This is a genomic window from Ramlibacter sp. (assembly GCF_041916345.1).
GTDB lineage: Bacteria > Pseudomonadota > Gammaproteobacteria > Burkholderiales > Burkholderiaceae_C > Ramlibacter.
Map to the genome: position 1 here is coordinate 1 of NZ_JAYRZR010000021.1, position 53,710 is coordinate 53,710.

General features: G+C 70.3%; 52 protein-coding genes. 30 read left to right on the forward strand and 22 right to left on the reverse strand.

Going from position 1 to position 53,710, the window contains the following annotated elements:
• The 4 genes from ACE3T5_RS08025 to ACE3T5_RS08040 form a co-directional block, all read left to right on the forward strand.
• Positions 1–2,108: CHASE2 domain-containing protein (locus ACE3T5_RS08025; protein ID WP_374666291.1), on the forward strand; the 2,108-nt coding region annotated here is incomplete at its 5' end.
• Between the two features lie 64 nt (positions 2,109–2,172).
• Positions 2,173–2,502: a hypothetical protein gene (locus tag ACE3T5_RS08030; RefSeq protein ID WP_374666293.1), complete on the forward strand. Its 330-nt coding sequence runs from the start codon at positions 2,173–2,175 to the stop codon at positions 2,500–2,502.
• A 190-nt stretch (positions 2,503–2,692) separates the two neighbouring features.
• Positions 2,693–3,733 (forward strand): RHS repeat-associated core domain-containing protein, encoded by a 1,041-nt coding sequence (locus tag ACE3T5_RS08035; protein ID WP_374666295.1) that lies wholly within the window; start codon positions 2,693–2,695, stop codon positions 3,731–3,733.
• Complete coding sequence (locus ACE3T5_RS08040; protein ID WP_374666297.1) at positions 3,730–4,188, forward strand: SMI1/KNR4 family protein; 459 nt, start codon at positions 3,730–3,732, stop codon at positions 4,186–4,188. Before ACE3T5_RS08035 ends, ACE3T5_RS08040 begins: the two co-directional genes overlap by 4 nt.
• A gap of 70 nt (positions 4,189–4,258) precedes the next feature.
• Here the strand turns inward: ACE3T5_RS08040 and ACE3T5_RS08045 are convergent, their stop codons facing one another.
• The gene (locus tag ACE3T5_RS08045; RefSeq protein WP_374666299.1) at positions 4,259–4,969 is read right to left on the reverse strand and encodes an OmpA family protein; all 711 of its coding nucleotides are present in this window, start codon (positions 4,967–4,969) and stop codon (positions 4,259–4,261) included.
• Positions 4,966–5,550 carry a FecR domain-containing protein gene (locus tag ACE3T5_RS08050; RefSeq protein WP_374666301.1) on the reverse strand — a complete coding sequence of 195 codons (585 nt, stop codon included), beginning with the start codon at positions 5,548–5,550 and terminating at the stop codon, positions 4,966–4,968. Before ACE3T5_RS08050 ends, ACE3T5_RS08045 begins: the two co-directional genes overlap by 4 nt.
• A gap of 192 nt (positions 5,551–5,742) precedes the next feature.
• Between ACE3T5_RS08050 and ACE3T5_RS08055 the strand changes: the two genes are divergently transcribed.
• Entirely contained in the window at positions 5,743–6,213 is a 471-nt protein-coding gene (locus ACE3T5_RS08055; protein ID WP_374666303.1) for a Crp/Fnr family transcriptional regulator, read from the forward strand.
• 15 nt (positions 6,214–6,228) lie between these two features.
• On the opposite strand, the gene ACE3T5_RS08060 is transcribed toward ACE3T5_RS08055, so the two are convergent.
• Positions 6,229–7,113 carry a LysR substrate-binding domain-containing protein gene (locus tag ACE3T5_RS08060; protein WP_374666305.1) on the reverse strand — a complete coding sequence of 295 codons (885 nt, stop codon included), beginning with the start codon at positions 7,111–7,113 and terminating at the stop codon, positions 6,229–6,231.
• A 179-nt stretch (positions 7,114–7,292) separates the two neighbouring features.
• On the opposite strand from ACE3T5_RS08060, the gene ACE3T5_RS08065 reads away from it, so the two are divergent.
• The 6 genes from ACE3T5_RS08065 (at position 7,293) to ACE3T5_RS08090 (ending at position 12,847) form a co-directional block, all read left to right on the forward strand.
• Positions 7,293–8,042, forward strand: coding sequence for an SDR family NAD(P)-dependent oxidoreductase (locus ACE3T5_RS08065; protein ID WP_374666307.1), 750 nt, complete (start codon positions 7,293–7,295; stop codon positions 8,040–8,042).
• Between the two features lie 44 nt (positions 8,043–8,086).
• Positions 8,087–9,076: a TRAP transporter substrate-binding protein gene (locus ACE3T5_RS08070; protein WP_374666309.1), complete on the forward strand. Its 990-nt coding sequence runs from the start codon at positions 8,087–8,089 to the stop codon at positions 9,074–9,076.
• A 63-nt stretch (positions 9,077–9,139) separates the two neighbouring features.
• Entirely contained in the window at positions 9,140–9,661 is a 522-nt protein-coding gene (locus ACE3T5_RS08075) for a TRAP transporter small permease (protein WP_374666311.1), read from the forward strand.
• Positions 9,662–9,685: 24 nt separating this feature from the next.
• Positions 9,686–10,945: a TRAP transporter large permease gene (locus ACE3T5_RS08080; RefSeq protein ID WP_374666313.1), complete on the forward strand. Its 1,260-nt coding sequence runs from the start codon at positions 9,686–9,688 to the stop codon at positions 10,943–10,945.
• Between the two features lie 37 nt (positions 10,946–10,982).
• Positions 10,983–11,840, forward strand: coding sequence for a transketolase (locus ACE3T5_RS08085; RefSeq protein ID WP_374666315.1), 858 nt, complete (start codon positions 10,983–10,985; stop codon positions 11,838–11,840).
• Positions 11,837–12,847, forward strand: a complete 1,011-nt coding sequence (locus ACE3T5_RS08090) for a transketolase family protein (protein ID WP_374666317.1) — start codon at positions 11,837–11,839, stop codon at positions 12,845–12,847. The genes ACE3T5_RS08085 and ACE3T5_RS08090 overlap by 4 nt, the downstream gene beginning before the upstream one ends.
• Positions 12,848–12,853: 6 nt before the next feature.
• Here the strand turns inward: ACE3T5_RS08090 and ACE3T5_RS08095 are convergent, their stop codons facing one another.
• Together ACE3T5_RS08095 and ACE3T5_RS08100 are read right to left on the reverse strand one after the other, a co-directional pair.
• The gene (locus ACE3T5_RS08095; RefSeq protein ID WP_374666319.1) at positions 12,854–13,222 is read right to left on the reverse strand and encodes a dihydroneopterin aldolase; all 369 of its coding nucleotides are present in this window, start codon (positions 13,220–13,222) and stop codon (positions 12,854–12,856) included.
• 7 nt (positions 13,223–13,229) lie between these two features.
• A complete protein-coding gene (locus ACE3T5_RS08100; RefSeq protein ID WP_374666321.1) occupies positions 13,230–13,994 on the reverse strand; it encodes an SDR family oxidoreductase in 765 nt (254 codons plus the stop codon).
• Positions 13,995–14,013: 19 nt separating this feature from the next.
• On the opposite strand from ACE3T5_RS08100, the gene ACE3T5_RS08105 reads away from it, so the two are divergent.
• From ACE3T5_RS08105 to ACE3T5_RS08115, 3 genes are read left to right on the forward strand one after another with little or no spacing between them, the layout of a single operon-like run.
• Complete coding sequence (locus tag ACE3T5_RS08105; protein WP_374666323.1) at positions 14,014–15,138, forward strand: class I SAM-dependent methyltransferase; 1,125 nt, start codon at positions 14,014–14,016, stop codon at positions 15,136–15,138.
• A 7-nt stretch (positions 15,139–15,145) separates the two neighbouring features.
• A complete protein-coding gene (locus ACE3T5_RS08110) occupies positions 15,146–15,340 on the forward strand; it encodes a DUF2905 domain-containing protein (RefSeq protein WP_374666325.1) in 195 nt (64 codons plus the stop codon).
• Positions 15,341–15,353: 13 nt separating this feature from the next.
• Complete coding sequence (locus tag ACE3T5_RS08115) at positions 15,354–16,277, forward strand: ROK family protein (protein WP_374666391.1); 924 nt, start codon at positions 15,354–15,356, stop codon at positions 16,275–16,277.
• Here ACE3T5_RS08115 and ACE3T5_RS08120 read toward each other — a convergent pair.
• The 5 genes from ACE3T5_RS08120 to ACE3T5_RS08140 all read right to left on the reverse strand — a co-directional run bounded on the left by ACE3T5_RS08120 (position 16,250) and on the right by ACE3T5_RS08140 (position 22,550).
• Entirely contained in the window at positions 16,250–17,515 is a 1,266-nt protein-coding gene (locus tag ACE3T5_RS08120) for a multifunctional CCA addition/repair protein (protein WP_374666327.1), read from the reverse strand. The genes ACE3T5_RS08115 and ACE3T5_RS08120 overlap by 28 nt on opposite strands.
• Before the next feature lie 19 nt (positions 17,516–17,534).
• Entirely contained in the window at positions 17,535–18,407 is an 873-nt protein-coding gene (dapA, locus tag ACE3T5_RS08125; RefSeq protein ID WP_374666329.1) for a 4-hydroxy-tetrahydrodipicolinate synthase, read from the reverse strand.
• A 56-nt stretch (positions 18,408–18,463) separates the two neighbouring features.
• Complete coding sequence (locus tag ACE3T5_RS08130; RefSeq protein WP_374666331.1) at positions 18,464–19,165, reverse strand: glutathione S-transferase family protein; 702 nt, start codon at positions 19,163–19,165, stop codon at positions 18,464–18,466.
• A gap of 88 nt (positions 19,166–19,253) precedes the next feature.
• A complete protein-coding gene (locus ACE3T5_RS08135; RefSeq protein WP_374666333.1) occupies positions 19,254–20,291 on the reverse strand; it encodes a VWA domain-containing protein in 1,038 nt (345 codons plus the stop codon).
• Positions 20,292–20,555: 264 nt separating this feature from the next.
• Positions 20,556–22,550, reverse strand: coding sequence for a transglycosylase SLT domain-containing protein (locus ACE3T5_RS08140; RefSeq protein ID WP_374666335.1), 1,995 nt, complete (start codon positions 22,548–22,550; stop codon positions 20,556–20,558).
• A gap of 9 nt (positions 22,551–22,559) precedes the next feature.
• On the opposite strand from ACE3T5_RS08140, the gene ACE3T5_RS08145 reads away from it, so the two are divergent.
• The gene (locus ACE3T5_RS08145) at positions 22,560–23,159 is read left to right on the forward strand and encodes a 5-formyltetrahydrofolate cyclo-ligase (RefSeq protein ID WP_374666337.1); all 600 of its coding nucleotides are present in this window, start codon (positions 22,560–22,562) and stop codon (positions 23,157–23,159) included.
• 9 nt (positions 23,160–23,168) lie between these two features.
• Here the strand turns inward: ACE3T5_RS08145 and ppk2 are convergent, their stop codons facing one another.
• Complete coding sequence (ppk2, locus tag ACE3T5_RS08150) at positions 23,169–24,395, reverse strand: polyphosphate kinase 2 (RefSeq protein ID WP_374666339.1); 1,227 nt, start codon at positions 24,393–24,395, stop codon at positions 23,169–23,171.
• A 99-nt stretch (positions 24,396–24,494) separates the two neighbouring features.
• Complete coding sequence (locus ACE3T5_RS08155) at positions 24,495–25,478, reverse strand: LysR substrate-binding domain-containing protein (RefSeq protein ID WP_374666341.1); 984 nt, start codon at positions 25,476–25,478, stop codon at positions 24,495–24,497.
• 160 nt (positions 25,479–25,638) lie between these two features.
• Between ACE3T5_RS08155 and ACE3T5_RS08160 the strand changes: the two genes are divergently transcribed.
• The 3 genes from ACE3T5_RS08160 (at position 25,639) to ACE3T5_RS08170 (ending at position 27,815) form a co-directional block, all read left to right on the forward strand.
• The gene (locus ACE3T5_RS08160) at positions 25,639–26,139 is read left to right on the forward strand and encodes a DUF2917 domain-containing protein (RefSeq protein ID WP_374666343.1); all 501 of its coding nucleotides are present in this window, start codon (positions 25,639–25,641) and stop codon (positions 26,137–26,139) included.
• A gap of 57 nt (positions 26,140–26,196) precedes the next feature.
• Complete coding sequence (locus ACE3T5_RS08165; protein ID WP_374666345.1) at positions 26,197–26,754, forward strand: gluconokinase; 558 nt, start codon at positions 26,197–26,199, stop codon at positions 26,752–26,754.
• 71 nt (positions 26,755–26,825) lie between these two features.
• Entirely contained in the window at positions 26,826–27,815 is a 990-nt protein-coding gene (locus tag ACE3T5_RS08170; protein ID WP_374666347.1) for an MBL fold metallo-hydrolase, read from the forward strand.
• A gap of 11 nt (positions 27,816–27,826) precedes the next feature.
• Here the strand turns inward: ACE3T5_RS08170 and ACE3T5_RS08175 are convergent, their stop codons facing one another.
• Positions 27,827–28,966, reverse strand: coding sequence for an MFS transporter (locus ACE3T5_RS08175; protein ID WP_374666349.1), 1,140 nt, complete (start codon positions 28,964–28,966; stop codon positions 27,827–27,829).
• On the reverse strand, positions 28,963–29,841 hold the full coding sequence (locus tag ACE3T5_RS08180) for a DUF6279 family lipoprotein (RefSeq protein WP_374666351.1): 879 nt from the start codon (positions 29,839–29,841) through the stop codon (positions 28,963–28,965). Before ACE3T5_RS08180 ends, ACE3T5_RS08175 begins: the two co-directional genes overlap by 4 nt.
• A gap of 24 nt (positions 29,842–29,865) precedes the next feature.
• Here ACE3T5_RS08180 and glmU point away from each other — a divergent pair, with 24 nt between their 5' ends.
• The gene (glmU, locus tag ACE3T5_RS08185; protein WP_374666353.1) at positions 29,866–31,263 is read left to right on the forward strand and encodes a bifunctional UDP-N-acetylglucosamine diphosphorylase/glucosamine-1-phosphate N-acetyltransferase GlmU; all 1,398 of its coding nucleotides are present in this window, start codon (positions 29,866–29,868) and stop codon (positions 31,261–31,263) included.
• 17 nt (positions 31,264–31,280) lie between these two features.
• Here the strand turns inward: glmU and ACE3T5_RS08190 are convergent, their stop codons facing one another.
• Complete coding sequence (locus ACE3T5_RS08190) at positions 31,281–31,784, reverse strand: Lrp/AsnC family transcriptional regulator (protein WP_374666355.1); 504 nt, start codon at positions 31,782–31,784, stop codon at positions 31,281–31,283.
• Positions 31,785–31,917: 133 nt separating this feature from the next.
• Here ACE3T5_RS08190 and glmS point away from each other — a divergent pair, with 133 nt between their 5' ends.
• On the forward strand, positions 31,918–33,762 hold the full coding sequence (gene glmS, locus ACE3T5_RS08195; RefSeq protein ID WP_374666357.1) for a glutamine--fructose-6-phosphate transaminase (isomerizing): 1,845 nt from the start codon (positions 31,918–31,920) through the stop codon (positions 33,760–33,762).
• Positions 33,763–33,857: 95 nt separating this feature from the next.
• Here glmS and ACE3T5_RS08200 read toward each other — a convergent pair whose 3' ends face one another.
• Positions 33,858–35,435, reverse strand: a complete 1,578-nt coding sequence (locus ACE3T5_RS08200; RefSeq protein ID WP_374666359.1) for a thioredoxin family protein — start codon at positions 35,433–35,435, stop codon at positions 33,858–33,860.
• A 58-nt stretch (positions 35,436–35,493) separates the two neighbouring features.
• Between ACE3T5_RS08200 and ACE3T5_RS08205 the strand changes: the two genes are divergently transcribed.
• Complete coding sequence (locus ACE3T5_RS08205) at positions 35,494–37,248, forward strand: 7TM diverse intracellular signaling domain-containing protein (RefSeq protein ID WP_374666361.1); 1,755 nt, start codon at positions 35,494–35,496, stop codon at positions 37,246–37,248.
• 25 nt (positions 37,249–37,273) lie between these two features.
• Here ACE3T5_RS08205 and metK read toward each other — a convergent pair whose 3' ends face one another.
• Positions 37,274–38,458 carry a methionine adenosyltransferase gene (metK, locus tag ACE3T5_RS08210; RefSeq protein ID WP_374666363.1) on the reverse strand — a complete coding sequence of 395 codons (1,185 nt, stop codon included), beginning with the start codon at positions 38,456–38,458 and terminating at the stop codon, positions 37,274–37,276.
• A gap of 133 nt (positions 38,459–38,591) precedes the next feature.
• Here metK and ACE3T5_RS08215 point away from each other — a divergent pair, with 133 nt between their 5' ends.
• Both ACE3T5_RS08215 and ACE3T5_RS08220 read left to right on the forward strand, forming a co-directional pair.
• Positions 38,592–39,419, forward strand: a complete 828-nt coding sequence (locus ACE3T5_RS08215; protein ID WP_374666365.1) for a lysophospholipid acyltransferase family protein — start codon at positions 38,592–38,594, stop codon at positions 39,417–39,419.
• Positions 39,416–40,282, forward strand: a complete 867-nt coding sequence (locus ACE3T5_RS08220; protein ID WP_374666367.1) for a lipid A biosynthesis acyltransferase — start codon at positions 39,416–39,418, stop codon at positions 40,280–40,282. The genes ACE3T5_RS08215 and ACE3T5_RS08220 overlap by 4 nt, the downstream gene beginning before the upstream one ends.
• Here ACE3T5_RS08220 and ACE3T5_RS08225 read toward each other — a convergent pair.
• Positions 40,276–41,172: an alpha/beta fold hydrolase gene (locus tag ACE3T5_RS08225; RefSeq protein ID WP_374666369.1), complete on the reverse strand. Its 897-nt coding sequence runs from the start codon at positions 41,170–41,172 to the stop codon at positions 40,276–40,278. The two genes, ACE3T5_RS08220 and ACE3T5_RS08225, sit on opposite strands and share 7 nt — an antisense overlap.
• Positions 41,169–41,834: a ribosome biogenesis GTP-binding protein YihA/YsxC gene (gene yihA / locus ACE3T5_RS08230; RefSeq protein WP_374666371.1), complete on the reverse strand. Its 666-nt coding sequence runs from the start codon at positions 41,832–41,834 to the stop codon at positions 41,169–41,171. The genes ACE3T5_RS08225 and yihA overlap by 4 nt, the downstream gene beginning before the upstream one ends.
• A 72-nt stretch (positions 41,835–41,906) precedes the next feature.
• Here yihA and ACE3T5_RS08235 point away from each other — a divergent pair, with 72 nt between their 5' ends.
• The 5 genes from ACE3T5_RS08235 to ACE3T5_RS08255 all read left to right on the forward strand — a co-directional run bounded on the left by ACE3T5_RS08235 (position 41,907) and on the right by ACE3T5_RS08255 (position 47,903).
• Entirely contained in the window at positions 41,907–42,581 is a 675-nt protein-coding gene (locus tag ACE3T5_RS08235; RefSeq protein WP_374666373.1) for a cytochrome c, read from the forward strand.
• Between the two features lie 98 nt (positions 42,582–42,679).
• On the forward strand, positions 42,680–44,800 hold the full coding sequence (locus ACE3T5_RS08240; protein ID WP_374666375.1) for a cytochrome c biogenesis protein ResB: 2,121 nt from the start codon (positions 42,680–42,682) through the stop codon (positions 44,798–44,800).
• Positions 44,797–46,131 (forward strand): c-type cytochrome biogenesis protein CcsB, encoded by a 1,335-nt coding sequence (gene ccsB / locus ACE3T5_RS08245; protein WP_374666377.1) that lies wholly within the window; start codon positions 44,797–44,799, stop codon positions 46,129–46,131. Before ACE3T5_RS08240 ends, ccsB begins: the two co-directional genes overlap by 4 nt.
• A 96-nt stretch (positions 46,132–46,227) precedes the next feature.
• A complete protein-coding gene (gene msrP / locus ACE3T5_RS08250; protein ID WP_374666379.1) occupies positions 46,228–47,223 on the forward strand; it encodes a protein-methionine-sulfoxide reductase catalytic subunit MsrP in 996 nt (331 codons plus the stop codon).
• Between the two features lie 44 nt (positions 47,224–47,267).
• Complete coding sequence (locus tag ACE3T5_RS08255; RefSeq protein ID WP_374666394.1) at positions 47,268–47,903, forward strand: sulfite oxidase heme-binding subunit YedZ; 636 nt, start codon at positions 47,268–47,270, stop codon at positions 47,901–47,903.
• A gap of 16 nt (positions 47,904–47,919) precedes the next feature.
• On the opposite strand, the gene lysA is transcribed toward ACE3T5_RS08255, so the two are convergent.
• Positions 47,920–49,197, reverse strand: coding sequence for a diaminopimelate decarboxylase (gene lysA, locus ACE3T5_RS08260; protein WP_374666381.1), 1,278 nt, complete (start codon positions 49,195–49,197; stop codon positions 47,920–47,922).
• The gene (locus tag ACE3T5_RS08265; protein ID WP_374666383.1) at positions 49,194–49,445 is read right to left on the reverse strand and encodes a lipoprotein; all 252 of its coding nucleotides are present in this window, start codon (positions 49,443–49,445) and stop codon (positions 49,194–49,196) included. Before ACE3T5_RS08265 ends, lysA begins: the two co-directional genes overlap by 4 nt.
• Before the next feature lie 12 nt (positions 49,446–49,457).
• Between ACE3T5_RS08265 and cyaY the strand changes: the two genes are divergently transcribed.
• Positions 49,458–49,787, forward strand: coding sequence for an iron donor protein CyaY (cyaY, locus tag ACE3T5_RS08270; RefSeq protein WP_374666385.1), 330 nt, complete (start codon positions 49,458–49,460; stop codon positions 49,785–49,787).
• Here cyaY and ACE3T5_RS08275 read toward each other — a convergent pair.
• The gene (locus tag ACE3T5_RS08275; RefSeq protein WP_374666387.1) at positions 49,777–52,344 is read right to left on the reverse strand and encodes a penicillin-binding protein 1A; all 2,568 of its coding nucleotides are present in this window, start codon (positions 52,342–52,344) and stop codon (positions 49,777–49,779) included. The genes cyaY and ACE3T5_RS08275 overlap by 11 nt on opposite strands.
• Positions 52,345–52,616: 272 nt before the next feature.
• Here ACE3T5_RS08275 and ACE3T5_RS08280 point away from each other — a divergent pair, with 272 nt between their 5' ends.
• Complete coding sequence (locus tag ACE3T5_RS08280) at positions 52,617–53,696, forward strand: pilus assembly protein PilM (RefSeq protein WP_374666389.1); 1,080 nt, start codon at positions 52,617–52,619, stop codon at positions 53,694–53,696.
• The last annotated feature ends 14 nt before the right edge of the window (positions 53,697–53,710 follow it).

Genomic DNA, 53,710 nt, shown 5'->3' on the forward strand with positions numbered 1-53,710 from the left:
TGGCCGCCGCGCTGCTGGCGGTGTGGCTGGCCGACCCGCTGCCGCTGCGCAAGCTGCGCCTGGCCCAGTTCGACCAGTTCCAGCGCTGGCACCCGCGCCCCGCGCCGGCCGAGCCGGTGCCCGTGATCGACATCGACGAAGCCGCGCTGGCCGCGCATGGCCAGTGGCCCTGGCCGCGCCCTCGGGTGGCCGAGCTGCTGGCGCGCCTGCACGAGGCGGGCGCGCGCGTGATCGCCTTCGATGTGCTGCTGGCCGAGCCGGACCGCACCTCGCCCGCGGCGATGGCCCGGCTGTGGGCGGTGCCCGAGGTGCAGGCGGCGCTGGCCCGCCTGCCGGATCACGACGCGGCGCTCGCAGCAGCCATCGCTGGCCGGCCCGTGGTGCTGGGCGCGAGCCTGTCTTCGGCATCGGCCCCCGCCGCGGCGGCCAGTGCGCCTGCGGTGGCGCACCGCGTGGTGGGGCAGGGCGGCGACCCGCTGGCCTGGCTGCCCGGCTTCGACAGCGCCACCTGGCCCTTGCGCCCGTTCTCGCAAGCGGCCGCCGGCATCGGCGCGCTCAACCTCGCGGCGGATGACGACGGCGTGGTGCGGCGTGTGCCGCTGCTGCTGCGCCTGGGCGGGCAGGTGCAGCCCGGGCTGGCCGTGGAGACGCTGCGCGTGGCGGCCGGTGAAAGCAACCTGGTGGCCGTGGTCGCGCCCGGCGGCCTGGATGCGGTGCGCATCGGCCGCCTCACCTTGCCGGCCAATGCGCGCGGCGAGTTCTGGCTGCACTACGGCGAAGACGATCCTCGGCGATTCATCTCCGCCGCGCAGGTGCTGGCCGGGCAGCTGCCGCCCCGGGCCCTGGCCGGCCGGGTGGTGCTGGTGGGGTCCTCCGCCGCCGGCCTGATGGACCTGCGGGCCAGCCCGCGCGGGGACCTGATGCCGGGCGTGCTGGCGCATGCCACGGCGCTGGAGCAGGCGCTGACGGGCCACTACCTTCGCCGCCCGCCCTGGGCCACGGCGCTGGAGGCGCTGCTGCTGATGGCAGGGTGCATCGCGGTCGGCGCGGTGGCCTTGTCGTTCTCCGTGCGCTGGGCGGCGCTGGCCGCGCTTGCGGGCGTGGCCGCTGCGGGCGCGGGTGCATGGCTGGCCTTCACCCGCGCCGGCGTGCTGATCGACGCCGTGCAGCCCGCGCTGGCCATCGTCGTCGCCTTCATCGCCGCCAGCGGCACCCACCACTGGCTGACCGAGCGGCGCCAGCGCTTCCTGCGCGAGGCATTCGCGCGCTACGTGTCGCCCAATCGCGTGGCGGACCTGGTGGCGCACCCCGAGCGGCTGCACCTGGGCGGCCAGCGGCAGGCCTGCAGCTTCGTCTTCACCGATCTGGCCGGCTTCACCCGCATGATGGAGACGGGCGACCCGGCCCGCGCCGTGGCGCTGCTGAACGAGTACCTGGACGGCATGCTGGACATCGTGTTCCGGCATGAGGGCACGCTGGACCGCATCGTGGGCGATGCCATCGCGGTGCTGTTCTCCGCCCCGGTGCCGCAGGCGGACCATCGCCAGCGCGCGCTCGACTGCGCGCTGGCCCTCGACGCCTTCGCGCAGAGCCATGCGAAGCGCCTGCGCGCGCAGGGCATCGCCTGGGGCGACACGCGCATCGGCGTGCACACGGGGACCGTGATCGTGGGCAACTTCGGCGGCTCCCGCCTGTTCGACTACCGCGCGCTGGGCGACCCGGTGAACACCACCGCGCGGCTGGAAACGGCGAACAAGCAACTGGGCACGCGGGTGTGTGTCTCGGCCGACGTGCTGGCGGGTTGCAGCGGCGTAGCCACCCGCCCCATCGGCCGCGTGCTGCTGCAGGGCAAGCAGCAGGCCGTGGCCGTGGCCACGCCGGAGGCCGCGCTGGACGTGGCGGCCTGCGCGCCGGCCGATGAATACGGCCAGGCGTTCGCGCTTCTGCAGGCGCAGGACGCGGCCGATGCGCCATCGGCCCACCCCGTGGCCCTGGCGCGCTTCGAGGCCCTGGCGGCGCGGTATCCGGCGGATCCGCTGGTGGCGCTGCACCTGGCCCGCCTGCGCGCGGGTGGGGCGGGGGATCTGGTGGTGATGGCGGGGAAGTGACGGCGTGGCGATACGACAGCGCTGGCGGAGCGATCGCCTGAACAGAAGTGCGTCTCCGTGGCCAGTGGTCTATGGCGCCCTTCGAGCCTGCCTCTCCGAATTCGGCACCGAGGACCCCTACGGTCAGGGTGACTTCTGGCTGGTGGATGATGACTACGGCGGGACCACACAAAAGATCTGCGTCCACCACAGAGACTTCCTCACTCCCGCGCTGATACCAGCGATCCAGGCGCTGCTGGCCGAGCACTCTGGCTGGCGCGTTCTGATTCAGTTCGAGTTTCCGATCTCGGGCGTCATCCCCAACTCAAGCGGCATCGTCATCCGGAGCGATTGCGTCGAGCCACACTGGGAGGTGCGTCATCACCAGGACATCGCGGCGCGCCTTGGCCTTTAGACGGTGAATCGGCCGTCGTCAGCTACCTCACCAACGGCCTGGGCCAGCGCGTCTTCCGAAGCGAGCCGACCGCGGAGCAGACCCTGCCGAACCAGGACACCCTGGGCACGGACTTCATCACCTGGCTGAAAAGCAGTTCGGCTGGCTGTTCACCCAGGCGGCGGCCAACACCAGCATCGGCACGGCCTACGTGTACTCGGATGCAGGGGTCATCCCCAGCTGGGCCCTCCTGGGCGAATACGACAACGGCAGCGCCGCGGGCAAGGGCAGAACCGAATACATCTGGCTGCCCACCGAAGACGGCCAGGCCATCCCGGTGGGGATCCTGCGCAACGGCAAGCTCTTCAGCATCCACCCGGACCACCTGGGCACGCCGCGGGTGATGAAGAACGAGCAGAACGAGGTGGTGTGGCAGTGGCCCTACAGCGGGTTCGGCCACAACAAGCCCACGGGAGTATTGAAGGCCACGCCGAATCCGAATGCAGCGATCACGAATCAGCCGGTGCTGCTGAAGGCCACAGCGGCGACCGAGCTGAACCTGCGATTCCCGGGGCAGTATGCCGAGGATGCGGGCGGGGTGGTGTACAACTACTTCCGCAACTATGACCCGAGGGTGGGGAGGTATACGCAGAGCGATCCGATTGGGTTGCATGATGGGGCGAATGGCTACATCTACGCCCACAAGAATCCCCTGAGCTATGTGGATCCGTACGGCCTGTTCGGCATGGCGGATATGCCGTTGGCGCCGCGGTGGGCGGAAGACTTCGGCGGGGGGCTCGGTGATGTATTGACCTTCGGGATTACTGGTGCCATGCGAGATCAGTTTGACATTGGAAGCGTGGATAGGTGTTCCAACGCGTACACGGCAGGTGAAGTAGCAGGCGTTGTTGCGAGTATCGCGACTGGCTTCGTTGGAGGGACCAAGGCGGTTGCGAAGGCGTCGAGCCCGAACAATTGGGCTAACTTCTCGCATTCGGGGACGCCTGCGAGTTGGAATCGCGGTAGCCGATGGAGCAGGACGGGCAATCGAGCAAACGGCGACTACATCCCCACGACTGGCAAGCGGCCAGATCTCCACGACTTCATGGACGCAACTGCTGCGGGTGTTGGCGGGAAATACCCGACGTGGCCCGCGTGGCGAAGAGCGCCGAACCGTGTGCCATACACGCCTGGGGCTGCCATGTACGGAGCGGCGTCTGCAGCCATGCAAAGTTGTGAGTGCGGAAGATGAATCTAGACATTGACATGCTCGCTAAGGCCGTGCTCTCGGCCAGTAGGAAGGGGCTGCTTCGAAGGAAGCCGATCTTCGAGCTTTACGCCACGACTTCCCCCGATGAATTGAGCAAACTCGAGGAAGAAATTGGAACTCCGATACCCAGTCATCTTCGCACGTGGCTCCTCGTGGTTGGCTACGGCGACATCGATGAACAGTTGAGCTTCCGAAGAGACTGGTTCGCACGTATCGAGAGTGGCCAGCTGAAGGGGAGTGCTCGATTCGCGGAGGATATTCTGGGCAACTTCTACGCCTTCGACTCTGGCGGGCGCATCTTCTACCTTTGCCGATCCGAGCCTGTCTTTGCGGAGATCTCGAAGGATTTCTTGGAGTTTGTTGACGAGCTGGCTCGTCGTGACTACAAGCTTGTGGATTGGGTTAGTGCCTTAGAAACTCAGAAATATGAGTGGTAAGGAGAGAACCTGGGCTTGTCTGAAATTTCGTGTCCGAGGCGCCTGTCGACGGCAAATCGGCCGTAGTCAACTACCTCACCGTGATCTCCACCCGCCGGTTCCTCGGCTCCGCCGTGTTCTCCGGCGTGGGCACCAGCAGGTTGCGGGCGCCGTGCGACTCCACCGAGATCACGGCTTCAGAGAGGCCCTGGCCGCGCAGGAGTTGCGTCACCGCATTGGCGCGCTGCAGGCCCAGGGCCTCGTTGGCTTCCGGGCGGCCTTGCGTATCCGTGTGGCCGATGACCGAGAGGTCGGCCGCCGCGCGGGCACGGGCACGCTCCACGATGCGCGGCAGCAGGGCCTTGGATTCGGCGGTGAGCTCGGCGCCGCCGGGCTCGAAGTACAGCAGGAACTGCTCAGGCGGCTGGGGCTTGGCGGCCAGCGCGGCGCCGAAGTCGCGCTGCACCTGCTCGCGCGGCACGGGGTAGGGCGGCCGGCCGCCGTCGAGGTCGCTGCCCTGCAGGGGCTGCGTCAGCGTCTGGCGGCCTTTCTGGCCCTCTACCGTGACCTGGCCGACCTTGCCTTGCGCGTCGGGCAGCAGGACGACGTAGGACGGGGGCTGCTTGGCGGCGCAGCCGGCCAGCAGCGCAGTGGCCAGCAGCCACCAGGCGGGTGAGCGCGGCTTCGCGGGCGATGGGGTGCTGTTTGCAAGGCCCTGGATCCCCGCCTGCGCGGGGATGACGTGGTTGGGGATGACGGAGTCGGAGATGACGGCGTCAGCGGTCGAATCGCGATGGCTCACTTCTCCACCTCCACCTTGGCCGCGAACTCGGTGCCGCGCACGCCGATGATGCCGCTGGGCGTCTTGACCTTGACCGCTTCGGGCTGCAGGCGGGCGATCACGCCCGACACGTAGTTGAGGGTGCCGCGGGTGAGCGTGGCCAGCAGGCCCAGCTTGCCCTGCGCGGGGGCGTAGGCGTATTCGTCCAGGGTGAACGTGGTGTCCGGGCCCAGGGCCAGCAGGGTGTTGTCGATGCAGGTGATGCCGACCGACGCGCCCGGCTGGGTGCGCACGGTGCTGCCCGCCAGCACGGGCGTGCCGGGGCGGGCCGCCACCCGCTGGCCGCCGGTGGTGATGAACACTTCCCCGGTCACCGTCTTCACGTAGCCAACCGGTTGTGCGGCGAGGGCGGGCGCAGGCGTGGCGGCCACGGGTGCCGAAGCAGCGCCAGCGGGCGCGCTCACGGCCGAAGCCGCGGTGGCGGGCACAGGGGCCGTCTGCGCCTGGGCCGAGACGCCGGCGAGGGTTGCGCAAGTGATCAAGGCCGTCAGCCAGGCTGGCGGGGGCAGCGCACGCGGCACCGCGGGGGTGACTGGATCCATCATCCGGGCATGGTGCCATGGCTGACGCGGCGCGCAGGCCTGGGCGTCAGAAATTTCACACGCACGGGGGCGCCACGCCGGGCGGCGGGTCATTGGCAGGCGGCCCGTTGCCGGCACGGCCTTATCATCCCGACGAAATGCCGGGTCAGCGCCTTCGCGCGGCCCCATCCCCCTCACAGGAAAGAGACGACCATGGACGCCCTGCAGACCCTCAAAGCCACCGACATGTTCCGCAACGTGCCAGACGAAGAGCTGGCCAAGGTGGCCGAGCTGTGCAAGGAAGTCAGCTTCAACAAGGGCGACGTGATCATGGAAGAGGGCAGCGAGGGCCTGTGCCTCTACGTCATCCCCGAGGGCCTGGTCAGCATCGACGTGCGCGTGGGCGACGGCATCTACCGCCAGCGCGCCTATGAGGTGACGCAGGGCGACGTCTTCGGCGAGCTCGCCCTGTTCGGCCACAAGCGCACGGCGCGCGTGCGCGCCCAGAGTGATGTGCGCCTGCTGGAGGTGCAGATCGAGCCCTTCCGCCAGCTCATGAAGGAAGTGCCGCGCATCGGCTACTACGTGATGCACAACCTCAGCCGCATCCTGGCCGAGCGCCTGATGATGGCCAACATCACGATGCAGGACGTGATGTCGCGCCACCATATCGTGGGCGAATAAGCGGGGCCGCCGCCCTCACCCCTGGGCTGCCTCCTTGTGCAGCCAGCCCAGGAAGGCCTCCACCGCGGGCCGCTTGGCATGCCGCTGCGGGTACACCGCGAAGTGCGCCTTGACGCGGATGGCCTTGTCCAGGCCGAACACCGCACGCAGCTTGCCATCTGCCAGATGACCGGCCGCATTGGTGGCGCTCTCCAGCGCCACGCCCAGGCCCTGCGTCGCTGCGTCCAGTGACATCTGCGCGCGGTCGAACCGCACCGTGAACCGCTCTGGCGCCCGCAGGCTGGAGAACGCGCCGAACCAGTCGGACCACTGCACCACGCTCACGTTGCTCTGGATCAGCGGCACCTCCAGCAGCTGCTCGATGCGGCGCAGCCGGTGCTCCCGGATGAAGGCGGGGCTGGCGAGCGGCACGATCGATTCGTTGAACAGCGGCTCCACCACCAGATCGCCCCACTGCGGCACGCCGTAGCGGATGTCGATGTCGGCCTGGCCGAGCGCGAAGTCGCTGTGCGTGTGCGCGGCCGAGAGGTTCAGCGCGATGTCGGGGTAGGCCAGCTTGAAGCGGCGCAGGCGCGGCATCAGCCACAGGCTGGCGATGCTGGGCGCCGAGTGCACGTAGAGGCTGTTGGCCACGCCCTTGCGCAGGTCTTCGGTCGCCATCGCAATGGCCGACAGGGCGCCCGACACGCGGCCCAGGTACTGCTCACCCGCAGTGCTCAGGCGCACGCCATGTGCGCTGCGCTCGAAGAGGCGCACACCCAGTTCGGCCTCCAGCCGGGCGATCTGGTGGCTGATCGCCGAGGCGGTGAGGTGCAGCTCGGCGGCGGCCAAGGCAAAGCTGCGGCGCCGGGCCACGGCCTCGAAGGCCAGCAGGTTGGGGGAGGCGGGGATCGTGGGCATGGGGTCAACCCGGACGTCAGATGACAGATCGTCATCTTAGGGTGAAAACACTTCGCTTGTTTTAAACCTGAGCGGCCCGGATCATCCGCCCCGTGCATCCAGCCAGGCCTCTGGGTCCCGCCGGATGCGGTGCCAGAAGGCACCCCACCCATCGCAACCTCACAGACAGGAGACAAGTCATGTTGCTCAAGGACAAGGTCGCCGTGATCACCGGCGGCGCCGGCATCAACGGCCTGGGCTACGCCACTGCGCGCCAGATGGCCGCGCAAGGCGCCCGCGTGGTGATCATCGACCTGGCGCGCGCCGAGCCCGCCGCCGCCGCGGACCGCCTGGGTGCCGGCCACCTGGGCCTGGTCGGCGACGTGACCGACAAGGCGTCTTGCGAGGCGGCCGCGCAGAAGGTGCTGCAGGCCTTCGGCCGCATCGACATCCTGGTCAACAACGCCGGCATCACGCAGCCGGTGAAGACGCTCGAGATCACCGGCGCCGACTACGACCGCATTCTCGACGTCAGCCTGCGCGGCACGCTGTACATGTCGCAAGCCGTGCTGCCCGCCATGAAGCAGCAGCAGGGCGGCTCCATCGTCTGCATCTCCTCCGTGTCCGCGCAGCGCGGCGGCGGCATCTTCGGCGGCCCGCACTACTCGGCGGCCAAGGCCGGCGTGCTGGGCCTGGCGCGCGCCATGGCCCGCGAGTTCGGCATCGACGGCATCCGGGTCAACTGCATCACCCCGGGCCTCATCGAGACCGACATCACGCAGGGCAAGCTGAGCCCCGAGAAGAAGAAGGAAATCGCCGACACCATTCCGCTCAACCGCCTGGGCCGCGCCGACGACGTGGCGGGCGCCTGCGTGTTCCTCGGCAGCGACCTGTCCGCCTACTGCACCGGCGTCACGCTGGATGTGAACGGCGGCATGCTGATCCATTGAGCCCCTGTTCCCACGTTCCTCACCCATCACAAGGAGACAAGACCATGCAACGCCACACGTTCACCCGCACCCTGCTGGCCCTCGCCGCGGCCACCGTGCTGCCCCTCGCTGCCCAGGCCCAGACGGTCAAGCTCACGCTCGGTCACGGCGCCGCACCCGGCAATCCGCGCCATGAGGCCTCGGTGAAGTTCGCCGAGGTGCTGAAGGCCAAGACCGCCGGCCGCATCGAGGTGCAAGTGGCCCCGTCAGCCCAGCTCGGCGACGACGCTGCGATGGTGACCGCGCTGCGCACCGGCGCGCTGGACATGTCCGCCAACTCGCAGGGTGCGGTGGCCAACGCCGTGCCGGAGTACGCGGCCTATGGCATGCCTTTCATGTTCGCTTCGCCGGCCGCCGCGTTCAAGGTGCTGGACGGCCCGCTGGGCAAGGAGCTGGCAGATCGCTCCGCCGACAAGGGCATGGTGCTGCTGGGCACGTGGGACAACGGCATCCGCCACATGACCAACAGCAAGCGGCCCATCACCAAGGTCGAGGACATGAAGGGCCTGAAGATGCGCGTGCCGCCCGATGCCACGCTGGTCGACATCATGAAGTCCCTGGGCGCGGAGTCGCAGCAGATCAAGTTCGCCGAGCTGTACGTGGCGCTGCAGCAGGGCGTGGTCGACGGCCAGGAGAACCCGCTGGTCAACATCCACGCCAGCAAGCTCTACGAGGTGCAGAAGCATCTGGCGCTCACCAGCCACCAGTTCCAGATGACGCCGCTGCTCATGAGCAAGCGCACCTGGGACAAGCTGTCCGAGGCCGACCGCAAGGCGGTGCAGGAAGCCGCGGCCGAGGCGACGGCCCTGCAGCGCCGCCTGTCGCAGGAGGCGGACGACAAGCTGCTGGCCGACCTCAAGGCAAAGGGCGTGCAGGTCACCACGCCGGACCGCGCCGCCTTCGAGAAGGCCACCGCGGACGTGGACGACAAGTGGCTCGCCAGCCCGATCGGCCCGTACCTGAAGAAGGTCATCGCCGCCACGCGCGGCAAGTAAGCCCTGCCGGCCACGCGGGGCCGCCTCTGGCCCCGCCGTTTCATCCCGACCCGGAGAGTCTTCATGTCGCATGCACCGTCGAGCGCCGTCGAGCGCGGGGTGGCGGCCGGCTGCAGCGTGGTGCTGTGGCTGTCGACCGCCGTGATCTTCGTGATCCTGGTGGCCAACACCGTGCTGCGCTATGCCACGGGCTCCAGTCTGCAATGGGCCAATGAGGTCCCGGAGCTGCTGTTCCCGTGGCTGGTCATGGCGGGTGTGGTGCTGGCTTCGCTGCAGGGGGCGCACATCGCCACCACGTTCCTGATGGATGCGGCGCCGCCGCAGGTGCGGCGAATCACCGGCACGGCCAGCTGGCTGGTGGTGGCCGGGATGTACGCCACGCTGGCGGTGGCCACCTTCCGCATGCTGGAGGTGGTGCACGACGAGAAGTCGCCCATCCTCCAACTGCCCGGGTCCGTCACCTATGTCTGCGTGATGGTCGGCATGGGCGTGCTGGCCCTGCTGGCCCTGCAGTCGGCCTGGCGCACGTGGAGCGCGCCGCCAGCGGCGCCCGCGACCGACGAAGTGCCGGTGGCGCACTGGTAGCCCGCCCCATCACAAGGAACCGCCATGAGCGCGCTGATTCTCATCGTCTTCCTGGGTGCGGCCGTCGTGGCCATGCCCATCGCCCACGCCCTGCTGGTGGCGGCGCTGAGCGCGGCCGCCTACTCCGACAAGGTGCCGCTGGATCTGCTGGTGCAGCAGATGGTGGCGCAGGTGCAGAGCTTCCCGCTGATCGCGATCCCGTTCTTCATGCTCACCGGCACCCTCATGATGGGCGGCCGGCTGGGCGTGGCGCTGGTGGGCGTGCTGTCGGCGCTGATCGGCCGCTTCCATGGCGGCCCGGCCCAGGTGGGCGTGCTGTCGTCCACGCTGTTCGGCGGCGTGTCAGGTTCGGCTGTGGCCGACGCGTCGGCCATCGGCTCCCTGCTCATCCCCTGGCACCAGCGCCTGGGCTATCCGGCGGCGTTCTCGGCGGCCACGCTGGCTTCGGCCGCCACGATCGACATCCTGATTCCGCCATCCATCCCGATGATCCTGTTCGCGCTGAGCTCCAACGCGTCCATCGCGTCGCTGTTCGTGGCCGGCGTGCTGCCGGGGCTGCTGATGTGCGGCGGCTTCATGTCGGCCTGCTGGTGGGTCGGCCGGCGCCGCAACTTCCCGCGCGACACCTCGCCTTTCGACCGCGCGGCGTTCCTGCGGCACCTGGCCTATGCCTCCCCGGCGGTGCTGCTGCCGGTGCTGATCATCATCTTCCTGCGCTTCGGCATCGCCACGCCGACCGAGGTGGCCGTGCTGTCGACGCTGTACGCTGGCGTCGTCTCGGCGGTGATCTACCGCGACCTGGGCTGGCGCCGCCTGCATGACGCCGTGGTGCATGCCGGCCTGGCCACGGGCGTGGTGCTGCTGGTGATCATGCCGTCCGCGGCCATCGGCTGGCTGCTGACCTTCGACCAGATGCCGCAGGGCATCGCGGCCTGGGTGCAGGCCAACGTGCACTCGCCGTGGCTGGTGATCCTGCTGATGAACCTGCTGATGCTGTTCCTGGGCATGTTCATCGACCTGCCGGCGGCCGTGCTGCTGCTGACGCCGGTGTTCGTGCCACTGGCCCAGTCCATCGGCATGGACATGACGCAGCTCGGAATCATGATGGTCGTCAACCTGGCCATCGGCCTCTACACCCCACCGGTGGGCACGACGCTGTTAATCACCAGTGCCCTGGCCAAGGTGAAGGTGGGCGAGACCGTGCGCGAGCTCGGGCCGTTCTACCTGGTGGCCTTCGCCGTGCTCTTCCTCGTGTCCTATGTGCCGGCCAGCATCCTGCGTTGAGCCTGGTCACCTCTCATCTTCCAAGGAGTCCGCTTCCATGAACCATTCCCCCGCGACGCCCGCGGCGCTCGCCTCGGCCGCCTGGCGCATCCGCCGCTTCGCCCTCCGCATGGGCGAAGTGCAGGGCCAGGGCTACATCGGCCAGGCGCTCGGCTGGGCCGACGTGCTGGCCGTGGCCTATCGCCACGCGCTGCAGCTGCGCCCCGCCGAGCCCGAGTGGGAGGGCCGTGACCGCTTCCTGCTCTCGCACGGCCACTACGCCATCGCGCACTACGCCGCGCTGATCGAGGCCGGCGTGATCCCCGAGAGCGAGCTGGAGACCTACGGCAGCGACGACAGCCGTCTGCCCATGTCGGGCATGGCCACCTACACCCCGGGCATGGAGATCTCCGGCGGCTCGCTGGGCCAGGGCCTGGCCATTGCCGTGGGCATGGCGCTGGGCCTGAAGCAGAAGAAGAACCCGGCCTTCATCTACAACTCCATGTCCGACGGCGAGCTCGACGAGGGGGCCACCTGGGAGGCCGCCATGGGCGCGGCGCACCATCGCCTGGACAACCTGATCTGCCTGGTGGACGTGAACAACCAGCAGGCTGATGGCCCCTCCAGCAAGGTGCTGGGCTTCGAGCCCCTGGCCGACAAGTGGGCGGCCTTCGGCTGGCACGTGCAGCGCGTGGACGGCAATGACCTGCCGGCGGTGCGGGCCGCGTTCGATGCGGCGCGCACGCTGGCGGATGCGAAGCCGCGCGTCATCCTCTTCGACACGCTCATGGGCAAGGGCGTGCCCTTCCTGGAGCAGCGCGAGAAGAACCACTTCATCCGCGTCGATCCGCCCGAGTGGCAGCAGGCCCTCGCCATCCTGGACCAGAACCGTCCCACCGAAGGAGCCCCCGCATGAACACGGCCGTCGCAGACAAGAAGCCCCGCCTCACCACCTCGGCGATGATCGCCTCCATCGCTTCCGAAGGGCAGCGGGTGAAGGCCGCGCCCTTCGGCAAGGCGCTGGTGGAGTACGCGGCAAACCGCCCCGAGGTGGTGGGCCTGACGGCGGACCTCGCCAAGTACACCGATCTGCATCTCTTTGCCCAGGCGTATCCGGAGCGGTTCTTCCAGATGGGCATGGCCGAGCAGTTGCTCATGGCCACGGCCGGCGGCCTGGCCAAGGAGGGGCTGGTGCCATTCGCGACCACCTATGCGGTGTTCGGCACGCGCCGCGCCTATGACTTCATTCACCAGGTGATCGCGGAAGAGAAGCTGAACGTGAAGATCTGTTGCGCGCTGCCCGGCCTGACCACGGGCTACGGCCCCAGCCACCAGGCCACGGAAGACCTGGCCATGATGCGCGCGGTGCCCGGCCTGACCGTCGTCGACCCCTGCGATGCGCTGGACATCGAGCAGGCCGTGCCGCAAATCGCGGCCCACCAGGGCCCGGTGTACATGCGCCTGCTGCGCGGCAACGTGCCGCTGGTGCTGGACGAGATCGAGGGCTACCGCTTCGAGCTGGGCAAGGCCAAGATGCTGCGCGAGGGCAACGAGGTGCTGGTCATTTCCAGCGGCCTGCTCACGATGCGCGCGCTGGAGGTGGCGGCCGACCTCGCGAAGGACCGCATTGGCGTGGCCGTGCTGCACTGCCCCACGATCAAGCCGCTGGATGAGGCGGCCATCGTGGAAGCCGTGCGCTACAAGCACCGCATGGTGGTGGTGGCCGAGAACCACTCGGTGGTGGGGGGCCTGGGGGAGGCGGTGGCCAGCGCGCTGCTGCGACACGGTGTGCAGCCGGCGGGCTTTCACCTCGCAGGCCTGCCCGATGCCTTCCTGGATGCGGGCGCGCTGCCCACGCTGCACGACCGCTACGGCATCAGCCGCGAGGCGCTGGGGGTGCGAGTGCGCCAGTGGCTGGGCTGAGTCGCGCTACCACTGCCCCGTCTCCACCCGGATCGCCACCTCGCAGTCGTCGAAGATCTCCAGCTTGGCGATCCGCACCCGCACGCCCAGCACGCCGGGCAGCTGCATCAGGCGGTGCGCCAGCTTGCCGATCAGCGACTCCAGCAGGTTCACGTGCTCGGCGGTGCACTCGTCGATGATGATGCGGCGCACCTTGCGGTAGTCCAGCACGTGGGTGATGTCGTCGTCGTGCGGCAGCAGCGGCTGGGTGCCCAGGTTCAGTTCCGCGTCCACGCGGATCGGCTGCGGCGCCTGCTTCTCGTGCTCCAGGATGCCCAGGTTGGCGTCGAAGCGCAGGCCTTCCAAGGTGAGGATCTGGGTGCCGGCCTTGCTCATGGTGTCGTCACATCAGGGAGAAATCGCGGTCGAACTTCTGCAGGTGCTGGCCGCCGTCCACCAGCAGCGTGGTGCCGGTGATGGAGGCGTTCTCCAGCGCGAAGCGCACGGTGGCCGTCACGTCGCCCGGCGTGGAGGATCGGCCCAGCGGCGACAGGCGATGCAGCGCCTCGAACTTCTCCTGCGAGAGCATGTGGCTGGTGAGCGTGAGGCCCGGCGCCACGCCCACCACCCGCAGCCGGGGCGCCAGGCCCAGGGCCAGCATCGTGGTGGCGGCCTCCAGTGCGGCCTTCGAGAGCGTGTAGCTCATGAAGTCCGGGTTCTGGTTCCAGAGCTTCTGATCGAGCAGGTTGACCACGGCGCCCTCGCCGTCGCGTGCCGTCACGTGCTCGTGCAGCGCCTGGGCCAGCAGCACCGGTGCGGCGGTGTTGGCCGCGAGATGGCGCCACAGCGAGTCGTGGGTCAGGGTCGCCGCCGTGTCGTGCTCGAACAGCGAGGCATTGTTGACCACGGCATCCACGCGTCCGAAGTGCGCCACCACGCGCGGCAGCAGCGCACGCACCTGGGCTTCATCCGCCAGATCCGCCTGGAAGCCGTGCGCCGCTGCGTGGGCGGCGCACTCGGCCACCGTGGCCGCCGCCTCGTCGGCCGATCCGCGGTAATGCACGGCCACCTGCCAGCCGGCCGCTGCCAGATCGAGCGCGATGGCGCGGCCCAGCCGGCGGGCGGCGCCGGTCACGAGCACGGTGCGAACCGGGGAAGGGGAAGGCATGGGGGACAATCAGCGCGTGATGAAGAAAGCCGGATCCGTTCAGGGCGTGCCCAGTGTAAGCGCGGGTACGCAGCCCGCGCTGCGGCGCCTGCTGGCGCTGGAGATCGCGCGCGCCGGCAGCTGGCTGCCGTTTGACCGTTACATGGCGACGGTGCTGTACGCGCCGGGGCTGGGCTACTACGCCAACGCCTCACGCAAGTTCGGCGCCCTGCCGCAATCCGGCAGCGACTTCGTCACCGCGCCCGAGATGAGCCCGCTCTTCGGCGCGACGCTCGCCGTTTCGGTGGTAGACGCGCTGCGGGCCACCGGCACCACGGAGATGTGGGAGTTCGGCGCCGGCTCCGGCGCGCTGGCGGCGCAGCTGCTTGGCGCGCTGGGCGACACGGTCACGCGCTACACCATCGTCGAGCTGTCCGCGAGCCTGCGTGCGCGCCAGCAGGAGCGGCTGGCCGCCTGGGGCGACCGCGTGCGCTGGGTCGATGCGCTGCCGGATGCGCTGGCCGGCGTGGTGGTGGGCAACGAGGTGCTGGACGCGATGCCGGTGAAGCTGCTCGCACGACTGGGCGGCATCTGGCATGAGCGCGGCGTGACACTGGATGCAGACGGTGCCTTGCACTGGTCGGACCGTCCCACGGACCTGCGCCCGCCGGTGGAGGTGCCCGGCGACCATGACTACCTGACGGAGATCCATCCGCAGGCGCAGGCCTTCATCCGCACCCTGGGCGACCGCCTCACGCAGGGCGCCGCCTTCTTCCTGGACTACGGGTTTCCGGAGGCAGAGTACTACCACCCGCAGCGCCACATGGGTACGCTGATGTGCCATCACGCCCACCAGGCCGACACGGACCCGCTGGCCCTGCCCGGCCAGAAGGACATCACGGCGCACGTCGATTTCACCGGCATCGCCGTCGCCGCGCAGGAGGCGGGGCTGGCGGTGCTGGGCTACACCTCGCAGGCGCGCTTCCTGTTGAACACCGGCATCGCCGAGCGCATGGCCGCGGCGGACCTCCCGGCTCGCACCGCCGCGCTGCGCCTGGTGAACGAGCATGAGATGGGCGAGCTGTTCAAGGTGCTCGCCCTGCACAAGGGCCCCTTCTGGGACGCGCCAGGCTTCCGCGCGGGCGACCGCACGCACACGTTGTGAGGTGGGCATGATCCGCTGGTTCCTCGTCATCCTGCTCGCGCTGATCCTCATCAGCTGGTTCACGCCGCTGCTGCAGAAGCTGGGCTTCGGGCGCCTGCCGGGTGACTTCCGATTCAAGCTGTTCGGCCGCGAGTGGTTCATTCCGTTCACCACCACCATCCTGCTCAGCATGGTGGCGGCGGGTCTCTCGCGGCTGCTCTGAGGAGGGCATGGCGATGCGCGCCTGCGTGGACATCGGTGGCACCAAGGTGGCGGTGAGTCTGTCACCGCAGGCGGGTGAGCCGCTGGTCGGCCGCCGCGTGGAGCCGACGGTCATCGAAGGCGCGCCCGACGCGCTGGCCGGGCAGGTGATCCGCATGGTGGACGAAGCCTGTGCCGAACAGGGCATCGACGCGACGCAGGTGCGCGTGGCGGGTGTCTCGTCCTGCGGACCGTTCGTGCGCGGGAGCGAAGGCCTGGAGCTGGCCGCGCCCAACGTGTGCGGCGGCCTGGCCGGCCCCGCGCGCGGCCTGCCCAACGACTGGTGCTCGGCCCCGCTCGAAGGGCCGCTGCGCCAGCGATTCCAGACCGTGCGCATCGCCAATGACTGCATCGCGGCCCTGCAGGCCGAGCGGCGCTGGGGCGCCCTGCAGGGGCTGGACCACTGCGCGTACGTCACGTGGAGTACCGGCATCGGCATGGGCGTGTGCGTGGATGGCCATGTGCTGCACGGCAAGAACGGCAATGCCGGCCACGGCGGTCACATGTTCGTGAGCGACCACGCGCAGGGCCTGTGCGGCTGCGGCAACGTGGGCGACGTGGAGGGGCTGGTGGCCGGCAATGCCATCGCCCGTCGCTTCGGGCAAGCGGCGGCCGTGCTGCTGGGTCAGGCTGAAGCGGGGGACGCGCAGGCCCTGGCGCAGGTGGACGACCTGTGCCGCGTGCTCGGCCGCGCCCTCTACAACCTGGTGGTCACCCTGGATCTGCAGCGCATCAGCCTGGGTGGCAGCGTCTTCCAGCGCCACCAGTCGCTGCTGCTGCCGCGCCTGGCCGCGCAGATCACGGGGCATCTGCCGGCGCTGACCGAAGGCTTCTCGCTGGTGCCGGCGGGCCTGGGGGATCGGGTCGGCGACTACGCGGCGCTGGCGTTGCTGGATTGAGTGGCAGCCGGGGCGTCCTGCAGCGCCTCGGCCACGGCCCGCACGCGCGCATGGTGGATCTGCCGGCCCACCTCCGGGCCGGTGAGGCCGCGGGCCTGCGCCGCCTGCGCGATGGTGGCCGTGGCCACCGCGCGCGCGGCCTGCAGCGCCTGCAGCAGCCGATCGCGTTGGGGATAGGGCTGCTCCTGGAAGCCGAGGCGGCCGCGCGCATCGCACTCGCAGGCCTGCAGCGCCTGCGCGAAGCGCTGCGGTTTGCGCAAGGCATCGCAGCGCTCCAGCAGGCGCACCACGGCGGCAGGCGCCAGCGTCTCGCTGCGGTGGATGTTGCCGTGCTCGCGCGCCACCACGTCGGCCAGCTCGCGGCAGTCGGTGGGTACACGCAGGCGGTCGCACACGCCCTGCAGCAGGCGGGCGCTGCGCTCCTCGTGGCCGATGTGGCGCGGCAGCACGTCCGCCGGCGTGGTGCCCTTGCCCAGGTCGTGCGTGAGGCAGGCGAAGCGCACTTCCAGCGGCGCTTCGAGGCGTGCGCTCATGTCCAGCACCATCATCAGGTGAACGCCCGTATCCACCTCGGGGTGGTACTCCGCGCGCTGCGGCACGCCCCACAGGCGGTTCACCTCCGGCAGCAGCCGCGCGAGCGCGCCGCACTGGCGCAGCAGCTCGAACATGCGTGAAGGGGTGGGCTCCATCAGCCCGCGCGCGAGTTCCTGCCACACGCGCTCCGGCACCAGCGCATCCACCTCACCGTCCTGCACCATGGCCTGCATCAGCGCCAGCGTCTCGGGCGCGAGCGTGAACTCGCTGAAGCGCGCCGCGAAGCGCGCCACCCGCAGGATGCGCACCGGGTCCTCGCGGAAGGCCTCGGTCACGTGGCGCAGCCGGCGCGCCTGCAGGTCCGCCTGGCCGCCGTAGGGGTCGATGAGGCGGCCCTCGTCATCCTGCGCGATGGCGTTGATGGTGAGGTCGCGCCGGGCCAGATCCTCCTGCAGCGTCACGTCCGGCGCGGTGTGGAACTGGAAGCCGTGGTAGCCACGGCCGGACTTGCGCTCGGTGCGCGCCAGCGCGTATTCCTCGCGCGTCTTCGGATGCAGGAAGACGGGGAAGTCGCGGCCCACCGGCAGGAATCCGGCCGCGATCATGCGGGCTGGCGTGGCCCCCACGACCACCCAGTCGCGGTCGCGCACGGGCAGGCCCAGCAGGGCATCCCGCACCGCGCCACCGACCATGTAGGTTTGCATGGGCGGCAGTGTACGTGGGTCATCCGCTGGCCTGTCGCAGGCCGGCCCACACCTCGCCTGCCTGCACGCTCACGCTGGCGGGCGCGGGCGGATAGGGCAGCCGGCACGTGCCCACGGGCAGCCCGATGGCCGCGAGCATCGCCTTCACCGACATCGCGAACACGCTCGTGTCGCTGTTGACGTAGGCGAACGAGGGCTGCAGCCGGGCGTGCAGGCGGCGGGCCTGCGGCAGATCGCCCGCGTCGAGCGCGGCGGCCAGCTGCTGGAACCACGGGCCCGTCCAGTGCGTGGTGGTGCCCACCAGACCCACGGCGCCGATGGCGAGCAGTGGCAGGGCGAGCGCGTCGTCGCCGGCATACAGGTCCACGGCGTCCCCGGCCTCGGCCAGCAGCGCCGCGGCGCCGGCCACGTCGCCGGTGGCGTCCTTGAAGGCGACCACGTTCGGCACCTCGCGCAGCAGCCGCAGCAGAACGCCGGCATCGATGCGCCGCCCGGTGCGCAGCGGCACGTCGTAGATCATCACCGGCAGCGATGTCGCCTCGGCCACCGCGCGGTAGTGCGCCTCGATGCCGGCCTGTGGCGGCCGCACGTAGGCGGGCGACACCACCAGCACGCCGGCAGCGCCCAGGCCAGCCGCCTCGCGTGTCAGGGCCACCGTCTGTGCCGTGCCGGGGCTGCCGGTGCCCGCGAGCACGGGGACGGTCACCGCCTCGCTCACCGCGCGCACCAGGTCGCGCCACTCGTCATCGGTGAGCGATGAGGCCTCGCCGGTCGTGCCAGCGACCACCAGGCCGTCGTTGCCGCCCTCGGCGGTGAGCCAGCGCGCGAGCCGCCGCGCGGCGTCCAGATCGAGGCGGCCGGCGGCGTCGAACGGCGTCACCATCGCGCTCATCACGCGGCCCCAATGGCGCGGCGGGCGCAGGCCGCGCGGAGTGTCGGCGCGGGCGCTCACCGCGTGGTCCGGTAAGGCTCCTCGAAATCCAGGAAGTCTTTCTCGGCCAGCGCGTCGGCCACCCAGGCCTGCACGCCGGGCAGCGCGCACACGCGGCGGATGTAGTCGGTGATGTGCCCCGGCACGGGCAGGCCGTAGTTCTTGAGGCGGAAGCACACCGGCGCGAAGTACGCGTCCGCTATGCTGAAGCGGCCGAACAGCAGCGGCCCGCCCGGGCCGGCCTCGCCCTGGTGCTGCTCCAGCAGCTCCGACCACATGCCCACCAGCCGCTGCACTTCGGCGCGCACGCCCGGCTGGTCCCGCCAGACCAGCGCACCGATGTGCGGCAGCGAGGCCTCGATGTTCATCGGGCAGTGGCTGCGCAGCGCGGAGAAGCCGGCGTGCATCTCGGCGCACACGCTGCGGGCCCGCGCGCGGGCCTGGGCATCACGCGGCCACAGGGCGTGCTCCGGAAAGCGCTCGGCCAGGTACTCGGCGATGGCCAGCGTGTCCCACACCGCGAAGCCGTCATCCACCAGCACCGGCACGCGGCCGGCGGGGTTGACCTTCAGCACATCCTGCTTGAACTGCGAGTCGGCGCTGAAGGCGTCGAAGCGCAGCAGCCGCTCGGTGAAGGGGATGCCCGCCTGCTTCATCAGCACCCAGGGGCGCATGGACCAGGACGAGTAGTTCTTGTTGCCGATGTAGAGGGTGATCATCGCGGTTCCTTGCTGTCGATGGCCGCGATCCTAGGGCCGGCCGCGCATCGCATTGATGCAAAAAAGCCGGTCGATTGATGTGGCGCGATCAGTCGATCCGGCGGAACCACAGCACCGAGAGGGTGCCGGCGGCCGCCATCAGCAGCGCGGCGACCAGCGCCAGCAGGGGCGCCACCTCCGTCTCGCGCGTGACCACCTGCATGCTGGAGCCCAGCCCCTGGTACACCCCGCGCAGCGCTTCGGCGGTGGCGGCGTGGTGATACTCGCCGCCGGTCATGCGCGCCACCTCGCGCAGCGTCGGCTCGTCGAGCTGCAGGTAGTAGGCCAGGCCGTCCATGCCGGAGGCATAGCCGTCCACCGTGCCCAGGCCGATGACATAGATCTTCACGCCGCGGTCGGCCGCCATCTTGGCCGCCTCCAGCGTGTCCACGCCGGTGGTGCGCCGGCCGTCGGTGAGCAGGATGATCGCTGCAGACGGGTGCGAGCCCGGCGCCACCGGCGTGATCTGCTTGGGCGGCGGCTTCACCTTGTCGTCGAGGCTGCGGCCCTGCTTGCGGGCGTTGCCGAAGGTCATGTCGCCCACGTCGATGCCGTGGTCGGGGAACAACTCGGCCAGGCTCATGACGATGGCGTTGCCCACGGCGGTGCCGCGCTGCATCTGGAAGCCGTCGATGGCGGCCACCAGCGGCTCCCGCTCGCGCGTGGCGCGCTGCGCCACCTGGGTGCTGCCGGCGAAGGTGACGAGGCCCACCTCGATGTGGCGCGGCAGGTCCTTCAGGAACAGCTTGGCCGCGTCCTGGGCGGCGACTAGGCGCGTGGGCTTGACGTCGCTCACGCGCATGCTGAGCGAGATGTCCATGGCCAGGATGACGGTGGTCCGCGCCCACGGCAGCGATACGCGGGCCACCGGCCGGGCTGCGGCCAGCAGGCCGACCAGCAGGGCCAGCAGCAGCAGCGCCGGCGGCACATGCCGCCGCCAGGCGCGGCCCTGGGCGGCCGCGCGCACCACGCCCAGGCTGCTGAAGCGCACCGCCGGCCGGCGCCGCCGCAGCAGCCAGACATAGACCACCGGCAGCAGTGCCGCCAGCGGCAGCAGCCAGAGGTAGTGCGGCCACAGGAAGAACATCAGGCAAGCCCCCGGATGCGGCCCGGCGGGCCGCTGGTGCGCCGGGCCGGGCGACCCTGACGCGCTGGAACATCGTGCCCCGGTTGAGCAGCCTTGACAACCGACCGCGCGTTCAGCCCGCAGTTCCGGCGGGTTACTTGCGTCGCCCCCGTCACTCCCGCGGAGGCGACGGAAGCCCCGTCATTCCCGCGCAGGCGGGAATCCAGGAGATCGTTGCGAGCCGAAGCCCCCCTGGGCCCCCGCCTGCGCGGGGGCGACGAACGTTCAGGGGATGTCGCGGTTCGGCTCGGGCGCGGCGGTGTCGCGCGGGCCCACGGTGCCCAGGCGGGCCTTCAGCGACTGCGGCTGGCCGGTGAGCATGGCGGCATAGACGGTGGTGTTGGCCAGCACCTTCTTCACGTAGTCTCGCGTCTCGTTGAAGGGGATGGTCTCCGCCCACGCGGCGGCTTCCATCGGCGGGCCGTTGCGCCAGTTGCGGGGCCGTCCCGGCCCGGCGTTGTAGGCGGCGGCGGCCAGCGGCATGGAGCCGGTGAAGTCGTCCAGCACCAGCTTCAGGTACCCGGTGCCGATGGCAATGTTGGTGTCACGGTCGTTGAGCTGGTCGATGGTGAAGCCGTTCAGCCCGATGCGCTTGGCTGTCCAGCGTGCGGTGGCCGGCATCACCTGCATGAGGCCCGAGGCACCCACGTGCGACCGTGCATCCATGATGAAGCGGCTCTCCTGCCGGATCAGGCCGTAGACATAGGCCGGGTCCAGCCCGATCTCGCGTGCGCGGCGCACCACGGCATCGCGGAAGGGCGTGGGAAAGCGCTGCTCGGCGTCGAACTCGCCGCGGGTGCGGTCACTGGTGTTGATGCAGCGGTCCCACACCTCGCGATCGCAGGCGAACTGTGCGGCGGCCAGCAGCTCGCGGTCGCCCATGCCACCGGGGCGGTGCAGGTTGGTGGTGTAGTTCCACTCGCGCACGCCATCCGGCCGCAGGCCGATGAGGATGGCGTAGATGGCGCGGTTCAGGCCGGGGTTGAGCCGCGCGGCCTCCTTCTCGGCCTCGGTCAGCGGCGCCGGGCGGGGCGGCACGGTCACCTTCTGGCCCAGCTCCTCCAGCGCGAGCTGCTCGTAGAAGCCGCGTGGCGAGGCGATGGATTGCAGCAGGCGCTGCGCCTCGGCCTTCTGGCTCTCGGCCGCCGGCGTGGCGAGCAGGGCGCGCGCCTTCCAGTAGACCCAGGCCGGATCCTGCCGGCCTTCCTCGCTCATGGCGTTCACCGCCTCCAGGATCGCCTGCCAGCCGGGCGTGCGGCCGCCGCGCAGGGCGGCGCGCACCTTCCAGGCCAGCAGGTCGTCGCTCAGGTGGCTGTCGCGGCCGACCCGGGCGAAGTAGCCGGCGGCCTCCGGCTGCAGGCGCAACGCCGCCTGCTTGCCGATCACGCCCCACACCCAGTCGCGTTCCTCCGGGCCGAGCTGGCCGCCCCAGCGATGTTCCAGCTGGCTGGCCGCCGCCTCGGGGTCGGAGGTGGCGAGCTTGATCAGGGCCAGGCCCACCATCTCGCGGCGCAGGCGCGAGCCGGCCAGGCCCTTGGCGGCGAGGAACTTCGAGGGGTTGGCGTTCACCTCCGCCAGCAGGGGCAGGGCGTCGGGGTTGATGATCTCCAGGGCACCGGCGGCCGCGCGCGGACGGTTCGCCTCCATCGCCTGGCGCGCCTTGCGCCACGCGTCGCCCACCGTCAGGCGATGGGGGAAGTGGCGGTCGCCGATCACGCGGCTGGCTGCGTGGGTGCAGCCGTCTTCCGCCTCGCGCAGCGACAGCCAGAGCTTGCGCACCTCCTCGGCCAGGGTCGGCGGCGACTGCGGGCCCTCGCGCAGGTACTGCACCAACAGGGCATAGCAGCGCACCTCGCGGTCGTCGTTCATGCGGTAGCGCGGGTGCTCCTGGGCGAAGGTCGTCCAGTCGCGCCGCTGGCCCAGCAGCTGCAGCCAGTCGTTGCGCAGGCGGTCCTCCTGGTAGGTGCCGGCGTAGCGGTTGAAGAAGTCCTGCACTTCGGCCGGGGTGGCCGTGTCCAGCCGGGCCCGCAGCTCCCAGTAGGCGGCCCAGGGCTCCAGCGCATGGCCGCGGGCGGCCGGCAGCAGCTGGGCGAGGCGCGCCTTGTTGCCCTGCCGGAAGGCGTCGCGCATCTCCAGCAGCACGTCGTCCTTCGGCTGGGCGAACGCTGCCGTGGCCAGCAGCAGCGCGAAGGATGCCAGAATGGTTCTCGAAACGGTCATCGGGGAATTATGGACAGGACGGAAGAGAAACGCGCCTTGCGCAAGCGCCTGATCGAACAACGCCTGAACATGGCGGATCGACTACACCGGTCCGATCTCTTGCAGCAGGTCATGCGCATCTGGCTGGTGGGACGGCCCGACACGGTGATCGGCGCCTACTGGCCGATCAAGGGCGAGTTCGATCCCCTGCCGGCCCTGCACCGCTGGAAGGAAGACGGCGAACTGCTCGATTCGCCGCAGATGCGCCGCATCGGCCTGCCGGTGGTGGACAAGCTGCACGGCACCCTGACCTTCCATGCCTGGTTCCCCGGCTGCCCGATGGAGGAAGACGCCTACGGCATCCCCAAGCCCAAGGACACCGAGATCATCGTGCCCACGCTGCTGTTCGTGCCCTGCGTGGGCTATACGCCGGGGGGCTACCGGCTGGGTTATGGCGGCGGCTTCTATGACCGCACGCTCGCCGCCCTGCGGCCCAAGCCCTACACCGTGGGCCTGGGTTTCGCCAACGGCCTGCTGCCCGGCCTGGAGCCCGAGCCGCATGACGTGCAGCTGGATGCCCTGCTCAATGAGCTGGGCGTGGTGTGGCCGGTGTCGCTGGACGAGGATTGAGCGGGGGGCTCAGATCAGCGCCGCCGGGTTCTCCCCGCGCTCGTAGACCACGTTGGCGCGGCCCACGATCAGCGGGTCGAGCTGGCCGATCTGGCCAGCGTCCTTGTTGCGGTAGGGCAGCTTGTGCAGCACGTAGCGCATGGCGTTCAGCCGCGCGCGCTTCTTGCAGTCGCTCTTGATCACCGTCCACGGCGAGTCGGCGGTGTCGGTCTCGAAGAACATGGCCTCCTTGGCGCGGGTGTAGTCGTCCCACTTGTCCAGCGAGGCCATGTCGATCGGGCTCAGCTTCCACTGCTTGAGCGGGTGCACGCCGCGCTCCTTGAAGCGGCGCTGCTGCTCCTTGCGGCTGACGCTGAACCAGAACTTGATCAGGTGCACGCCGCTGCGCACGAGGTGGCGCTCGAACTCCGGCGCCTGGCGCATGAACTCCTGGTATTCCTCTTCCGAGCAGAAGCCCATGACGCGCTCCACGCCGGCGCGGTTGTACCAGGAGCGGTCGAACAGCACGATCTCGCCGTTCGTGGGCAGGTGCTGCACGTAGCGCTGGAAGTACCACTGGCCGCGCTCCACGTCGGTGGGTTTCTCCAGCGCCACCACGCGCGCACCGCGCGGGTTGAGGTGCTCCATGAAGCGCTTGATGGTGCCGCCCTTGCCGGCGGCGTCGCGGCCCTCGAAGAGGATGACCACGCGCTGGCCTGTCTCCTTCACCCAGGCCTGCAGCTTCAGCAGCTCCACCTGCAGGCGGAACTTCTCGCGTTCGTAGGTGGAGCGGCGCAGCAGGTTCAGATAGGGATAGCCGCCCTGCCGCCAGCCGGGGGCGAGCTGCTCGTCGGGGTCGGGCTTGTCGGCAGGTGCAGGGGTGCCGCCGGCGCGCAGGGCCTGCACCAGGGCGGCCCGGTCATCGGCGGAGGCGCCTTCCAGCAGGTTGCGCAAGGCGGCGGCACGCTCGGCCACACCGGTGTCCGTGGTGCCGACCACCTGCAGGGCGGCGCCGATCAGCTCGGTGCGGGCCTGGCTGATGGCGTTGTCGGCCACGAAGCGCTCGATGGCGGCCTGGGCCTTGCCCGGCGTCACGTCGCCCTTGGCGGCGCGCATCACGCGATCGCTCGCCGGCGCGCGGGACGCCCGCTTGCGCGCCGCCGGCTTGCGGGCGGCGGGTGCCGTGGCGGGTGCCGGCGCGGGGGGCGCTTGCTCGGTGTCGCGCCGCGCGCGGGCTTCACGGGCCAGTGGGTTCATGCGGGTGGGCCTCCAGAATGTGTGTCAGTCTCGTGACAACAGTCTGGCGACACAGGGCGCCCGCCATGTTGATGCGCGTCAACCGGCGCCGGCCCGGCATCAGTCGATGTGGTCCACCGTGTCCGGATCGGGCACCTCGCCGATGGTCTGGCGGGTGATGCGGCTCTGCGCCATGAGCCACTGGCAGAAGGCCTGGATCTCCGGCCGCTGCGCGCTGCGCGGGCCCACCAGCAGCCAGTAGGCCATGGGCGAATCCATGCGCAGCTTGGGCAGCGGCTCGATCAGGTCGCCGTTGGCCAGCGCCTCCGCCACCAGCGGCAGGCGGGCCAGCACCACGCCCTGGCCGGTGAGCGCGGCCTGCACCATCTGGTAGGCGTAGTTGAAGTACAGCCAGCGCTTGGGCTGCAGCTTGGCCTGGCCGTGTTCGTCGAACCAGCGCCGCCAGGTCAGCCACTCCAGGTGCGTGGCATGGGCGTCGCCGGCCTCGATCAGGGTGAACTGCGCCAGGTCCGCCGGCTTGCGCAGCGCGGGGCCGCTCTTCAGCAGCCACGGGCTCACCACCGGCGTGAGCTGCTCGCCGAACAGGCGCACCGCCTTGGCCGGCATGCTGGCCGTGGGGCCGTAGCGCAGCGCCAGGTCGACATCGGAGATGTCGAGGTCCAGCGTGTTGTCGGTGGCGTCGATGCGGATGTCGATGTCGGGGTTGTCGCGCTGGAACTGCTCCAGCCGCGGGATCAGCCACATCGAGGCGAACGAGGCGAAGGTGGTGAGCGCCACGCCCTTGCGGCCGGCGCTCTGGCGGATCTGACGCACCGCGTTGTCGATGCGCGGCAGGGCCTGCTGCACGGCCGCCAGCAGCAGCGCGCCGGCGCTGGTGAGTTCCACCGCGCGCGTGTGGCGCAGGAACAGCGAGACGCCCACCTCCTCTTCCAGCGACTGGATCTGCCGGCTCACCGCCGACTGGGTGAGGGCCATCTCCTCGGCGGCGGCGCGGAAGTTCAGGTGCCGGGCCACGGCTTCGAAGGCGCGCAGGTGACCTGCCGAGATCGGGCGCGTGCGCAAGTGGGTCTGCGAGTGCTGCATGGCGGTGTCGGAGGGCGTCAGGAGCGATGCCGCGATTGATGCGGGTTTCGAATCAAAAGACTAGCGGGATTTCATTGGACTGCCAAGCGCCGCGCGCCGATCATTCAATGCCGAAATGCCATGGCTGGCGTGATTCGCCGGCCGCCACAGGAGAGTTGCCATGACCGCTGCCCATTCGCTTCAAGCCACCCCCGCCACGGCCCTGCCCGGCACGTGGAAGCTCGCGCGCGGCCGCGCCATCTCGCTGCAGCCGACCACGCCGGGCATCCTGCGCATCGCGCATGGCCGCGTCTGGGCCACGGTCGATGGTCCGCATGGCCGCACCCCCTGGGACAGTGGCGACCACGTGCTGGAGGTGGGCCGCTCGATGTGGGTGCGCCCCGGCCAGCGCGTGGTGATCGAGCCCTGGCATGGCGACCATGCGGCGTACTTCAGCTGGGACCCGGTGACGGTGCCCGCGCGGTCCGCGCAGGCGGTCACCGTGGCGCAGGGCGATCTGCAGCGCGTGCGCCAGCCGCTGGCCGACCTGCGTCGCGCGGCGGCGCTGGGCCTGCGGGCCGGCGGCCAGCTGGTGGCCGGTGTCGCCGTGCTGGCCTGGCACCTGGTGACGCCGCGCCCCGCGGCGCCTGCCGCGTGCTGCGCCGAGGGCGCGACGGGTTGAGCCGGGCGGCGCCGCCGCCGCGTCCATGCGGCGCATCGGCGCGCCCATAATGGCCGCATGGCGCGGCCTTCTTCCCTGCCCCCCTCCGGCGCGCAGCCCCTGCATGTGGTCGTGATGGGCGTGGCCGGCTGCGGCAAGTCGGCCGTCGGCACGCGCCTGGCCGAGGCGCTGCGCCTGACGCTGATCGAGGGCGATGACTTCCACCCGAGCGCCAACATCGCCAAGATGCGTCAGGGCATCCCCCTGCAGGACGCTGACCGGGCGGACTGGCTGCGCCGCCTGGGCGACGAACTCCAGGCGCGGCCCGGTGGCGCCGTGCTCACCTGCTCCGCGCTCAAGCGCGCCTATCGCGACCGCCTGCGCGCGGCCGTGCCGGCGCTGCGCTTCCTGCACCTCGCGCTGACGCCGCAGCAGGCGCTGGCCCGCGTGGCGGCGCGCACCGACCACTTCTACCCGCCCAGCCTGGTGGCCAGCCAGTTCGAGGCACTGGAGGACCCGGCGGCCGAAGCCGGTGTGCTCGTGATCGACGCGACCCGCCCGCTGGCGGCGATCGTGGACCAGGCCCTGGCCGACCTGGCGGCGCACCCGGATTTGCAGGCGTTCAACAATCCGTAATTCGTTTCGATATGTAGAATCGCGGATTCGCGGCCGTCTGCCGCCCGTCCCATCGCACGCAGGAGATTCCGATGAGCAAAGCCTTCGCCAGCCAGGCCGACCTGGCCGACAAGCAGATCACCTTCGAGCAGCTGTCCGCGCACTGCTGGGCCTACACCGCCGAGGGCGACCCGAACTCCGGCGTGATCATCGGCGAGAAGTACATCATGGTGAGCGACGCCACGGCCACGCCCGCCATGGCGCGCGACCTGATCGCGCGCATCCGCACCGTGAGCGACAAGCCGATCAAGTACGTGCTGCTGACCCACTACCACGCGGTGCGCGTGCTGGGCGCCAGCGCCTACTTCGCCGAGGGCGCGAGCGAGATCATCGCCAGCCAGGGCACCTACGAGCTGATCGTGGAGCGCGGCGCCGAGGACATGAAGTCCGAGATGGAGCGCTTCCCGCGCCTGTTCCGCGGCGCCGACAGCATCCCCGGCCTGACCTGGCCCACGCTGGTGATCGGCGGCGGCGATCCGCAAAAGGGTGAGAAGCCCGGCCGCCTGACGGTGGACCTGGGCGGCGTGAAGGTGCAGATCTGGTCGCCCGGCCCCGGCCACACGCGCGGCGACACCATCGCCTGGGTGGAAGAGGAGAAGGTGCTGTTCTCCGGCGACCTGGTGGAGTACGAGGCCGGTGTCTACACCGGTGATGCGCAGCTGGAGGAATGGCCGGCCACGCTGGAGGCGCTGCGCGCGCTGGGCGCCGAGGCCATCGTGCCTGGCCGCGGCGAGGCCATGCGCGGCCAGGCCGACGTGAACAAGGCGCTCGACTACACGAAGCGCTGGGTCACCACGCTGTTCCAGGCCGGCAAGGAGGCCGCGGCCGCCGGCATGGACCTGAAGCAGGCGATGGCGCACACGCGCAAGTCCATGGATCCGGTGTTCGGCCACGTGTTCATCTACGAGCACTGCCTGCCGTTCGACGTGAGCCGCGCCTACGACGAGGCCAAGGGCATCAAGAACCCCCGCATCTGGACCGCCGAGCGCGACCAGGAGATGTGGGCCGCGCTGCAGGGCTGACGCCTGCGCATTCAGGCTCGGCCGGTGGCCTGCACCGTGCCGGGCAGTCTGCGTGCCGCCGCCCACGCCGCCAGCGCCAGCAGCGCGAGCCAGGTGGCCATGCCGCGCACGCCGGCGGACTCCAGCGCCACGCCGCTGGCCAGTGGGCCGAGCGTGCCGCCCCAGGTGTAGCCCGTGATGATGGCCGCGGTGGCCGCGGCCGTGCCCTGGCCGGCAAACGCATGCGCCACCTGCACCATGCTCAGGGTGTAGAGCGCACCGCCCACGGCACCCCCGGCGACGCCGCACGCCCACAGCAGCCACGGCGCCTGCCCGGCCAGGCTGAACAGCGCGCTGGCCCCCAGCAGCACCACGGCCGCCCCGGTGAACAGCCGGCGCGGCGCGACATGGTCACCGGCCCAGCCTGCCGGGTACTGCACCAGGAAGCTGCCGATGCCGATGGCGCCGGCTACGCTGGCGGCCTGGCCCAGCGCCATGCCGAGCGAGGCGGCGTGGGCCGCGCCGATGGAAGACAGGCCGGCCTCGAACACGCCACCGGCGAAGGCCAGCACGGCGAGCCAGGCCAGCAGGCGCGGCCCATGCGCGCGGTCACCGGCGCCTTTCGGTCCCTCGGCATCCGCAGGCGCGCGAGCGACCAGGGCCAGCGCGAGGCAGAGCGCCGTGAAGGCCGTGGCCAGCCACAGCGCGCCGGAAGCCGACAGGCCCAGCAGCGCGGGCAGGAAGGGGCCCAGCGCCAGCGACGCGCCCAGGCCGGTCTGGTAGAGCCCCATCACCCGGCCGCGCACGGCAGCGGGCGCATGGCGTGTGAGCAGCGCCTCGGCGGCGTTCCACTGGACCGCCGCGCCGATGCCGCTGACGACGCTGGCCGCGATCCACACGCCCAGCTCGGTGGAGCCGGCGAACGCGGCCATGGCGGCCAGTTCGAGCACTGCGCCGGCGCGATAGCCTGCCACGGGGCCGATGCGCGCCAGCACGCGCGGCATGAAGGGCATGAGCAGGCCCACCAGCAGGAAGGGCAGCATGGCAAAGGCGCCGATGAACGCGGGGCCATGCCCCTGCCGCTGCAGCAGCACCGCCAGCACCGGGTTGATCATCGCGAACGCGAGCATCAGCGCGGCGGTGCCCGCGCCCAGGGTCCACAGCAGCCTCATCGCGGGGCCGACAACTCGCGCAGGTCCCGCTGCCAGCCGCGCAGGCGGCGCAACGCGCGCTCGCGCTGCTCGGCCGACGTGCTGCCGTGCAGCACCGCGACCAGCCGGCAGTTCTCCTGCACCAGGGCATCCCGCCAGGCACGGTCAGCGGCTTCGGGCGGCTGCTGCATGCGTTCCAGCAGGCCGCGCAGCAGCGTGCGCTGCTCGGTGGCGGGCAGATCGGGTGCCTGCAGGCGCCGGATCGTCTGCACGATGTCCTGCCGGCGACGGGCGCGTTCGGCATCCACCTTGGCCGGGTCGAAGGTGCTGCGATCCAGCTCCATGCGCAGCAGCACCCGCTGGGCGTCGTCGAGCCGGCCATAGACCGTCTCGAAGCGGTCCAGCAGGCGCTGGTAGCGCCGCTCGGTCCACTCGGCGCGCGGCACCTCCAGCCACTCGCGCCGCCAGGTGTCGTCGCGGTCCTGGAACTTGCGTTCCAGGTGGCGTATCTGGCCTGGCTGGATCGTGGCGATGAGGGGCAGCACGGCAGGCTCGACCTGATTCGTCACCGCGACGATGCGCGCCGTGATCTCGGGGACGAAGGCGCACACCTGTTGCGGCGTGACGTTGCCGGCGGCGAACTGCTCGACGCGGGCGAGCACCTCCACCACCTTGGGCAGCTCGGTCGTGCGGTGCCAGGTGTACAGCCGGGACAGCTCGGCGCGCACCAGCGGCACCTGCTGGTCGGAGAAGTCGGCGTAGCCGTCCAGCCACCAGTAGGTGATTTCCGGCAGGGTCTGGTAGCCCAGCTTCACCGTGCTGCAGCCCCCCAGGCCGAGCAGCGCGGCGAGCGCAACGATAATTCCGCCGAGGCGGGAGCGCAGGGTTCTCGTCATGGACAGCAGGGTGCGAGGCGGCGGATGCAGGCAGTGGACGTGATCGTGATGGCGGCGGGCAAGGGCACGCGGATGAAGAGCCGCGTGCCCAAGGTTTTACACCGTCTCGGCGGGCGTCCGCTGATCGGGCATGTGCTGACCACGGCCGCGGCCCTGGATGCGCGGCGCATCATCGTCATCACCGGCCACGGCGCCGAGGCGCTGGAGGCCGAACTCCGTACGTGGGCGCATTCGGCCGGCCGGCCCGCGCCGGATTTCGTGCGGCAGGAGCCGCAGCTGGGCACGGGCCACGCCGTGCAGCAGGCCGTGCCGGTGCTGCCCGATGACGGCATCGCCCTGGTGCTGAATGGCGACGTGCCGCTGATCCGTCCCGAGACCCTGGCGGCCCTGGTGGCGCGATGCGCCGGCGAGCGGCTGGCGCTGCTGACCGTGGACATGCCCGATCCCACCGGCTACGGCCGCATCGTGCGTGCGGGCGATCAGGTGCAGGCCATCGTGGAGCACAAGGACGCGAGCGAGGCGCAGCGCGCCATCCGCGAGGTGTACACCGGCTTCATGGCCGCGCCGGCGGCACGCCTGAAGCAGTGGCTGGGCCGCCTCACCAACGACAACGCCCAGGGGGAGTACTACCTCACCGACGTCGTGGCGCTGGCGCGCGCGGACGGCTGCGAAGTGGTCACGGCGGCCGCACGCGAGACGGTGGAGGTGGATGGCGTGAACAGCCCGGTGCAGCTGGCCGCGCTGGAGCGCGCGTACCAGCAGCGGCAGGCGCTCGCGCTGATGGAGCAGGGCGTGCGCCTGGCGGACCCGGCCCGGTTCGACCTGCGGGGGCGCTTGCAGTGCGGGCAGGACGTGAGCATCGACGTCAACTGCGTGTTCGAGGGCGAGGTGAGCCTGGGCGATGACGTGCGCATCGGCCCGAACTGCGTGATCGCGAACGCGCGCATCGCCGCCGGCGCGGTGATCCAGGCCTTCACGCACATCGATGGCGAGAAGGCGGGCGTGCAGGTGGGCGAGGGTGCCATCGTGGGTCCCTTCGCGCGGCTGCGTCCCGGCGCCGAGCTGGCGGCGGACGTGCACGTGGGCAACTTCGTGGAGATCAAGAACAGCACGCTCGCCCGCGGCGCCAAGGCCAACCACCTGGCCTACCTGGGCGACGCCACGGTGGGCGAGCGGGTGAACTACGGGGCCGGCAGCATCACCGCCAACTACGACGGCGCCAACAAGCACCGCACCGTGATCGAGGCCGACGTGCACGTGGGCAGCAACAGCGTGCTGGTGGCGCCGGTGACCGTGGGCGCGGGCGGTACCGTGGGCGCCGGATCGGTGATCACGCGCAACACCGAGCCGGGCGCGCTGAGCGTGACGCGCGGCAAGCTGGCCAGCGTTGCCGGCTGGAAGCGGCCGACGAAGAAGACCTGAGCGCCCTCGCGCGTGGGTCAGCGCCGCTCGGGCAGCAGCACCCGCGGCCTGAACTTGGCCCGCTTCACCGAGAAGAAGGCCTTCACGTTGCGCACGTTCGCGTCGCTCGTGAACAGCCGCTGCGCCAGCGCCAGGTAGTCCGGCATGTCGCGCGTCAATACCATCAGCACGAAATCGGGCCCGGGCGAGACGCGGTAGCACTGCAGCACGGCGTCATCGGCGGCCACGCGGTCCTCGAAGGCCTGCTGGTGCTCGGCGCCCTGGCGGTCGAGCGTGACCTCCACCACCGCCTCCAGGCCGTGACCGGCGATGCGTGCGATGCGGTCCGCGTCCAGCAGCGCCACCTGCGCCTGCACCAGGCCGGCATCCCGCAGGCGCTTGACGCGCCGCAGACAGGTCGGTGGCGACACATGCACCCGGTCCGCCAGCTCCAGGTTGCTCAGGCTGCAGTCGGCCTGGAGCTGGGCGAGCAGGGCGATGTCGATGGCATCGAGCGATATGAATTCCGAATCGGCAGCCAATATGAAAGAAAATTCCAGATGGATGAAATTGTGAAATCTTAGTCCATTGAAGTCAAGAAATCGAATCCATATTCCATTCCGAGGTGCCTACAGTCCCACCATCGTTTCACGGACAGCTTGAAGAGGACATCCCATGTGCGGCATCGTCGGCGCGGTTTCCCAGCGCAACATCGTTCCCATCCTGGTCCAGGGCCTGCAGCGCCTGGAGTACCGGGGCTATGACTCCTGCGGCGTGGCCGTGCATGCCGGCGGCCTGAAGCGCGCCCGCAGCACGGCACGCGTGGCGGAGTTGATGACCCAGGTCGAGACCGAGCGCATCGAAGGCACCACCGGCATCGCCCATACGCGCTGGGCCACCCACGGTGCGCCGGCCGTGCACAACGCGCATCCGCACTTCAGCCACGGCCCCGGCGCCGAGGCGGAGGCTGGGCCCGGCCGCATCGCGCTGGTGCACAACGGCATCATCGAGAACCATGACGAACTGCGCGCCACACTGACGGCGCGCGGCTACCGCTTCGCCAGCCAGACCGACACCGAGGTGATCGCCCATCTGGTCGACAGCCTCTACGAGGGCGACCTGTTCCAGGCGGTGCAGGCTGCGGTGGCGCAACTGCATGGCGCCTACGCCATTGCCGTCTTCTGCCGCGACGAGCCGCACCGCGTGGTGGGCGCGCGCGCCGGCTCCCCCCTGGTGCTGGGCGTGGGGCAGGGTGAGCTCTTCCTGGCCAGCGACGCGATGGCGCTGGCCGGCGTGACGGACCAGATCGTGTATCTGGAAGAGGGGGACCTGGTGGATCTGCAACTGGGCCGCCACTGGATCGTGGACCGCCAGGGCCGGCCGGTGGAGCGGCCGGTGAAGACCGTGCAGGCGCACAGCGGCGCCGCGGAGCTGGGCCCGTACCGCCACTACATGCAGAAGGAGATCTTCGAGCAGCCGCGCGCCATTGCCGACACGCTGGAGGGCGTGGTGCACGTGATGCCCGAGCTGTTTGGCGACGGTGCCCACGGCGTGTTCCGCCAGATCGACAAGGTGCTCATCCTCGCCTGCGGCACCAGCTACTACAGCGGTTGCACGGCCAAGTACTGGCTGGAAAGCATCGCGAAGATCCCGACGCAGGTGGAGATCGCCAGCGAGTACCGCTACCGCGACAGCGTTCCGGACCCGCGCACCCTGGTCGTCACCATCACCCAGAGCGGCGAGACGGCCGACACGCTGGCGGCGCTTCGCCATGCGCAGAGCCTGGGCATGACGCAGACGCTGACGATCTGCAACGTGGCCACCTCCGCGATGGTGCGCGAGTGCAAGCTGGCCTACGTGACGCGTGCGGGCGTGGAGATCGGCGTGGCTTCCACCAAGGCCTTCACCACCCAGCTGGCGGGCCTGTTCCTGCTGACGCTGGCGCTGGCCCAGGCGCGCAGCCACATGAGCGAGGCCGAGGAGGCCGCCCACCTGAAGGCGATGCGCCATCTGCCGGTGGCACTGTCCGCGGTGCTGGCCCTGGAGCCGCAGATCATCAGCTGGGCGGAGGACTTCGCGAGCAAGCAGAACGCGCTGTTCCTGGGCCGCGGCCTGCACTACCCCATTGCCCTGGAAGGCGCGCTGAAGCTCAAGGAGATCAGCTACATCCACGCCGAGGCCTACCCGGCCGGCGAGCTGAAGCACGGCCCGCTGGCCCTGGTGACCAGCGAGATGCCGGTGGTGACCGTGGCGCCCAACGACGCGCTGCTGGAAAAGCTGAAGAGCAACATGCACGAGGTGCGCGCGCGCGGCGGCGTGCTGTACGTGCTGGCCGACGCCGACACCCGCATCGAGAGCAGCGAAGGCATCCATGTGATCCGCATGCCCGAGCACTACGGTGCGCTCAGCCCGCTGCTGCACGTGGTGCCGCTGCAGCTGCTGGCGTATCACACCGCGTGCGCGCGCGGCACGGATGTGGACAAGCCGCGGAACCTGGCGAAGAGCGTGACGGTGGAGTGAGGGGCGCCGCGCCGCTGGGGTTTCGCTTCGCTCCACCGCCAGCCTACAGCGGCGTGGCTGGAGTTCGTAGGCTGGGGTGCAACCCCAGCGGTTCCTCAGCTCGCCGCGCCGCTCTCGAACACCTTCTCGCAGTTCGCGCGCCCGGCGTCCTTCGCGGGCAGCTTGCGGCAGGTCTTGTCGAGTTGCGCCTTGAGCTGGCTCACGACCTTGGCGCGTGCAGCGGGGTCTTCCTCCTGCCAGGTCGCCAGACGCTTGGCCAGGCGCTGCAGGGATCGCTGGTTGCGCTCGTAGAAGGTCTCGGCTTTCGGGTCGAGCTGCGCGATGAGTGCCGTGGCGCCGGCCTGGACGCGCTTCACGTCGTTGGGCGCGAGTTCGAGCACCTGGCCCAGGTAGCTGCCGCCCCACTGGATGCGCGTGGCGGGCCCTTCGGACTTGCGCCAAGCCTGCTCGTACCAGTCGAGCGCGCCCTTGGTGTCCTGCCGGCGCTTGGCATTGCCGGCCAGGCCGAGCATGTGATAGTAGGGCGCGACCGCGCGCCCGAGTTCGGCCTTCAGCATGGCATCGGACTCATCCAGCAGACCCGCCTGCGCCAGCACGTAGGCGGCGCTCGGCACCACGGCCTGGCGCTCGTAGCGATCCGTGGTGGCGGCGACGAGCCGCGTCACTTCCTGCTTCAGCGCCTCCTGCCGGGGCTTGTCGATCGGCTGCGGGTCGCTGGCCAGCTTCCACAGCGCGACGCGGGCGTACAGCACGTCCACGCGCTCGGGGCGGGTGAGCGCCGGATCTTCCATCAGGCGCACCAGCGCGGCATCCCAGCGGGCGGCCAGCTGCCGGCGGGCATTGCCTTCCGCCAACGTCTTGGTGATCACGTCGGCATGGCCCATCAGCAGGTCGGACAGGCCGCGTGCCGCCTGCGCGTCGCCCAGGATGCGGTCCACCAGCGCGCGCCCGGCTTCCACCACGCCGGCCGCTGGCTTGCTGCCCGCACGCGCCGCGGCCGCCAGGCCCTTCAGGGCGAGGCGGTCGCGCAACGGCGCCAGATCCGCCGGCACGGCAGCGGCCAGCTTCGCCAGCGTGGCAGGCAGTTCCGCCGCCGGCAGCACCTGCTGCTGGTCGGTGTCCCAGGCGTAGTAGGCGAGCAGGCGCCACTGCTCCGGCGTCAGCGGCTGGCCGCCGGTGGCGCGCTGCAGCAGGTCCCGCACGGGCACCTGGGCATCGAGCCCGGCGGTCAAGGTGAGCAGGTAGCGCTCGGGGTCCACCTCGCCGGGCAGGCGCGTCACCTCGGTGCCGTCCGGCTTGAAGAGGATCATGGTCGGGTAGCCCGAGACCTTGAAGCGCGAGGCTACCTTCTGCGCGCCCGGCTTGTCGCCGTCCACGTACACCGGCACGAAGGCCTTGGAGCGCTCGATGAAGTCGGCCCGGTTGAACAGCGTGGCCTTGACCTGGTTGCAGGGCGGGCACCACACCGCGCCCCAGTACAGGAACACCGGCTTGCCCTGCGTGCGCGCCAGGGCGAAGGCGCGGTCGACCTCGGCGTCGCTGGAGACGGATTGCCAGGCGACGGCGCTGCGCGCGGGCGCGGCGGCAAAGGCGGGCGCAGCCGCCATCAGGCTTGCCGTGGCGAGCAGGGCCGCCACAGGGCCCATCAGGTAGCGTAGTCGGGTTGGGGTCATGAGTCACTCCGGCGCAGACCCTAAGTATGCAGCGGCGCCCGCGATCTAGCATGGCCGCATGTGGCGGGCGTCCTGGGTGGGCATGGCGTGGCGCGCGGGGCGGTGCGTGCTCGCGGCGTGGCTGCTCGCCGCGGCCGCGGGTGCGTCCCTGGCGCGCGCGGACCAGGACCGACCGCCCCTGCCGATGGCCGCCTGGCTGGAGTCCGGCCGCGCCGCATCCATCGACCAGGTGGCCGCCCTGCCCGGCAACGCCTGGCAGGCGGCCCAGGCGGGCCAGGTGCACGACCTGGGCGGCGATCACACCCTGTGGCTGCGCCTGCGACTGCAGCGCGGCGCACACGAACCGGCGGCCTGGCGGCTCACCCTGCCGGTGGCCCTGATCGACGACGTGGCGCTGTTCGAGCGCGAGGGCGGTGGCTGGCGCACGCAGCGCGCGGGGGACGCGGTGGCGGTGGCCGATTGGTCGCGGCCCGGCCGGCACCCCGCATTCGATGTGCGCCTGGAGGGCGCGTCCCCCCGCATCGTGTACCTGCGGGTGCGCCACAGCGATCCCATCGGCTTCCCCCTCACCTGGCAGCCGGCCGCCGAGGCGGAACGCGCCGACCTGCGCGAGCACCTGGCCCTGGGTCTGGCGCTGGGCTGCCTGATGGTGCTGGCGGCCTGGTGCCTGGTGCAGGTGGCGCTGCACCGGGACGCCATCCACGTCTGGTATGCGCTCTACGGCCTGACCCTGCTGCTGGCAGTGGGCACGGTGACGGGCGTGGCCGGCTACCTGCTGTGGGACGAGTCCCCGCGCTGGGCCGACGCCGCGCAGGGCGTGGTGCCCATGCTCACGGCGGGCGTGCACCTGCTGTTCATGGTGCACCTGTGTGCCTTGTGGGGGCGCCACCCCTGGGTGTCGCGGTCGGCGTTCCTGATGGGGTGGGCGGTGGTGGCGCTGGCCTGTGCCTACCCCTGGCTGGGCGCGGTCGCTCAACGCTACGTGGTGGCCGCCGCCATGCTGGCGAGTGAGCTGGTCGGCATGGCGCTGGCCGTGCTGGCCTGGCGGCGTGGCGACCGCGTCGGCCCGCTCGTGCTGCTGGCCTACGCGCCGCTCGCGCTGGCGATCGGGGCGGCCGTGCTGCGGCTCTTCGGGGTCATCCCGGCGGGCTGGTTCAGCCTGGACAGCGCGGCGCTGGCCGCCGCCCTGGCGGTGCCGCTGCTGCTGCTGGCGCTGAACGAGCGCGCGCGCTTTCGCCTGGGCGTGCTGGACCGTCTGCAGCACTCCGCCAGCCAGGACGCCTTGACGGGCGTGCTGACCGCCTCGGCCTTCACCGCCCGCCTGCAGACGGCGGTGACCGGCGCGTTCATGCGCGGCGAGGGCTCGGCGGTGCTGCTGGTGGACCTGGGCAACCTGCGGCGCATCCGCGAATTCCATGGCGATGCCGCCACCGAGCGCTGCCTGCTGCGGCTGGTGATGCTGCTCAATCGGGTGGTGCGGCCTTCCGATCCGGTGGGCCGCATCGACACCGGCCGCTTCGCCGTGCTGGTGGAAGGCTCGCGCTCGCGCGGGGAGGTGAAGGCGGCGATGGTGCGCCTGGTGGCTTCCGGGCTGTCGCCGGGCCGTGGCGGCGAGGCCGCCATCCCGATGCAGCTGCGCGTGGCCTGTGCCATGCTGCCGGAGAAGGTGAATGCACCCGCCGCGATGTTGCGCGAACTGGGCGCGCTGGTCGAGCGCATCTCGCCGCAGTCGCGCCGGCCGGTGCGGTTTCTGGATCCGGGGGAGGACCCCGCCTCGGTGCCCGACGCGCAGGAGGAAGAGGCGGCCGCCTGAGGGGCCGCCCCTGCCGCTGACTGCCTTACTTCAGGCCCGCCGCCGCGCGCAGGGCGGCCGCCTTGTCCGTGCGCTCCCAGGTGAACTCCGGCTCCTCGCGGCCGAAGTGGCCGTAGGCGGCGGTCTTGCTGTAGATCGGGCGCAGCAGGTCCAGCATCTGGATGATGCCCTTCGGACGCAGGTCGAAATGGTCGTTGATCAGCGCGGCGATCTGGTCGTCGGGGATGACGCCGGTGCCTTCGGTGTACACGGTCACGTTCATCGGGCGGGCCACCCCGATGGCGTAGGCCACCTGGATCTGGCACTGCTTGGCCAGGCCGGCGGCCACGATGTTCTTGGCCACGTACCGGGCGGCATAGGCGGCCGAACGGTCCACCTTGGACGGGTCCTTGCCCGAGAACGCGCCGCCGCCGTGCGGGCAGGCGCCGCCGTAGGTGTCCACGATGATCTTGCGGCCGGTCAGGCCGCAGTCGCCCTGCGGGCCGCCGATGACGAAGCGGCCGGTGGGGTTGACGAGGTAGCGGGTGTCCTTCAGCCACTCCTTGGGCAGCACCGGCTTGATGATCTCCTCGATCACGGCCTCGTAGAAGCTCGCCTTCAGCTTGGTGGCGGTCTCGCTCTGGTCGGGGCTGTGCTGGGTGGAGAGCACCACGGTGTCGATGCTGTGCGGCTTGCCGTCCACGTAGCGCATGGTCACCTGGCTCTTCGCGTCCGGCCGCAGGAAGGGCAGGCGGCCGTCCTTGCGCAGCTGGGCCTGGCGCTCCACCAGCCGGTGGGCGTAGTAGATGGGCGCGGGCATCAGCACCGGCGTCTCGTCGCAGGCGTAGCCGAACATCAGGCCCTGGTCGCCGGCGCCGGTGTTCAGGTGGTCGTCGCTGGCGTGGTCCACGCCCTGGGCGATGTCGTTGGACTGCTTGTCATAGGCCACCAGCACGGCGCAGCCCTTGTGGTCGATGCCGTAGTCGGTGTTGTCGTAGCCGATGCGCTGGATGGTGTCGCGCGCCACCTGGATGTAGTCCACGTGCGCGTTGGTGGTGATCTCGCCGGCCAGCACGACGAGGCCGGTGTTGGTCAGCGTCTCGGCCGCCACGCGGCTGCGCGGGTCCTGCGCGAAGATCGCGTCGAGGATGCTGTCGGAGATCTGGTCGGCCACCTTGTCGGGGTGGCCTTCGGACACGGACTCGGACGTGAAGAGGAAATCGTTCGCCATTGACTAAACTCCGTTGATTGTTGCGAAAGGCGCGTTGCCTTTTGCCGGAGCTTGGGCGAACGCTTTAGCAGTGTTGTTTATCGTCGCCCTGCAAGTAGTTCAATAACTCGGCGACGGCCGCATTCTAGCGCGCGTGAAAACCCTTTTCCGTTGGATGTCGGCCTGGCCCCTGCCACTTTTGCACGCTTTCGGCGCCGTGCTGGGCTGGCTTGCGTTCCTGGCTTCTCCCACCTACCGGCGCCGCTTCCTCGCCAACGCGGCGCAGGCCGGCTTTCGCTTTGCCGAGGTGCGCCCGGCCGTGGCCGCGGCCGGGCGGCTGGTGGTGGAGGCGCCGCGCCTGTGGTTCGGCGAGCTGCCCCCCGTGGAATGGGACGATCCGGCGCTGGTCGAGCGCGCGCGCGCGGCCGGCCGAGGCCTGCTGTTCCTCACGCCGCACCAGGGGGGGTTCGAATCCACGGCCCTCGGCTACGCGCAGCGCTTCGGGCCCATCACCGTGCTGTACCGGCCGCCCCGCAAGGCCTGGCTGCGCGGCCTGGTGGAGAGCGCGCGCACCCGCCCCAACGTGACCGCGGTGCCGACCAACCTGGCCGGGGTGCGGCAGCTGCTGCGCACGCTGCGTGCCGGTGGCACGGTGGGCCTGCTGCCGGACCAGGTGCCGCCGCAGGGCATGGGCGCCTGGGCCCCGTTCTTCGGGCGGGATGCATACACGATGACGCTGGCCGCTCGCCTGGCGCGGCAAACCGGCGCCGCGGTGCTGCTGGCGCGCTCCGAGCGGCTGCCCGGTGGGGCGGGCTTCCGGGTGCATGTGACGCCCTGGCCGGGCGAGCCGCCGGCGGAGGCGCCGGAGGCCGCCGCCGCGCAGGTGAACGCCTGCATCGAGGACATGGTGCGGGCGTGCCCGGGCCAGTACCTATGGGGCTACGCGCGCTACAAGGAGCCGCGCCAGGAGGGGCCCGCATGATGGCCCGCCTCGGCATCGCCTTCATGCGGCTGCTGGCCGGGTTGCCGCTGCCCGTGGTGCGCGCGCTCGGCGCGGCCCTGGGCAGCGTGCTGTGGGTGTTGGCCCGCTCGCGCCGCCACGTGGTGCGCGTGAACCTGCGGCTGTGCTTCCCGGGCTGGAGCGAGGCGCGGCTCGAACAGGTCGCGCGCGAGGTGTTCGTGCGCGTGGCCCAGTCGTGGCTGGACCGCGGCTGGCTCTGGCACGGCACGCCGGAGGTCGTGCGCTCGCGCATCCGGCTCACCGGCGCGGTGGAGGAACTGGCGGGCGAGGCACCCACGCTGCTGTTCGCCCCGCACTTCGTGGGCATGGATGCCGGCTGGACCGCGCTCACGCAACAGGTGCCGCGACGCTTCGTCGGCATCTACACCAACCAGTCGAACGCGACGCTGGATGCGTGGATCCTCGCGGGCCGGCACCGCTTCGGCCAGTGTCGGCCGTTCGGCCGCGCCGACGGCGTGCGGGGGCTGGTGAGCGCGCTCAAGGGCGGGGAGGTGATGTACCTGCTGCCCGACATGAACTTCGGACCGGAGGAGTCGATCTTCGTGCCGTTCTATGGCCTGCAGGCGGCCACCGTGCCCTCGCTCTCGCGCTTCGCGCGGCTGGGCCGGGCGCGCGTGGTGCCCATCGTCTCGGTCATGACCGAGACCGGCTATGAGGTGCGGGTGCTGCCCGCCTGGGCGGGCTTCCCGACCGACGACGTGGCGGCGGACACGACGCTCATGAACGAGCGGCTGCAGGGGTGGATCGACGAGCAGCCGGGCCAGTACTACTGGGTGCACAAGCGCTTCAAGACGCGCCCGCCCGGCGAGCTGGGCGTCTACTGAGCCAGGAAGCGGCCCAGGCGGTCCTTCACCAGATCGGGCTGCTCGTGCACGATCCAGTGGCTGGCGCCAGGGATGCGCTCCAGCGTCATGAGCGGCACGTAGTCCGAAAGCCCGTCGATCAGCTCGGGCGGCAGGGCGATGTCTTCCATCGCCCACAGCACCAGGGTCGGCACCTCCACCGTGAGCATTTCCCGCGGCAGCGTCACGCCGGCGGCACCCGGGTCTTCCGGCCGGGGCGGGCGCAGGGGCGAGGCACGGTAGTAGTTGCAGCCGCCGGTGAGGCTGGCGTCCCACACCGCGCGGTACTTCGCCTTGATGTCCTCGGTGAGCCACCCGGCACCGCCGCCATTGGTGAAGAAGCGGAACAGGCGCTGGTAGTCATCTGCCCGCAGCAGGGCCTCTGCGTCCGGGCGGATCAGGAAGTTCATGTAGGCGCTGGCTTCCTGCTGGCGCGGGTTGCTGCGCAGCTCCCGCCAGAAGGTGCCCGGGTGCGGCGAGTTGATGATCGCCAGCCGTTGCAGTCGCTGCGGGAGCTGGTTGGCCACGTTCCAGGCGACGGCGCCGCCCCAGTCATGCGCGACCAGGCAGGCCAGGGGCTGGCCCGGGCTCTCGATGGCCATCAGCGCCTCGATGTCCTGCACCAGGTGCTTGGCGCGGTAGGCCTTCACGTCGGCCGGCTGGGTGGATTGCTCGAAGCCGCGCAGGTTGGGCGCCACGCAGCGGAAGCCGCCGTGGGCCGGATCGGCGAAGTGGGCGAGCAGCTCGTCCCAGATGAAGGCGGCCTCGGGAAAGCCGTGCAGGAACATCAGCACCGGCCGCCCGCGCGCACCGGCGGCGCGGCAGCTCAGGGTGATGCCGTGCGGCAGCGGCTGCTGCCAGGTCTCGATCATTCGGTCTCCGGGTGCGTCCACTGCCACAGCAGCAGGGCGGTCTCGTCCACGCCCTGGCGCTTCAGGGCGGAGAAGAGTTTCACCTCGCCGCCGGCCGTCTGCAGTCGCGCGATGGACAGCGCCTTCTGGCCCTCTGCCCGGTTCAGCTTGTCGGCCTTGGTCAGCAGCACCAGCAGGCGCAGGCCCGTCTCCACCCGGGGGCGGATCACTTCCAGCAGCGCTTCATCCAGCTCGGTCAGGCCGTGGCGCGGATCCACCAGCATCACCACGCCACGCAGGTTGGGGCGGCTCACCAGGTAGTTGGCCATCACCTGCTGCCAGCGCAGCTTGTCCTGGCGCGGCACGGCGGCGTAGCCGTAGCCGGGCAGGTCGGCCAGCACCGCGTCGGTCAGGCCCTGCTTGCCCAGGGCGAACAGGTTGATGGCCTGGGTGCGCCCCGGCGTCTTGGAGGCGAAGGCCAGCCGCTTCTGCTGAGTCAGGGTGTTGATGCAGGTGGACTTACCCGCGTTGGAGCGGCCGACGAAGGCGATCTCGGGCACCTCGTGGGTGGGCAGGTGGTCCAGCCGGGGGGCCGTGGTGAGGAAGCGGGCGGTGTGCAGCCAGGCCAGGGCCAGGGCGGCTGGCGAGGCAGCGGGGGCGCGCGGGCCCGGCGTGGAAGTCATGGATTGGCCAGTGGGTGAGAGGCGGCATTGTAGAATTGCCCGGTTTTGCGCCCAACGAACCGAACAAACGTGATGAAGTCGCCTGCTTCCCTGCTCGTGGCCGCCGTGCTGGCCGCCTCTGCGCTTCCCGTCCTGGCCCAGCAGGCCGCGGCGCCCGCATCCGCGCCCGCCGCCCCTGCGCCGGCTGCTGCCAAGGCGGGCCCCGCCAAGGTCGACGCCGCCCTCGGCGAGCAGAAATACGCGGCCGTCTGTGCCGCCTGCCACGCGGCCGACGGCAACTCCAGCATTCCCGCCAACCCCAAGCTCGCCCAGCAGCACCCGGAATACCTGGTCAAGCAGCTGCAGGAGTTCAAGAGCGGCAAGCGGGCCAACGCCGTCATGGCCGGTTTCGCCGCCACGCTGAGCGACGAGGACATGAAGAACATCGCCGCCTACCTGGCCAAGCAGAAGGCCAAGCCCGGCTTCGCGAAGGACAAGGCGCTCGTCACCCTGGGCGAGAAGATCTGGCGCGGCGGCGTGCCGGATCGCCAGATCGCCGCCTGCGCGGGCTGCCACAGCCCCAACGGCGCCGGCATCCCGGCGCAATACCCGCGCCTGTCGGGCCAGCACGCGGACTACACCGCCGCGCAACTCGTCGCCTTCCGTGATGGCGTGCGCAAGAACAACCTGCAGATGACCCAGGTCGCCGCCAAGCTGAACGACCGCGAGATCCGCGCCGTGGCCGACTATGTGGCCGGCCTGCGCTGAAAAGTCGCCGGCGGCGGTGAACTAACCGCCGGCTTCAGCCACCAAGACAAGGGCGGGCGACTCGCTGGAGCGCCCGCCCTTCTTGCATCCGAACCCCCATGACCACCGCCACCCCCGAAGCACCGGCCGCCGCGCCGTCGCCGCCGGCCCTGCGCCAGGCGATCGAGCTGCTGTCTTCGATGCGGTTCGCGATCTCGCTGCTCACCGTCATCTGCATCGCCTCGGTGATCGGCACGGTGCTCAAGCAGCATGAGCCGGCGGTCAACTACGTCAACCAGTTCGGGCCGTTCTGGGCCGAGCTGTTCCTGCTGCTGAAGCTCAACGCGGTCTACAGCGCGCCGTGGTTCCTGCTGATCCTGGCCTTCCTGGTGGTGAGCACCTCGCTGTGCATCGCCCGCAACACGCCCAAGATCTTCACGGACCTGAGGGCCTACAAGGAAAACATCCGCGAGCAGAGCCTGCTGGCCTTCCACCACCGGGCCGAGGCGCCGCTGGAAGGCGAGACGCCCGAGGCGGCCGCGCAGCGCATCGGCCAGGGCCTGGTGAAGGCCGGGTGGAAGGTGCGCCTGCAGCAGCGCGGCGACGCCGGCTGGATGGTGGCGGCGCGCGCGGGCGGGCTCAACAAGATCGGCTACCTCGCCGCGCACAGCGCCATCGTGCTGGTGTGCCTGGGCGGCCTGATGGACGGCGACCTGATCGTGCGTGCGCAGATGTGGCTGGGCGGCAAGCAGCCCTACACCGGCGGCGGCATGATCGCCGACGTGCCGGCGCAGCACCGCCTGCCGCTGACCAACCCCACCTTCCGCGGCAACCTGCTGGTGGCCGAGGGCACGCAGTCGCACACCGCCATCCTCAACCAGTCCGACGGCATCCTGCTGCAGGAACTCCCGTTCTCCATCGAGCTGCAGAAGTTCATCGTCGAGTACTACTCGACCGGCATGCCCAAGCTGTTCGCCAGCGAGATCGTCATCCACGACCGCGAGACGGGCGAGAAGATCCCCAAGCGGGTAGAGGTCAACCACCCCGCCAGCCACCGCGGCATCGAGATCTACCAGTCCAGCTTCGACGACGGCGGCTCGGCCGTGCAGCTGAAGGCGGTGCCGATGGACGGTGTCGGCAAGCCCTTCGAGGTGGCCGGCACCATCGGCGGCAGCACCCAGCTCAGCCGTGGCCAGCAGGAGGGCGCGGAGAAGCTCACCCTGGAATACACCGGGCTGCGCGTGATCAACGTCGAGAACCTGGCGGATGCCACGGCGGCCGGCACCGACGTGCGCAAGGTCGACCTGCGCGAATCACTGGACGCCCGCCTGGGCGCGGCCAACAAGGTGCAGACGAAGAAGGCCCTGCGCAACGTCGGCCCCAGCATCACCTACAAGCTGCGCGATGCCGCCGGCCAGGCGCGCGAGTTCCACAACTACATGCTGCCGCTGGAGCTGGGCGAGGGCGTGCCGGTGTTCCTGTTCGGCATGCGCGAGACGCCGGCCGAGCCCTTCCGCTACCTGCGCATCCCGGCCGACGACGCGGGCACGGTGCAGGGCTTCCTGCGGCTGCGAGCGGGCCTGGCCGACCCGGCCCTGCGCGAGCAGGCGGTGCGCAACTACGCGCGCCAGGCGACCGACCCGGCCAAGCCGCAGCTGGCCGAGCAGCTCGCCTCTTCGACCCAGCGCGCGCTGTCGCTCTTCGCCGGCGCCGAAGCCGCCCCCGGCCGGGCCGCGGGCGGCCTGCAGGCCGTGTCGGAATTCCTGGAGGCGAACGTGCCCGCGGCCGAGCGCGAGCGCGCCGGCGAGGTGCTGGTGCGCATCCTCAACGGCGCCCTGTTCGAGCTCACGCAGATCACCCGCGCCCAGGCCGGCCTGGCGCCGCTGCCGCGCGACGCCAAGACGCAGGCCTTCATGGCCCAGGCCGTGCTGGCGCTGAGCGACGTGCACGTGTACCCCGCGCCCATGGCCTTCCAGCTTGCAGGCTTCCAGCAGGTGCAGGCCTCCGTGTTCCAGGTGACGCGAGCCCCCGGTCGGCTTGTGGTGTATCTGGGGTGCACCTTGCTGATCCTCGGCGTTTTTGCCATGCTCTACGTGCGCGAGCGCCGCGTCTGGGTGTGGCTCAGTCCCCGCGACGGCGGCTCGCAGGCGCGCATGGCGCTGTCCAGCAACCGCAAGCTGATGGATGTCGATCGCGAGTTCGAGCAGTTGAGACAGCGACTCCTGGGCAGATCCGCATGAACACCGCCACCACCACGACCACCACCACTCTCACCCTGGATGCCGGCTACTTCGCCCGGCGCAACGCCCTCGACTGGGTGTTCGCGCTGGCCGTCGCCGCGGGCGGCCTGTTCGCGCTCATGCGCTACGGCCAGCACATGGACGTGTACGAGAAGAGCATCCTGGTCGGCACCATCCCCTCGGCCATCTGGCTCGGCTGGTTCTGGCGCCCGCTGCGCGTCCTGATGGCCGTGGTGACCTTCTTCTCCCTGGCGGGCATCGCCGCCTACCAGGGCAGCCTGGCGCGCGCCGACACGGTGTTCTGGCTCAAGTACTTCCTGTCCAGCCAGTCCGCCATCCTGTGGATGAGCGTGCTCTTCTTCATGGCGACTGCGTTCTACTGGATCGGCATCTTCGCGCGCGGACAGGCCGCCACGATGGAGCTGCTGGGCTCGCGCCTGACCTGGGTGGCCGTCACCATGGCGCTGATCGGCACCATGGTGCGCTGGTACGAGGGCTACCTGATCGGCCCCGACGTCGGCCACATCCCGGTGAGCAACCTGTACGAGGTGTTCGTGCTGTTCTGCTGGATGACGGCGCTGTTCTACCTGTACTTCGAGGAGCAGTACGCCACCCGGTCCATGGGCGCCTTCGTCATGCTGGTGGTCAGCGCCGCGGTCGGCTTCCTGCTGTGGTACACGGTCGTGCGCGAGGCGCACGAGATCCAGCCGCTGGTGCCGGCCCTCAAGAGCTGGTGGATGAAGCTGCATGTGCCGGCCAACTTCGTCGGCTACGGCACCTTTGCGCTGGCGGCGATGGTGGCCTTTGCCTATCTGGTCAAGCAGCAGGCCAACGAGACGCGCTGGTACAAGCTGGCGCCCCTGTGGCTGCTGGGCGTGGTGCTGTGCTTCGAGCCGCTGGTGTTCCGCAAGTCGGCCAGTGGCGGCATCAGCAACTACTGGGCGATCTACTTCGGCATCTCCGCGCTCATCGTCGCGGGCATCCTGATGCTGCGCCGGCGCATCGCCGAGCGGCTGCCCTCCTTCGAGATCCTCGACGACGTGATGTACAAAGCCATCGCCGTCGGCTTCGCCTTCTTCACCATCGCCACCGTGCTGGGTGCGCTGTGGGCGGCCGAGGCCTGGGGCGGCTACTGGAGCTGGGACCCGAAGGAAACCTGGGCGCTGATCGTCTGGCTGAACTATGCGGCCTGGCTGCACATGCGCCTGATGAAGGGCCTGCGCGGCACCGTCTCGGCCTGGTGGGCGCTGGTCGGCCTGGCCGTGACCACCTTCGCCTTCCTCGGCGTGAACATGTTCCTGTCGGGCTTGCACAGCTACGGCGAGCTCTGATCCCGCCGTGCGCGCCCCGGGCGCGCACGCGGCTTTCGATTCCTTGTAAGAATGGCGCGCGCGGCCGGACCAACCGGCATACGCGAAGGAGATGCCATGCTGATCCGCACCCACGACAACGGTTTCGACCACGGAATTCCGAGCGAGATCACCCCGCGCGCCGTCTACCAAGACCGGCGTCGCCTGCTGCTCCAGCTCGCGGCGGGTGCCGCCGGCGCCACGCTGGCCGCCTGGGCCTCGCGCGAGGCGATGGCGCAGACCGCGCGCCCGGGCAAGCTGCCTGCGCTGCAGACCGTGCGGTCCACCGTGCCCGGTGCGCAGACGATGGAGAAGCTGACCGACTACAAGGACGCCAGCACCTACAACAATTTCTACGAATTCGGCACCGACAAGTCCGATCCTGCGCGCTACGCGCACACGCTCGTCACCTCGCCCTGGACGGTGGAGGTGGATGGCCTGGTGAAGAAGCCGGGCAAGTACGCCATCGAGGACCTGCTCAAGCTCGCCGCGCAGGAAGAGCGCATCTACCGGCTGCGCTGCGTGGAAGGCTGGTCGATGGTCATCCCCTGGGTCGGCTACTCGCTGTCGAACCTGGTCCAGAAGGTGGAGCCGCTGGGCAACGCGAAGTACGTCGAGTTCTTCACCCAGGCCGATCCCAAGACCATGCCGGGCGTGACTTCGCAGGTGCTCAGCTGGCCGTACGTGGAAGGTCTGCGCTTGGACGAGGCGATGCATCCGCTCACCCTGCTCAGCTTCGGCATGTACGGCGAGGTGCTGCCCAAGCAGAACGGCGCGCCGGTGCGGCTGGTGGTGCCCTGGAAGTACGGCTTCAAGAGCGGCAAGAGCATCGTGCGCATCCGCTTCACCGAGAAGGAGCCGCGCACCGCCTGGAACCGCGCGGCGCCGCAGGAATACGGCTTCTACTCCAACGTGAATCCCGACAAGGACCACCCCCGCTGGAGCCAGGCCACCGAGCGCCGCATCGGCGAGGACGGCCTGTTCGCCAAGAAGCGCAAGACGCTGATGTTCAACGGCTATGAGGCGCAGGTCGGCCAGCTCTACGCCGGCATGGACCTGCAGAAGCAGTACTAGTGGCCGGCGGCAACGCAGGCGCGGCGCCGGGCGCCAAGGTCCGCATCGGTCGCGCGCTGCTGCACCCGGCGGCCTGGCCGGTGCTGCTGGGCCTGTGCCTGCTGCCCTTCGCCTGGCTGGTGTTCGGCGCGGCCACGGATCGCCTGGGTGCGAACCCGGCAGAGGCGCTGATCCGCTCCACGGGCGACTGGACCCTGCGCTTCCTGTGCATCACCCTCGCGGTCACGCCCCTGCGCGTGCTGGCCGGGCTGCCCACGCTGGCCCGCTTCCGGCGCACGCTGGGCGTGACGACCTTTGCCTACGGCCTGCTGCACCTGCTGGCCTATGGCTGGCTGGACATGGGCTTCGACGTGGCGGACATCGCGCGCGACATCGCCAAGCGGCCGTTCATCCTGGTCGGCTTCCTGGCCTTCGTGCTGCTGCTGCTGCTGGCAGCCACCTCGTTCAACCGCGCCATCCGCGCGCTCGGCGCAGCCCGCTGGCAGGCGCTGCACCGCGCGGTGTACGTCATCGCGGGGCTGGCCGTGCTGCACTTCTTCTGGATGCGCGCCGGCAAGAACGATTTTGCCGAGGTGGCGGTCTACGCGGCGGTGCTCGGCGTGCTGCTGGCGTGGCGCCTGTGGCGCCGCGTTCGCACGGCCGCGTCACCGGGGGCCGGGCCGGTGGCGCGCGGGCGCTGACAGGGGCCGGAAGGCGTCAGGCCAGCAGGCGCTCCATGCGCATCTGGTCGGCCGCATCCTCGCGCGCGCGGATGAGATGCGCGGCATCGCCATCCACCAGCACCTCCGCCGCGCGGCCGCGCGTGTTGTAGTTGCTGGCCATGCTCATGCAGTAGGCGCCGGCGGACAGCACCGCCAGCAGGTCGCCCGCGCGCACGGCCAGTTCGCGGTCGTGGCCGATCCAGTCGCCGCTTTCGCACACCGGGCCCACCACCTCGTAGGTGGCGCTCGCGCCTTGCGGCGGCGTGGCGGGGACGATCGCATGGAAGGCCTGGTACATCGCGGGCCGCGGCAGATCGTTCATCGCCGCATCGACGATGCAGAAGTTCTTGTCGGTGCCCGGCTTCAGGTAGAGCACCTCGGTCAGACACAGGCCTGCGTTGCCCACCAGGGAGCGGCCGGGCTCGATCATAAGGGCCCGGTGGCCGTGACCGCGTGCGTCCAGCCGGGCCAGGATCTGCTGCCACAGCGCGTCAGCCGCGGGCGGCTGCTCACCGTTGTAGGTGATGCCGAGGCCGCCGCCGAAATCGATGTGGTGGATGGGAATGCCCTCGCGCTCCACGGCTTCCACCAGGTCCAGCACGCGGTCCATCGCATCCAGGTAGGGGCCGGTCGTGGTGATCTGCGAGCCGATGTGGCAGTCGATGCCCACGACACGCAGGCCCGGCAGGCTGGCGGCATGGCGGTAGGCGTGCAGCGCGCGGTCATGCGCGACGCCGAATTTGTTGCCCTTGAGGCCGGTGGAGATGTAGGGGTGCGTCTTCGGGTCCACGTCGGGGTTGACGCGCAGGCTCACCGGCGCGGTACGGCCCATCTCCACGGCCACGGCGTTCAGCGTGTCGAGCTCGGCCTCGCTCTCGACGTTGAAGCAGGCAATGCTCACTTCCAGCGCGCGCCGCATCTCGCGCCGCGTCTTGCCCACGCCCGAGAAGATGATGTCGCCCGGCTGCCCGCCGGCGGCCAGCACGCGCTCCAGTTCGCCACCGGAGACGATGTCGAAGCCGCAGCCCGCGCGGGCGAAGACCTGCAGGATGCCCAGCGACGAATTGGCCTTCATCGCATAGCAGATCTTCGCCTTTCGGCCTGCGAAGCCGCGCTGATAGGCGCCCAGCGCAGCCAGCATGGCTGCCTTGGAATACACGAACAGCGGCGTGCCATGCGCGGCCGCCAGATCGGCCAGGCGCACCCCTTCCACATGCAGGTGGCCGCCCTCGTGATGGATGTGCGGGTGGCCGGGCAGGACGGATGAACTCATGGCTGGCGGGAAGGAGTGGGGGCCGACGCAGGGCGCGCCGGTGCAGATGCGGCGGCCGCCGGCCCGCTGACGGGAAACAGCAGCTGGCCCAATGTGGGCCGCGGCGCGGAGGCCGGCCCGGCCGCAGGCATGTACAGCGGACCCTTCTGGCCGCAGCCGGCCAGCAGGCCCGCCAGCGCCAGGGTCGCCACGGCCATGCGGCGGCGCACGAGGAGGGGGGTGTCTAGAATTTGCGCAGACCGCAACATCTGGAAATTGTAATGACCGACCTGGACTACCTCGACGCCGCCGAGGCCCTGCTGGCCGCCGTCGAGGCCGGTTGCGACCGCCTCAATGACGCGACCGACGCGGACATCGACAACCAGCGGGTCGGCGGCATGATCACGCTGACCTTCCCGAACCGCAGCCAGATCATCATCAATCTGCAGAAGCCGCTGCACGAGGTGTGGCTGGCGGCGCGCGCGGGTGGCTACCACTACCGCTTCGACGGGCAGGTGTGGCGCGACACGAAGGCGGGCACCGAGTTCATGGCGGACCTGAGCCGCCACGCGACGCAGCAGGCAGGGCTGCCGCTCACCTTCAGTTCTTGAACAGGTCCAGGATGCTGCGGCGCTCTTCCGAGGGCGAGCGCGGTGGCGGCTGGCCGTCGGAGTTCATCAGGCTGCGGTCCTGCGCGGGGCCGGGGCGCTGATCGCCTGGCCGCGCAGGCGTGGTGCCGGGGCCGGCGGGCCGCGCAGCGGCGCCGGCATCGCCGGACACGGGCGCCAGCGGCGGCAGGGGCATGCCGCCACCGGGCGTGGCACCGGCGCCACCGCTCGTGCTGCCCGGCGCGGAGGCCGCGCCCGAGGGGCTGTCCATGCCCAGTGACGAGACGCCGCCGGTGCGCGCGAATTCCTCGTAGTACCACTCGCCGCCCACGTTCACCAGGCCCTCGGGTGCCGTGGGCTCCGCCACCGGCACGCCCTTGAGCGCGGCCTCCATGAAGGCGATCCACACCGGCAGGCTCAGGCCGCCGCCCGTCTCGCGGTCGCCCAGCGAACGCGGGTTGTCGTAGCCCATCCAGACCACCGCCGCCAGCGTGGGCTGGTAGCCGGCGAACCAGGTGTCGATGGAGTCGTTGGTGGTGCCCGTCTTGCCGTACAGGTCCGTCCGCTTGAGCATGGCCTGCGCGCGCGCGGCGGTGCCGGAGCGGGTGATCTCCTGCAGCAGGCGGTTCATCACGAAGGCGTTGCGCGGCTCGATCGCGCGGGTGGCCTCGCTGCTCAGGGGCGGCTGGCTTTCCACCAGCACCTTGCCCTTGTGGTCGGTGATGCGGGTGATGAGCCAGGGGTTGACGCGGTAGCCGCCGTTGGCGAACACCGAGTAGGCGGTGGCCATCTGCAGCGGCGTGACCGAGCCCGCGCCCAGCGCCATGGTGAGGTAGGGCGGGTGCTTCTCGGCCTCGAAGCCGAAGCGGGTGATCCATTCCTGCGCGTTCTGCGCCCCCACTGCCTGCAGCACGCGGATGGAGACCATGTTCTTGGATTTGGCCAGGGCCATGTGCAGCGGCATCGGCCCCTCGAACTTGCCGTCGTAGTTCTTCGGCTCCCAGGGCTGGCTGCCGGTGACGCCGGCGTCGAAGAACAGCGGCGCGTCGTTGACGATGGTGGTGGGCGAGAAGCCCTTCTCCAGCGCGGCGGAGTAGATGAAGGGCTTGAACGACGAACCCGGCTGGCGCCAGGCCTGCGTGGCGTGGTTGAACTTGTTCTTGTTGAAGTCGAAGCCGCCCACCAGCGCCTGGATGGCGCCGTCGCGCGGATCCAGGGCCACGAAGGCACCCTCGACCTCGGGCAGCTGGGTGATCTCCCAGGTGTCCTTGGGCGTCTTCATCACGCGGATCACGGCGCCCCGGCGGACCTTGGTGCGCGGCGGCGCCTTCTCGGCCAGGCCGGACTGCGCGGCACGCAGGCCTTCGCCGGTGATCTCGATGCGCTCGGCGTTCAGCCGCACGGCGGTGATCTTCTTCGGGTTGGCGTCCAGCACCACCGCGGCCATCACGTCGCCGTTGTCGGGGTGCTCGGCCAGCACGTCGTCGATGGCGTCGTCCAGCGCCTTCGGGTCGGCGGGCAGCTCCACGAAGCGCTCGGGGCCGCGGTAGACCTGCCGCTTCTCGTAATCCATGATGCCCTTGCGCAGGGCCTTGTAGGCGGCTTCCTGGTGGCCGGACTTGAGCGTCGTGTAGACGTTCAGGCCGCGCGTGTAGGTCTCGTCGCCGTATTGCGCGTAGACGAGCTGGCGCACGGTCTCGGCCACGTACTCGGCGTGCACGGGGAAGCTGACGATGCCGGTGCGCACGCGAAGCTGCTGCTTCTTGGCCTCCTCGGCCTGCGCGGCGGTGATGAAGCCGTTCTCCTCCATGCGCTCGATGATGTAGAGCTGGCGGGCGCGGGCGCGAGTGGGGTTGTTGATGGGGTTGTAGGCCGAGGGGGCCTTGGGCAGGCCGGCCAGCATGGCGGCCTCGGCCACGGTGATCTCCTTCAGCGGCTTGCCGAAGTAGGCGTCGGACGCGGCGGCGAAGCCGTAGGCCCGGTTGCCCAGGAAGATCTGGTTCATGTAGATCTCGAGGATCTGGTCCTTCGTGAGCAGGTGTTCCAGCTTGAAGGTGAGCAGCACCTCATAGAGCTTGCGGGTGAACGTCTTCTCGGACGACAGGTAGACGTTGCGCGCCACCTGCATGGTGATGGTGGAGGCGCCCTGGCTCTTGGCACGCCCCAGGTTGGCGAGCGCCGCGCGCACGAGGCCGCGGTAATCCACGCCGCCGTGCGAATAGAAGCGGGCGTCCTCGATGGCCAGCACCGCGTCCTTCATCACCTTGGGGATCTCGCCGATGGGGGTGAGGTTGCGGCGCTCCTCGCCGAACTCGCCCAGCAGCACGCCGTCGGCCGAGTACACACGCATCGGCAGCTTGGGGCGGTAGTCCGACAGGTCGGAGATGTCGGGCAGGTTCGGATACGCGACCGAGAGGGCGACGGCCACGATGATGAGGATCGAGGCCAGGCCCGCCGCGGCGAGGCCGAACAGCCACACGGCCACGCGGATCAGGAAGCGTTGCCAGGCCGGACGGGCGCTGGACGGGCCGGGGGCGTGCGGAGCGGGGTCGGAAGGCATGGGTCTCCAAGGTGCGGCCCGGGAGCGCCATTATAAAAATGGACGCTCAGGCGGGCCCTTTCCAGTGAGCGCCGCACGATGTTGCCGGGTCGCGGGGGCGCTGTCATGGGGGTTGCCAGACGTGCGATGGTGGGCTTGCGCGTCGGTTTTTGGCAACGCCGGCTGTTGCTCAAATCGGAATTTTCCTTTGTGCGACAAGGATGTTACTGCTAGCATTCAAGTGGAATCTTAAGTTTGGTACGCCTTCAATCCAGGCGTTTCAGGAGACGAGATTGATCTCTCTGGGCTCATTGTTTGGCGGTCAGGCCGCTCCGTTGCTCGGCTTGGACATCAGTTCCTCCAGCGTCAAGTTGGTGGAGCTCGGGCGTGACAAGCTCGGCAACTACGTGCTCGAACGCTGCGCGATCGAGCCGCTCGAGCGCGGCTGGATCAATGATGGCAACGTCGAGAAGTTCGACGAGGTCGCCGAGGCCATGCGCCGGGTGGTCAAGAAGAGTGGCACGCGCACGCGCAACGTGGCGATGGCGCTGCCCGCGTCGGCGGTGATCACCAAGAAGATCATCCTGCCCGGCGGCCTGAGCGACCAGGAACTGGAAGTCCAGGTCGAGTCCGAGGCCAACCAGTACATCCCCTTCTCGCTCGACGAGGTCAGCCTCGACTTCTGCGTGGTCGGCCCCAGCGCCACCTCCGCCGGCGATATCGAGGTGCTGATCGCCGCCTCCCGCAAGGAGAAGGTGCAGGACCGCCAGGGCCTGGCCGAGGCGGCGGGCCTGAAGCCGGTGATCATCGACGTCGAGTCCTATGCGTCGCGCCTGGCCGCCGGCAGGCTCATCAGCGACCTGCCCAACGAGGGCAAGGATCTGATGGTCGCCCTGTTCGAGGTCGGCGCCACCACCACCAGCATGCAGGTGATCCGGAACGAGGAAGTGCTCTACGACCGCGACCAGGCCTTCGGCGGCGCGCAGCTCACCCAGCTGATCGTGCGGCAGTACGGCTTCTCCCAGGAGGAGGCCGAGGCCAAGAAGCGCAGCGGCGAGCTGCCTGACGACTACGAGTCCGGCGTGCTGCGGCCCTTCGTGGACAGCATGGCGCAGGAAGTGGCCCGCGCGCTGCAGTTCTTCTTCACCAGCACGCCGCACAACCGCGTCGACCACATCATGGTGGCCGGTGGCTCGGCGGCGCTGCCCGGCCTGAGCGACGCGATCACCGCCCAGACCTCATTCCCCTGCGCCCTGGCCGACCCGTTCCAGGGCATGCAGATCGGCGACGGTGTGCGCGAGAAGAAGGTCCGCCGCGAGGCGCCTTCCTACCTCACGTCGTGCGGGCTGGCCATGCGGAGGTTCCTGCAGTGATCCTCATCAACCTA

Excerpts from the sequence above, each read along its gene's own strand:
- ACE3T5_RS08040 (WP_374666297.1), top strand. The coding sequence starts at position 3,730 with ATGAATCTAGACATTGACATGCTCGCTAAGGCCGTGCTCTCGGCCAGT.
- ACE3T5_RS08050 (WP_374666301.1), bottom strand. The coding sequence starts at position 5,550 with ATGGATCCAGTCACCCCCGCGGTGCCGCGTGCGCTGCCCCCGCCAGCC.
- ACE3T5_RS08055 (WP_374666303.1), top strand. The coding sequence starts at position 5,743 with ATGGACGCCCTGCAGACCCTCAAAGCCACCGACATGTTCCGCAACGTG.
- ACE3T5_RS08060 (WP_374666305.1), bottom strand. The coding sequence starts at position 7,113 with ATGCCCACGATCCCCGCCTCCCCCAACCTGCTGGCCTTCGAGGCCGTG.
- ACE3T5_RS08065 (WP_374666307.1), top strand. The coding sequence starts at position 7,293 with ATGTTGCTCAAGGACAAGGTCGCCGTGATCACCGGCGGCGCCGGCATC.
- ACE3T5_RS08070 (WP_374666309.1), top strand. The coding sequence starts at position 8,087 with ATGCAACGCCACACGTTCACCCGCACCCTGCTGGCCCTCGCCGCGGCC.
- ACE3T5_RS08075 (WP_374666311.1), top strand. The coding sequence starts at position 9,140 with ATGTCGCATGCACCGTCGAGCGCCGTCGAGCGCGGGGTGGCGGCCGGC.
- ACE3T5_RS08080 (WP_374666313.1), top strand. The coding sequence starts at position 9,686 with ATGAGCGCGCTGATTCTCATCGTCTTCCTGGGTGCGGCCGTCGTGGCC.
- ACE3T5_RS08085 (WP_374666315.1), top strand. The coding sequence starts at position 10,983 with ATGAACCATTCCCCCGCGACGCCCGCGGCGCTCGCCTCGGCCGCCTGG.
- ACE3T5_RS08090 (WP_374666317.1), top strand. The coding sequence starts at position 11,837 with ATGAACACGGCCGTCGCAGACAAGAAGCCCCGCCTCACCACCTCGGCG.
- ACE3T5_RS08095 (WP_374666319.1), bottom strand. The coding sequence starts at position 13,222 with ATGAGCAAGGCCGGCACCCAGATCCTCACCTTGGAAGGCCTGCGCTTC.
- ACE3T5_RS08100 (WP_374666321.1), bottom strand. The coding sequence starts at position 13,994 with ATGCCTTCCCCTTCCCCGGTTCGCACCGTGCTCGTGACCGGCGCCGCC.
- ACE3T5_RS08105 (WP_374666323.1), top strand. The coding sequence starts at position 14,014 with ATGAAGAAAGCCGGATCCGTTCAGGGCGTGCCCAGTGTAAGCGCGGGT.
- ACE3T5_RS08110 (WP_374666325.1), top strand. The coding sequence starts at position 15,146 with ATGATCCGCTGGTTCCTCGTCATCCTGCTCGCGCTGATCCTCATCAGC.
- ACE3T5_RS08115 (WP_374666391.1), top strand. The coding sequence starts at position 15,354 with ATGCGCGCCTGCGTGGACATCGGTGGCACCAAGGTGGCGGTGAGTCTG.
- ACE3T5_RS08120 (WP_374666327.1), bottom strand. The coding sequence starts at position 17,515 with ATGCAAACCTACATGGTCGGTGGCGCGGTGCGGGATGCCCTGCTGGGC.
- dapA (WP_374666329.1), bottom strand. The coding sequence starts at position 18,407 with ATGAGCGCGATGGTGACGCCGTTCGACGCCGCCGGCCGCCTCGATCTG.
- ACE3T5_RS08130 (WP_374666331.1), bottom strand. The coding sequence starts at position 19,165 with ATGATCACCCTCTACATCGGCAACAAGAACTACTCGTCCTGGTCCATG.
- ACE3T5_RS08135 (WP_374666333.1), bottom strand. The coding sequence starts at position 20,291 with ATGTTCTTCCTGTGGCCGCACTACCTCTGGCTGCTGCCGCTGGCGGCA.
- ACE3T5_RS08140 (WP_374666335.1), bottom strand. The coding sequence starts at position 22,550 with ATGACCGTTTCGAGAACCATTCTGGCATCCTTCGCGCTGCTGCTGGCC.
- ACE3T5_RS08145 (WP_374666337.1), top strand. The coding sequence starts at position 22,560 with ATGGACAGGACGGAAGAGAAACGCGCCTTGCGCAAGCGCCTGATCGAA.
- ppk2 (WP_374666339.1), bottom strand. The coding sequence starts at position 24,395 with ATGAACCCACTGGCCCGTGAAGCCCGCGCGCGGCGCGACACCGAGCAA.
- ACE3T5_RS08155 (WP_374666341.1), bottom strand. The coding sequence starts at position 25,478 with ATGCAGCACTCGCAGACCCACTTGCGCACGCGCCCGATCTCGGCAGGT.
- ACE3T5_RS08160 (WP_374666343.1), top strand. The coding sequence starts at position 25,639 with ATGACCGCTGCCCATTCGCTTCAAGCCACCCCCGCCACGGCCCTGCCC.
- ACE3T5_RS08165 (WP_374666345.1), top strand. The coding sequence starts at position 26,197 with ATGGCGCGGCCTTCTTCCCTGCCCCCCTCCGGCGCGCAGCCCCTGCAT.
- ACE3T5_RS08170 (WP_374666347.1), top strand. The coding sequence starts at position 26,826 with ATGAGCAAAGCCTTCGCCAGCCAGGCCGACCTGGCCGACAAGCAGATC.
- ACE3T5_RS08175 (WP_374666349.1), bottom strand. The coding sequence starts at position 28,966 with ATGAGGCTGCTGTGGACCCTGGGCGCGGGCACCGCCGCGCTGATGCTC.
- ACE3T5_RS08180 (WP_374666351.1), bottom strand. The coding sequence starts at position 29,841 with ATGACGAGAACCCTGCGCTCCCGCCTCGGCGGAATTATCGTTGCGCTC.
- glmU (WP_374666353.1), top strand. The coding sequence starts at position 29,866 with ATGCAGGCAGTGGACGTGATCGTGATGGCGGCGGGCAAGGGCACGCGG.
- glmS (WP_374666357.1), top strand. The coding sequence starts at position 31,918 with ATGTGCGGCATCGTCGGCGCGGTTTCCCAGCGCAACATCGTTCCCATC.
- ACE3T5_RS08200 (WP_374666359.1), bottom strand. The coding sequence starts at position 35,435 with ATGACCCCAACCCGACTACGCTACCTGATGGGCCCTGTGGCGGCCCTG.
- ACE3T5_RS08205 (WP_374666361.1), top strand. The coding sequence starts at position 35,494 with ATGTGGCGGGCGTCCTGGGTGGGCATGGCGTGGCGCGCGGGGCGGTGC.
- metK (WP_374666363.1), bottom strand. The coding sequence starts at position 38,458 with ATGGCGAACGATTTCCTCTTCACGTCCGAGTCCGTGTCCGAAGGCCAC.
- ACE3T5_RS08220 (WP_374666367.1), top strand. The coding sequence starts at position 39,416 with ATGATGGCCCGCCTCGGCATCGCCTTCATGCGGCTGCTGGCCGGGTTG.
- ACE3T5_RS08225 (WP_374666369.1), bottom strand. The coding sequence starts at position 41,172 with ATGATCGAGACCTGGCAGCAGCCGCTGCCGCACGGCATCACCCTGAGC.
- yihA (WP_374666371.1), bottom strand. The coding sequence starts at position 41,834 with ATGACTTCCACGCCGGGCCCGCGCGCCCCCGCTGCCTCGCCAGCCGCC.
- ACE3T5_RS08235 (WP_374666373.1), top strand. The coding sequence starts at position 41,907 with ATGAAGTCGCCTGCTTCCCTGCTCGTGGCCGCCGTGCTGGCCGCCTCT.
- ACE3T5_RS08240 (WP_374666375.1), top strand. The coding sequence starts at position 42,680 with ATGACCACCGCCACCCCCGAAGCACCGGCCGCCGCGCCGTCGCCGCCG.
- ccsB (WP_374666377.1), top strand. The coding sequence starts at position 44,797 with ATGAACACCGCCACCACCACGACCACCACCACTCTCACCCTGGATGCC.
- msrP (WP_374666379.1), top strand. The coding sequence starts at position 46,228 with ATGCTGATCCGCACCCACGACAACGGTTTCGACCACGGAATTCCGAGC.
- lysA (WP_374666381.1), bottom strand. The coding sequence starts at position 49,197 with ATGAGTTCATCCGTCCTGCCCGGCCACCCGCACATCCATCACGAGGGC.
- ACE3T5_RS08265 (WP_374666383.1), bottom strand. The coding sequence starts at position 49,445 with ATGTTGCGGTCTGCGCAAATTCTAGACACCCCCCTCCTCGTGCGCCGC.
- cyaY (WP_374666385.1), top strand. The coding sequence starts at position 49,458 with ATGACCGACCTGGACTACCTCGACGCCGCCGAGGCCCTGCTGGCCGCC.
- ACE3T5_RS08275 (WP_374666387.1), bottom strand. The coding sequence starts at position 52,344 with ATGCCTTCCGACCCCGCTCCGCACGCCCCCGGCCCGTCCAGCGCCCGT.